Raw genomic sequence first — 53,747 nt, forward strand, 5'->3', positions numbered from 1 at the left:
CGCGCGACCAGCACCCCATCGAGATCCTCGATCCGGATCACGACGCCGGCAAGAATGTCCCGTTCGGCGGCGGTGAGCGCATAGGCTTCGTCGAGACGCGCGATGACCTCCGCGCGCACCGCGGCCACGTTCGCGGCGGTCAGCGCCTCCGCCCCGGTGCCGGTGGTGGTGGCCAGCAACGTGTCGTCATAGGCCGGATCGTTGGTCAGCAGCGTCGCCGACCCGAAGCGCGAGACGCCGTCGCTCATCAACCCGACACGACCGTCCGCGGTGACGCCGAAGAAGGTTTCGGCGACGACGGCCTGTCCGTCGACCGCGACGTCCACCGTACCCGCCAGCATGGTGATGCGCAGCGTCGCGAAGTCGGGATCGGCCCCCGGCGGGGTCAACAGCGGGCCCGATACGGTTTCGGTGATCACCTCGCCGGCGCCGGTCATGTAGCCGATTTCGACGTCCCCGTCCGCTCCGAGGCGCACGAACTTGTAGTCGACGGCCGAGTAGTAGTCGAAGACCAGCGCACCGCCGGTATCGCGATCGACCTCGGCCTCGAGCCGGACCACGTAATTCGCCCCGGCCTCGATTGGCGCCAGCGCCAGCGCCGGCGCATTGCCGGTTGCGGTACCCGTCAGGATGCCGCCCGCGGTGGTCCAGCTGCCGGTGGTCTCGGCAAAGAAGCCGGTGCCGGCCTCGTCGAAGCTTTCCTCGGCCTGCGGCTTCAGGTCCGGCGGCAGCACCAGAAGCTGCACGTTGTCCAGCGATGCCCGCGCATTGCTCGCGCCGAGACCGATGAAGCCGCTGTTCAGCCCGTAGGCATAGCCATCGACGATGCGCGGCGCGAAGGCGAGGCTGAAGACGTCCCGCCCGTCGACCAGCACCGTAATGGCAAGCCCGTTCACCGCCACCTTGATATCGTAGCTGACGTTCGGACGCAGCTTGGCATTGTCCTGTTCGAGCACATGCCAGCCAGTCGCGTCGCGGTACCCGATCTCGAGCTTGTCGTTCGAGATATTGACCCCGGCGAACTTGAAGTCGGTCGGCGACTGGTAGTCGAAGATCACGTAAGCGTTCGCCTTGTAACCGCCGGTCGGCTTTTCGGCGATGATCTCGGCGGTCACCTCGAAATAGCTGGGCAGGTATTCACCCACGTTCCAGATGCTGACCGCGTCCTGCCCGATTTGCTGGGGCGCGACCGTCAGGCGGCCGCCCGAGGTGGCCCAGGATCCGGTGTCGGCGAGGAATCCCTGCGCATTCAGCGTGCCGTCGTCGACCTGGTTGCCGCCGTTCCCGTTACCGTTGTTGAACGAGGCCGAGCGCAGCACGTCGCGCGGACCGCCCGGGATGTTGCCCGGCTGCGGATCATCCGGCGCGCCGGTCTGATCCTGCCAGTCGCTGTCACGCTGGATCACGAGGCCGATCTCGCCCTCGGGCTCGCCGTTGCGGTCGAGCGCGGTGATGTCGGTGTCGCCGGCGCGGGTGTCGTCCGCCCCCTGGCTGCGCGACAGGTCATAGAGGAAGTTCTGCACACCCGGCGAAGGCGAGCGCGAGACGGTGGCGAGACCGAAGGGCGAGAACGGAACGATGTAGGAGTTGAACTCGCCCGTCCAGTCGATCAGCCGGTCGCCGCCGGTGTTGGCGATCATGTAGTCGCGGCCCGCGCCGCCAAAGGCGCGATCCTCGTAGCTGACATGCGTGTCGGTGCTGTCGGCTGTGGAAAGGTCGTCATCCATGTTGATCAGATCGTTTCCGTAGCCGCCCCAGCCGGTGTCGCGCCCGGTGCCGCCGACGAGCCAGTCGTTGCCGAGATCGCCGAAGAGCACGTCGTCGCCATCGGTGTAGAATCCCGGTTCGACAAGGCGGCCATCATCGGCCTCGAAATTCAGGATGAACCCGTTGCCATCGCCGGTGGCGATCAGGCGGCGCGGGTCGATCTCGTCATAGGCGCCAAACTCGCCTCCGCGCACTGCCTCGAAGCGCAGCGCGTCGCCCGGGTTCGACGGGCGATCCCAGCCGGTCGAGATCAGCGCCCCGCCCGGCAGCACGAAATCCCGGTTCTCGTCCAGCACGACCACGAAGCTTTCGGCGGATGCCTCGGCCCCGGAAATCGCGTCGTCGCCGAAGCCGCCGTGGATGAAGTCGTCGTCCCAGCCGCCGAAGAGGATGTCGTCTGCGTCTTCGGCATCGGTGTGCGGCACGGTGTTCTGGTCCGTGTCGTAGTAGTACGGCGTGAGGTTGACCTCTTTCTTCAACGCGCCCGAGACGTTGATCACCGCCACCTGGGCCCGGCCCGGCGTTGTGATCTCGCGATCGAGGTCGCCCTCGTCGATCCCGTCGACGCCATGCAGGGCCTCGGCGGTGGTGTCGTTGCGGCTGGTGTAGATCCGCCCGTCGTCACCGAGAATGCCGTCCTGCCCGGTGCCGCCCGAGATCCACTCATGGCCCCAGCCGCCGATCAGGTCGTCGTCCTGCGCGTCGCCATAGAGAATGTCGCTGCCCGACATGCCGTAAATGCTGTCGTCGCCGGTTTCGCCGTGGATCTCGTCCGCAGCACCATTGTCGGGCGTTGCGTCATCGTCGAAGAGCGGACCGCCCGGGGTGTAGTCGATCAGTTTGACCGACCGCACCACGATCTGTTCGCCATAACCGTCGTCGTAGGCGAAGGACAGGTAGCCGGCGGTCACGGCATCCACCAGCCGATAGATGTCCGCGTTGTCGCCGGCGATCACGTCGGCGTCACGCGCATGGGTGGCGGTGGCGTCGTTGTTGCGGTCGATCTCTGTGCCCGAGCCGCCGAAGATCAGGTCTTCGCCATCCGGCCGCAGCGCCTCGTCACCGTCGAGCCCGAACATGGTCGAACTGCCGCCGACGATGTCGTCCTGCCCGAGGTTGCCTAGGATCAGGTCTCCGGTGGCATCGGCGCCCTGAGCGCTGCCGCCGCCCTCGATGTAGTCGGCCCCGTCGCGGCCTTCGCCAGCCCAGTCGTCGGTCGAGACCTTGTCGGTCACCAGGTAGCCCTCGGCATCGCGGAAGACCGAGATCGCATCGGGAGTGGTGTCGCGGCGGTCGGAGATGCGCGCGGTGGCCTCGTCCGTCTCGGCATCGAAGCCGAAGTCGATTGTGCCGTCGCCCTGAATGATGTCGTCGCCCAGCTGGCCGAAGATCATGTCGTCCTCGGCCCCGCCGGCGATGTAGTCGTCGCCGTGCTCGTCGCCGCGTGCCGTGTCGGAATGATCGAATACCGTGACCAGCCGCGCCACGGGCGCTGCAGCATCCGGGTTCGCGGCCCCCAGCGGATCGAATACGACCAGAGTTTCCCCATCTGGCCCGGCGATGCGGTCGTCACCAGCGATACCTTCTCCGCCCTCGCCGTAGATCGCGCCGGAGTGAGCCTGGAATTGCGGGCTGATATTGCCGAGCCCGCGCACCACGAAGCCGTTGTCCCCGAGGATAACGTCATAGCCCGCGCCGCCGTCGATGTCGTCGCCACCGTCGGCCTGCCCGGGCCCGCCGTCCGGCGCATTGCCCTGGTTGAGGTCGACGTTGTGGCCACCGATCAGGTCGTCGTCGCCATCCGCCCCGAAGATCTGGTCGGCCCCCTGCCCGCCTATGACGATGTCGTCGCCGGCCTCGGCGTGGATGATGTCATCCGCCCCGCCGTCGGCAGCCGTCGTCGCGATCGAGCTGAACGCGAACTGGGTGGCGTAGTCTTCCGCATCGAGCGGCAGCAGGCCGACGTCGATCCATTGCCCTTGCGCGGCGATCACCTGCCCGTGGTCACCGAACACCAGATCGTTGTCGGCTCCGGCCGCGATGACGTCCGCGCCGGTACCGCCGATCACGATGTCGCGGTCCGCGCCGGTGATGATGCTGTCCTCCGCCCCTTCGGTGACGTCGGTCGCGGCGATGCGGGTCGCCATGCCGACGGCCCCGGTTGCGGAGGCGATGAACTCGACCGCTCCGTTGTCGCCAAGCACGATGTTGGCGCCGTTGCCCGCAATGATGCTGTCGCCGTCCGGCCCGTCGCTGGTGCCGGCAAGGATGACGTCATTGCCGTCACCGAGATCTTCGTCACCGGTCACCACCGCGCTCGGATCATGGTTCGGCTGCGTCGGGTCGTTCTGCGTGGCGCCAAGGCCGTCGTAGTCGTTGCCGAGGATCTCGTCGTCCGAGCCGCGATCGGGACGCGTCGTGTAGGCCGCCGTCACGAAGGCCGTGGTGGCCAGGCGCAGCGTGTCCTCGACCTGGTCGATCCGGCCGAGGTCTGCGATCACGATGTCGTCGCCTAATCCGGCCACGATCCGGTCCGACCCGGTTGCCAGATCGTCCGCCCCCTTGAGGAAGCGCAGGTCAGGCTCGAGCCCGATGTCCCATCCGTCGACGATCTCGAGGAAGCGCGTTTCGAGGTCCATGTTGAAGCCGTTGTCGCCGTAGAGGTGATCGTCGCCAGCATAGCCGAAGATCAGGTCGTTGCCCGATCCACCGGCGATGTGATCGCCGTGTTGCGAGCCGTGGATCTCGTCGTCACCGGCGCCGCCGTAGATCGTCAGGCCGACGTTGCCGCCGACCGGTGTTCCGGACAGCACAAGCGCGCTTGCATCGATGTAGTCGTCGCCGGCGTTGTCGAAGCCATTGGCGTTGCCGGTGGGCGCGCCGCCAAGATAGTCGTAGCGGCTGCCGTCCGCCGAGGTGTCGCCGTAGATCACCAGGAGCGACTCGGGCCCTGCGCCGCCGGTGACCGTGATCGTGTCCGACCCACCGCCGCCATGCACCAGGCTGACCGGCGCTGTCGGGATGCCGCCCTCATCGCGGGCAAGGTCGTCGTCGGTGCGGTCCGAGAACCGGTTGGTGTCCTCGATCAGCAGCGTGTCGTCGCCCTTGCCGAGCATCAGTTCCATGATCTCGATGTTGCCGTAGGCGATGCCGTCGGAGAACACGAGTTTCTCGCTGCCGTCTTGGGCTTCGGAAATGTCGAAGGTAACGGTGCCCGTGCCCATCCCGAACCCGTTGAGCAGCGCGATGGTCTCGCGCGCGCCGTCGAGATCCGGGAAGGAGTTCCCGGTCGTCGTCATCGAGCCCGTATCGTCGTCGTTCGAGGTGTCGTTGAAGATGTTCAGCCGGTCGGCGGAATTCGACTCGTTGGTCACGATCTCGACGTCGATCGGTGCGACCGGCGTCTCGGTCGGCAGCATTACGGCGAGGTTGAGCGAGCGGTCGGCGTCCGTTGTACCGCCGTTGATGACGAGCGGTCCGGCGATCTTCGACAGCAGATGGTCCTCGGGCTCGAAGCGCTTGGTGAAGAAATCCGCCGCCGTCGGCTCGTAGTCCTCGTCGCCTGCGATCTCGACCGCGATGCCCTGGTACCAGGCCGGATCGGGCATCCCCGTCGTCTCGTCGACATCGAAGGTGATCTGCCCGGCCTCGGCAAAGAGCCGTGCGCCATCCACGGCTGTCCCGCCGACAAGGTCGAACTCGGACGTCAAGACCAGCTTCGAGCCGTCCGGCGAGATCTCGGCGATCTGGTAGACGCCGTCGTTTGCGGCGCTGCTCACGATCTCGAAAACGAGCCCCTGGAAGAACCCGGCATCGCGCCAGTCGATTCCGTCGTCGCGGATGATCGCGGCACGGTCGTCCTCGGTGGCCGCGACGAAACTCAGGCCGCGGGTCGGACCGGCAACAGTGTCGGCGACGGTCACGACGGACACGTCGGCGCTGGGCTGGACGAAGCCGACCTGCTGGTCGTTGTAGAGCGTGATCGTCACGTCCTCGGTCGGAGCCGTGGCAAGCCGCACGGTGTAGGTGTCGGTCTTCGACGTATCCACACCGTCGCTGTCGTCGCCGTCGAGCACGACGCGCGTGCCGCCGTTGGTGTCGCGCACCACGACACCGGCGCTGTCGCCGTCGACGACTTCGACCCGGATGGTTTCGGTATCGACATCCGCGAAGGAGCCGCCGGATCCGGAGGAGGTGGCCGTATGCACGAGCGTCAGGCGCTCGAGGCTTTCGACCTCGCCCGTCGGGGCGCTGACGGTGATGGTCTGGGCCTGGTTCCAGGCCTGTCCGCCGACGCCGAACACCAGTGTCACTGTATTCGCACTGCCGTCCGTGTCATTGAGGCTGGCGAGGTTCAGATCGCCCGCGTTTGCCTCGATCGGGCCGTCGTCAAGCGCGATGGTCACCGTCACGGTCTCGCCCGGATCGGTCGGACGCGACAGGCTGACCTCGTAGGTGTCGGTCAGACCGGTGGTGGCGTTGCCTTCCACGACGAAGGTTTCCTCGAAGCTTTCCTCGATGACCAGCGACGGCTTGTCGTTGTCGTCGACGATCACCTGCACGTCCCGCACGGCGACCCCGTCGAACCTGGCCTTGTCGGCGGCATCCTCGGCAAAGACGCTGTGGGCGACAAAGACCTTGCGCTGGCCTTCCTCGGCCGCGTCATCGACGGCCTGCACATAGACTTTCTGGATAATGTTCCAGTTCGAGTCGTCGAAGGTCAGGACGATGGCGTCCGTGTAACCGCCGGACTGCGCGTCGCTGACCAGCACCGTGTCCGCCGGCAGGGCGATGATTTCGACGCCATCGGCTGCCAGCGTCTCGTCGGTCAGGGCCGGATCCTGGGTTCGTTTGGCGAGCGTCAGGGTGTCACCGCTGATGCCGGTGATCTTGTAAACCCCGTCGTTGTCGCGGGTGCCGGTGACGCGGATCGACATGTAGACGTCGAAACCCTCGGCCGCCCAGGTGCCGCTGGCGCGTGTGATGGTGGTCGCCACCGCATTGAAGTCGTATGAGATCGCGCCGCTTGCGGACGGCGTGTCCTGATCGCGATCGGCGCTGGAGGACCGCGCCGCCGAGACCGTCACGTGGACCGGACCCACCGGCGCCGTCGACAGCGAGACCTCGTAGTAGTCCGTGACGATCGAGCCGTCGTCGGCACGCTGTTCCGAAACGCGGGTGCTGCCGTCCGAGTTCTCCTCGTCGATCAGCACGAGGCCTAGGTTCTCGTCGGCCACGGTCACGCCGATGCCGGGCACGAAGATGTCGTCGTAGGCGTTGCCGTCGGTACTCGAGGCGCCGTGATTGATGATCGAAGAGCGCCCGTCCACGTCCGCGGAATCGATCTGCGCGGTCACGTCGCCCGCGACGTTGAAGGTATCGTTGCCGAGACCGCCGATGACATGGGTCACCGCGTTGGCGTTGGTGGACAGGATGAAGAAGGTGTCGTCGCCCTCCAGCCCGTCGATCTCGATCACTTCTTCGGTGCCGCTGAGGGTGATGTTGAGCCCGGCCCCGAAGACGCCGTCCTCGGTCACCACGAAGTTGTCCGCGGCCTCGGTGCCGATCACGACCACAGTATCGAAGCCGTCACCACCGTCGATGTCGACCGGCGCGTTGATGTTGTACTGGATCTCGTCGGCGCCGTCGCCGGCGGCGATCTCGGTGGTGAACTCGCCGGTGTCGGTATTGTCCGACACCCGCAGGAAGGCGCGAACCACGAAGGTGTCGTTGCCGGCCTCACCCTCGAGCCGGATCACGGCGCGGTTGGAGTAGACCGTGAAGGTGTCGGCCCCCTCACCGCCGTAGAAGACGCTGGGGAAGCTGACCCCATTCGACAGCCAGCCGCGGGTGATCTGGACCGCGTCGATCTCGTCGCCCGCCGCGATGCCCATATTGCCAGCGATCGACGGATCCAGCCCGAAGACCTGGCCGATCTGGAACTCGTCGTTCCCGTCCCCGCCGTCGAAAGTCATGATCGTCGAGTTGTCGTCGGTGACAAAAAGATCGTCGTTGCCGAGACCTTCAAGCGTGATGCGCCCGTTGATCGTGCGGTCGTAATTGATGCGCTCGACCGTGTCCGGACGCTCGGCATCCGGATCGCGGATCTCGTCCTTGTCGCCGTGCATCAGGGCGACGAAGCCCTTGCGGCTGAGGAAGATGTCCTGCTCGCCCGTGCCGTAGACGACCATCGTGTCGGCCCCGCGGTTCGGGTCGCCAGAATCCGAAACGTCGATGATGTAGTCCGTGGACTTCGTCACACCTGTCTCAGACCCCCAGGTCTGGATGAACACGTCGTCGCTGTCCTGCCCCCCGTCGATCCGCAGGCTGTCGCCAGCCAACTGCGTCGGCAGGCGCGTGACGAAGATGGAATCCGCGCCGTCGTTGCCCTCCAGTGTCGTGACGCCGTGCAGCGCAACCAGATCGACAAGCGAGATCGTGTCGTCGTCGTCACCGCCGGAGATCAGCGTGACAGCCGCGGTGATCGCCGTGGTGTCGATCAGGATCCGGTCCTCACCGCCCTCGCCGAGGATGGTGAGCGTGCCGCCGACGTCGATGGTTCCGCCGTCGATGTCCACGAGGTCGTAAAGCGCCCCTGCCCGGATCGTCGCGTTCGCGGTGGCGACGATATCCGCCCCGTCGAGGCGCGCCAGGTCATCCGCATCGCCCATGTCCACGTCGAGCGTCGTGACGTCGATAGCGCCTCCGGTGACTTGCAGCGTGTCTTCTCCGCCGTCCATCGCGATCGTCAGGAGGCCCGCCTCGACGCTGCCGAGCGCGGTCACGAGGATGAGGTCGTCTTCGTCGCCGGTCTCGATGGTCAGATCGAAGGCAAGGGCGTCGAGACTGCCGTTGACCACGATCTCGTCGGCGCCCGATTGCGTCCGCAGGAGGCTGTCGCCGCCGAGCATGGCCGTGCCGTTCACGGTCACGTCGTCCGCGCCGCTGCCGGTGTCGACCAGCGTCTCGCCGGTCACGTCGAGCACCCCGTCGATGGTGATGACATCGTCGCCGGCGCCGGTTTCGATCTCGACGGAATCAGTAGCCGCCCCGAGACCGGAGGAGACGGTCACCGTGGCGCTGCCGCTCGCGTTGGCCCCACCGATGGTGACGGTGTCGGCTTCGTCACCCGTGGCGATGCGCAGGAAGGACGCCAACATGACCACTGCACCGGCTTCGAAGAGCACCTCGTCGGCCAGCTCGCCTGTCGTGATGACAAGCGCATCCGCGGTGATCGTGGCGAGACTGCCGCTGTCATCGGCATCCGCGATGATGACCTGGTCGGCGGATTCGCCCGTGCTGATGCTGACGGTCCCGCCCGCCACGATCTCGCCCGCGACGATCACGTCGTCGCCGTCCGGCGACACCGCGTCCGCATCGCCGTAGTCGGTCACGATGGTAACATCACCGGAGGCCACCACGCGTGCGTTGCCCGCGGTCGCATCGGTGTCGATCAGGACGCCGTCGCCCGCCCGCAGGTTGATATCGCCGTTGGCTGTCGACACGGTGACACCGCCGGCGATCCGGATGAAATCGGCTTCGGTATCCACGTCGTCCGTCGCGGTCAGCGTGATGTCGCCGTCGGGCTGGCCGTTCTGACCCGCCACGATGTCCGACAGCACGGTGATCGGGCTGTCCGCGACGATGTCGACCTCGCCACCGGCGCTGACCGAACTGCCGCCGCCGTTGAAGTTCTCGGCGTCGAGATCGCCGTCGTTGTAGACCCAGGTCGATCCGGTCGTGGAAATCGCCTGGATCACGCCGATCGTCGTGTAGAGCCGGTTCGATTCCTTGCCGACATTGCTGTTCGCGCTGAGGAAGGCGCGCCCGCCGGTCACGTTCGAGACATTGGCCGCGGCGCCGTTGTAGATCGCGCCGAGCGCGGAGGTGATGAAGGCGGTCGTGGTGCCGTCGCCGACCTCGAGCACGCCGACGCTCGTGAGGTAGAGATCGCCCAGGGTTTCCTTGACGTAAGTGTTCTTGAAGCTCGACGAGGTGAACGTGCCTTCGGTGTCCAGCAGACCGTCCGAAAGCGCCTGCGCGTTGCTGATGCCGAACCGCGTGTCGATGTCCAGATTGGCGTCCGCGGCCCCGCCGATGAAGCCACCGACGGCCTCGAGTTCGACGTTGAAGCCCTTGACCTTCGCGGTGAGATCCGTGGTGTCGTATTCGAGAATGCTGACCGCGGCCTTGAGCTTGACGTCCCCACTGGTCGACTGCACGTCCTCGACGGTCATGTCTCCGACCGCCTCGAAAATGTAGATGTCGTTCTCGGCCAGCGCGTTCAGCTTGCCGTTTGAACCCGGCGCGCCGCCGCTGCGCGGCAGACCGTCGACACGGGCGCGAATTTCGAGTGCGTTGTCGCCCGCAAGATCGCCGATCTCGTCATCGGCGATCAGGGTGACGTCATTGGCCTCGATGTTCACGAAATCGGTGTCGAGCCCGTCGACGATGGACCCGGTCGCAGCCTCCAGCGAGACGTTGCCGGCCTTCGAGAAGACTGTGGCGAGCTCCATGTCGCCGACCAGTTCCTCGACGTAGATGTTGCTTTCGGCCCGCAGGGTCAGCGTGGAGCCGTCCGCCACGTCGACGAAAATCTGCTCGTTCGTTCCCGGACCACCGATGCTGCCCTGCCCGGCTTCGAGGATGAGATCGCCACTCTTGACGTTGTAGGTGCCATCCTGCGTGCCGTTGGTGATCGACTGCGCGGCCTTCACGCGCGCGTCCGACCCGGCCTCGATCTGGCCCAGCACGATGCTGCCTTCCGACCCGAGGAAGAACTCGCCGCCGGCCGAGCCGTTGATGCCACCGGCGCCCACATTGACGTCGAAATCCTCGCGCAGCTGCACCTGGACCGCCGCAAGCTCGACGAACTGGTCGACCTTCAGGGTCTCTTCCGCGCCGGGCGTGTCGCTCAGCACCACGTTGGTCAGCCCCGGTGCATTGCCGGCCTCGTCCTCGAGCGTCAGCGACTCGCCATTCGCGCCGACCGCGGTAACCACATAGAGAGATTCCGAGTCGTTGGCGGTCGCATCGTCGATATCGCCGCTCAGCAGGATCTTCATGCCGACGAGGAAGCCGTCGAACGTGCCGTTCGGGGCGAGGATCGTGTCACCACCGGTGATCTCGGCGCCGGTGATCTCGGCATCCACGCCAAGCGGATCGAGCGCCAGGGCCGAGATCTTGATGTCCGAGAACGCTCCAATCTCTGTAAGCGCCGGGTTCGCCGAGGTATCGAGCACGATGGTGTCCGAGGTCACCGACAGGATGCGGTAGAACGGACCCTCCTCGGTGGCATTGCCCGTGGCACCCTCGAGTTGCAGCACGTCGCCGGCCTTGAAGATCGTCGCCAGGTCCGCGACCGGGATCAGGTTACCGAAGACCGGTTCGTCCAGATCGTCGATGCGCGCATCGGTGAAGCGGATCGAGTACTCGTCGTTGGAGGCGTCGAAATCGCCCTTGTCGTCGAATTCGAATGCGCCCTCGCCCACGATGCGATCGGTGGTGAGGTAGAAGAGGTCCGTCCGCTCTGCCGCACCGAGGATGACGCGCTGCTCATCGGTCAGGTCGACAGATGTTCCGGCGATCTCGATGTAGGCCTCGCCCGATGTCCGGCCGATATCGCCAGAGACGACAAGCGTGACCGCACCGCCGGCAGTGACGTTCGGATCCTCGATCGTGGTCTGGGTGTCGGAGACCGGATTCAGCAGCCCCGCGCCGATCCCGGCCAGCAGTTCTTCTTCGGACCAGAGCCGGATGCCCGAGCGCAGCTTGTCCATCTCTTCCTGCGTCAGCGTGGCCACGAAGTCGGGGTCGTAGGCTTCGTCCGTGCCGTCGCCGTCGAGATCGGCATAGGTCTGCTGCAGCGTCCGGAACTCTTCCGAGCGCGTGTTGAGCAGGGTCGTGATCGCATTCGTGACCTGCTGGTCCGTGGTCGGCACGCCCAGCTGTGCTGCGTAGAAGCTGCGGTACTCCGCTTCCTGCGTGGCCGTCAGAGACAGCGTTTCGCTCGGCCCCAGACGGAAGCCGTCGACCCCGTCGCTTTGCCCGGTTTCGGCGATGCGCATCTGCCAGTAGGTGTCGTACTCGGCCTCCTTGGCGGCTTTGAGTGCATCGAAGGTCTCTTGCACCTTGACGCTTTCGTAAACGTCGTCGTCGGTGTCCATGATCCCGTCGTCGCCAACGCTGACGAAGACGCCGTCGGTCAGCTTTAGCTGCGACCAGACGCCGCCGCGCAGCTCCTGCACGGTGCGATCGTCGACGGATTCCACCCGGTTGGCGTCCAGCAGATCGCCCGAGACGACCTCGATCTCGACGTCCGTGGTGGCTGCGATCAGTTCGACCGCGAAGTCGCCGGTCTGCTCGGCCACGTAGACCGATCCGCCGCTGGCGTTGAACTTGTCGGCTTCTGCGGTGCCCATGTCGACGCGCAGCCGGCCCTGGCCGGAGCCTTCCGCCTCGCCCACGTCGCCGCGCTGGCTGACCAGTGTGATCGAATTGCCCGAAACCTGGCTCGATCCGTTTTCGGCCCGCATCGTGCCGTCCGCGGTCAGCACGACATCACCACCGGCAGAGACGGCGCCCAGCACCATCTCGCCGTCGGTTTCCTCGATGAAGATGTCGCCCGCGGCATCGGCGTTCAGGACGCCGCCCTCGAGGTCGACATAGACCGGGGTCACGGACGATCCGATCTCGTCCTCCGAGAGCCCGCCGGTGTCGCCCAGCGTGACGTTCACGCCCTGGACGGTCGCCGAAGATCCCTCGGACACGATCGCTCCCGAGGTCACGATGCGTGTCGTGCCGGTGTCGTTCTGGATCCCGCCGCGCAGGATGACGTCGGCCGCGCCGCCGTCGACGTCGATCGTCGCTGCGGCCTGGCCGGTGAAGACGATGTTGAGGTCGTAGTCGGCCTTGATCGTGTGGGTGAAGATCGTGGTGTCGAAGGAGGTCGTGGTCTCCTTCGTGTAGTAGGTTTTCTTGCCGTACCACGAGCTTTCGGTCCAGCGTTCGGTGGTCGTGTTGGAGCTGTTGTTGATCACGCGCGACGCGTAGGTATAGGCGTCCGCGTTGAACTGCCCCCCTTCGTCGTAACGTGAATCGTTGCTGTCGACCTTGAAGTAATAGTTCGAGTTGTCGATCAGCTCGGGCGGCCCGAGCGGCGTCACGTCGGGACCGTCGATTACGTTGCCGGGATCCCTCGCCAGCGCGTCGATATTGAGCCACTTCGAGGTGCCGTAGGTGGTTTCGGTCACCGTCCGCTCGGACAGTCCGACCGACCAGCCATAGCGCCAGCCCTCGGTCACGTCGTAGCTGAACGTCTTCTGGCCCTGCGCGACGGCCTGGTCCACACCGTCCACGTTCAGCGTCACCTGGCCGTTTTCGTCCACCTGATAGATCGAGGCATAGGGCACTTCGACGGTTTCGGTCACGAGGTTGCCGTTGGCGTCGATCACCTGCTGGGTGCCGGTCGACGAGCCCTTGGTGCGGTCCTTGATGATCAGGCTGCCCGAGCCGCGCTCGCTGGCGTCGATGCGCTTGATCACGAGGTCGACGTCGAGACCGGAGGAAAACACCATGTCGTTGGTGATGTCGATGTCGGCATAGCCGCCGAAAACCCGGATCTCGCCCTGCTGGGTGTTCAGAATATGACCCGTGAGATCGACGAAGCCGCCGCGCGGGCGCAGCTCTTCGATCAGCACCTCGTTCAGCGCGACGTTGTAGCGAACCGCGAAGTCCTCGTTGTCGGTCTCGAGTACCACGATGCCGGTCTCGGTGCCATCATCCTCGAGCGCCTGGATCTGGTCGCGCACTTTGTCGTCGAGCGTCAGGGCATAGTCTTCCTTGCCGCTTTCGATGATGCCGTTGATGTTGATGAACTCGGCGTCGATCGAGATCCGTCCCGCCGAAAGCGACGGTTCGTCGGACGGCACGATCAGGTCGTTGAGATAGGCCTCGTAGGCTGCACGCGCGGCGGCGCTGCGTTCGGCGTTCAGGGTGCCGGTGTTCTGGAAATTGGTGCCGGTGAAATCGTTCCAGATCGAGGCTGGCTCGCCCTCGACGTTGTAGGCGGTGATCCCCTCGATGAACACACTGCCGCCGGCGATCACGGTCAGGTTCTTCGCTGTAACCGGGGCCTCGATGACGATGTCGCCCTGCCCGCTCTGCAGGGTCTTGAGAATGACATTGCCGCGCAGGTTCGTGATGCCTTCCAGCACCGGAATGCCGTCGGAATCGGTGACCAGAGCGCCCGAGACGATGATGTCGGGCCAGGGCGGCAGGTCCGCCGTGCCGGCGTTGAGCACGTTGTAGGTGTTCTCGACCCGGATCTGCGGCAGGGCGGCGTCGGGATCGTTCAGGTCACCCGTCCCGAAGATGCTGGTAAAGGCCGGCGTCTCGGTCGAGCGGCGCGGACCCGGTTCGATGGTGAGAGCCGGCTCGTCATCCTTGAGATCGTTGTTCTCGTTGTCGTCGTCGACGTTGATCTTGTTCTCGGCCCGGATCGTTGCATTCTGGTTCGCGATGTCCGCGAAGGTCGGATCGGGATCGGAAATGACGATGCCGTTGAAGGTCACGCCGCCGTTGACTTCCGGGATCTCCAGCACGGTGATGTTGATGAAAGCGGCAGTGTTGTTGACGATATCGATGACCGCATCGCCGGGGGCATCGAAGGATCCGGTTCCGTAAAGCTGGTCACCGAAGATCTTGATGATCCCGGCCTGCGCCACGGTCGGGTCGATGGTGACGGTGACCGCGTATTGCTCTATGGGCTGGATGACGACGTTCGCCTTCAGCCCGGTGATCTCGCCATTGTCGAACTCGAAGATCGCTTCGAGATACTCCTGCTCGGTGGCGTAGTCGCTGCGCAGGATTTCCTGACCCTCGACATCGAGCCCGTTCGGAACCAGCTCCAGGGCGACGGCCGAGAATTCCTCGAGCATCTGGCGTTCGAGGCGGCGCATTTCGAGATCGTAGAACTCCACCAGTGCTGGGTTCACATACTCGTCGTAAGGGTCTGAATTGTTTGTCAGACCGTCGTTCGCGATCACCAAGTATCGGTTCAGGTTCTCCTGCGCGTCGCGCCAGGCTTTCTCGAGCGAGGATTGCACCTGCTCGGTGCCCACGGTGAAACCGATGTCGGGCGCGAGGCCGTCTGCCATGCCGCCCTGTCCGTAGGCGTCGACCGTCACAATCTGGTTCGCCGCCTCGCCGGGATCGAGAATCTCGCCGCCATCGCTGGTGCCGCTGATGCCTTCCAGAACGAGGTACTTCTGGCGTTCCGCGCCGGTCTTGAGCAGACCGTGGTTCACCACTTCGCCCCAGGCTTCGAGGCTGGTGGTGCCGTCGAAGGTCTCGGTGTTGCCACCGAGCGCCGCGTTGACCCCGTCGGTGGCCGCCGACGCCCAGTTGACCCCCTTGGCCTGCGCCGTCAGATCGGCGCTGCCGAGATCATCGGCGATGATCGTGAGGTCCTGCAGCGACTCCACCGTGGCCAGTTGCTGCGCCGTCGCGTTCGCGGTGTCGCCGATCTGGACCTTGTTCGACAGGAAGAGCTGCGCCTGCGCGTCGAGATTGTCGATCGGGATCGCGGAGCCCGCGAAATTGTCCGTGCGCGCCTCGAGCTCGTAAAAATCCGCCTCGACGTTGGCATTAGCGCCTGCCCGCAGGACAAGATCTCCGCCCGCCAGGATCGTGGCCCCGTCGCCGACCGAAATGAAGTTCGTGGGCTGGATGTTGTTTTCGTTGCTGACGTCGTTCGGGGTCATGCGTATGATCGAACGCCCGATCGCGACCGTCGCCGCGCCGTAAGTTTCGGAATTCGACTGCAGCGAGATGACCGCCTCGCCGTTGGCCGACACATCCATGTCGCCGACACTGACGACGGAGGAATCGGTGTCAAAGCGCACCTTGGCAAGGTTCTGCTTGACGTCGAAGACCGTGAAGGCGCCCGCGCCAGAGAGCGCGCCGGCGGTGAACAGGTTCACCGTGTCGTTCACGTCGAACTTGTTGAGCGCGCTCAGGACGAACTGTCCGGCGGTCAGCAATTCGCCGGACTGGGCGAGGGCCGCGTGGCGACCGACTTCGACCACGGTCTCGACGTAGACGTTCATTTCGCTGTCCGCGGACGCTGCCGCGGCCAGTCCGCCGGTGTCGCCGTCGATGTTTGCGCCAATGTCAGGCTTGCTGACGATGTTGGTGGCCGTCATCAGCAGGTCTCGCGCGGTCACGCTTGCGCCCTCGCTCGCGCTGGCACCGTCCTCGATCCGGGTGAAGACGTCGGAATCCACCGTGTGCTGCGTGACGGCCCCCGAGCCCGCGATGACGCCACCAGAATCGCTGTCGACCTTGCCGTTGAAAATCGCGTCATGCACCGCCGTAAAGGCCAGCGTGTCGGCGACAACGGTCGAATCCTTGCCGATCAGGGCCTCGGTGCGCGAATTCGTCGTTGTGTTCGCCTCGCCCGCCGAGCCCGCGACCAGGCCGCCCGACCCGGTCTCGGCGTCCGAGCGGTTGTCGTCGACACCATTGGCCGAGACGGTCAGGATCCGTGCGGAGACCATTGCGTCCTCGCCGATTTCCGACAGGGTCGTGGCATTGGACGTGACATAGGCGGAAGAGGAACCGGCACCGACGAGGCCGCCGGCGTTGGCGTTGCCGTCCGCCCGGTTGAAGGACCGGTTGATCGCGGATGTGCTGACCACGTCGGCGGTGATGTCGGCGGCGTCCGAGATCGCCGCGCGCACGTTGCTTTGCATGTCGGCATAGGCATTGACCGAGGCCGCGCCGAGCAGCAGGCCGCCCGAGGAACTGGTGGCCTTGGAATAGGTGTTGCCCGCCGGAGCGCTGCCGCGCAGCCCGTAGAGGTCGACCAGCGATCCCTCGCCCAGTTCCGCGACCGCGCTCACGGTATCGGCAGTGATGTCGCCGCCAACATAGGCGTCGATGTCGGCCTCGAACTCGGCCCGCGAAAGCGACGCGCCCATCGACAGGCCGGTGCTCACGCTCAGACCGAAGGCGATCGCTTCCGCGCCGCCGCCCGCGAAGGCCTCGACCAGAAGCTGCCCAACTTGGTAGGTCGCACCGTCGGCATAGGCCTGTACCGTCGGGCGCACGTCGGCAATCGCGTTCGAGCCGCTTGCGGCCAGCGAGGCGAGGCTGGTCGAAACCGAGGCGACACCCGAGCGGGACGAGGCCCAGAAGGCGCTGTCCGCATCCACCGTGACCGCGCCGTCGACGTCGATCGTGTCCGTCGAGGTGCCGGTGACGAAGCCGCGCAGGACGCTGTCGCCCACGGCGACCGTCGACACGCCCCCGGCCGAGACCGAGAACCCAATGCCACCGGCCGACACGGCCGCCGCGGCACCGATGGCCGCGATCGAACCGGTGTCGCGCGCGTCCACGTCGAGTGTGCCGGCGGTGACGTCGGAACCGGACACCGAGGCTTCGATGACGTTGGCGACATAGTTGCCCGAGACGGCTTCGGCCGCACTGACTGACCCGCCGAAGCCGGCAACGACCAGAGCGATGCTCGCTGCACCCGTGTAGCTGCGGATATCGGCGTCGTCCGTTGCCTCGACGGTGACGATATCGGCGGTCACGGTGGCATTCGCGATCTGCGCCGCAACGCCGTAGCCGATCGTGTTGAGCGCGTCCGAGGCCATCACGGCCCCGGCGGCCCCGACGAATCCGCCGGCCGCGGCGACCGAGAAGCCCAGAACGATCGCATCGATGCTCGCCGTTGCCTGCGCGTCCACGGTCACGTCGCCGTTGGCGGTGACCGTCGCGCCATCGATCGAGGCAAAGACACCCGCAGTCGGCAGGACCGAACCGGCGTTCTTGTCGAAGTCGCTGTTGATGTTGAAGCTCTCGGCGCCGATCGAGTTGAGGGCCGACGAAGAGCCGAGCGAGGCCGCGATTCCGACCGCACCCACGGCAAGGGACGCCGAAGCCGACAGCACCAGCGCATCGATCTCGGCATCGCCGGTGGCGGTGACGCTGATGTCGCCCTCACCCAGCGGGTTGATCGCCAGGCCGGTGCGGTCGGTGATGGAAACGGAGGCGATCCGATTGAAGTTGAGCTTGAAGTCGCCCTGGAAGTCGCCGCCGGCATCGAGGAAGAGCGTCTCTCCGTCGCCGGAGATCGCGTCGATCAGGTAGGTGCCGTCGACGGTATCGTCGAAACCCGTCACATCGACGTAGTATCCCGCCTGGAAGCCATCGGTGGTCCAGTTCCCGGCACCGTCCAGCCAGGCGATCTCGGGCCGGCTGCCGGAGGCCGTGGCGATGGTCCGGAAGTCGAGCTTGGACGAATTCGTTGCCGCGGTCGCGGCCGAGAAATCCGCGGCCGTCTGGTCGACAAGATCGAAATCGATGCGCAGGTTCAGCGTCTTGCCGCCATTGGTGATCGACTGCACGACATAGGTGCCATCGTTGAGGCCGGTGCCGGTGACAAGTATCTCCTGACCGGCGGCGAAATCGTCCGCACTCCAGCTGCCGCTGGTCCGGATGATTTTCGCGGTCGAGCCGATCGCACCGGTCTTGGCGACGAACTCGAGCCCCGCCGAGACATCGACGGGACGGACCTGCGCCTCGACCACCGAACCCTGGTCGATGGTCGCGGTCGTCGTGCTGAGGATCACGTTATGCGCCTGCGCGCCACCGCCCGCGACCGCGCCGGCCACGGCGCCCGCGGCAAAGGACAGCGAGGCCGCCGCCGAGACCGCCTTGATCTGGGCGTCGTCCATCGCGTCGACCACGACGTTGCCATCGCGCGCGCGTACGAAATCGTCGGCGTTCGAAATCGACGCAGTGGTCTCCGTCCCGATCGTGTTGGTGGCATCCGCCACCGCCAGCGAGACCGAGAAGGCAGCCCCGCCGAAGCTCGCCGCGATGGCCAGCGCCCCGGTGAAGGCCTCGATGCGCGAGACGTCCTCGGCCTCGACAAAGACGTTGTCCGCAGCGATGCCACTGGCACCATCGCCGTCTATGTAGGCCGAAATCGTCGCGGCGATGCGGTTGGTGCCGAAGGCTCCGGCCCCGGCGATGGAGACGCCGACCGCCCCGCCCGACAGCGCGGCGGCGCCCGAGATCAGCAGCGATTTGATGACCTGTTCGCCGCGCGCATCGACGACCAGATCGCCCGCCGCATCGACACTGCTGTCGGCGATGTAGGCGCTGACCTTGCCGGCGGTCCGGTCCCGGTTGCCGTCGAGATCGTAGCCGATGTAGTTCTGCGCAAAGCCAAGCCCCAAAGAGGCCCCGACGCCCGCCGTGCCGACAGCGGCGGACAGAGCCGCGGCGACCACGATTGCGTTGATCTCGCTGCGGCTGTCGGCATCCACGGTCACGTCGCCTTCGCTGTCCACGAGGGTCGTGCCGGTGATGTGCGCCGCCACGTTCGACCGGATCGAGTTCAGCGCCACGGCGCCCGCCCCGGACACGCCGGCCGAGAACCCGGCCGAGCCCGCAATCGTCAGAGCCGCAGCCGCAGACACCGCGCTGATGTTAGCGCGTGTGCCTTCCCAGTCGCCGGAAATGGCATTGTAGACGATGTTGTAGCTGCGCCCGAGCTCGTCGACGAAGCTCCAGGCGACACCGCGCGTCTCGTCCTCGTCACGCGACTCGGCGTCGCCCGGCGAAGTGTCTTCTTCCTGCGTCACGGTGATCCGCAACTTGTCGGCCAGCGCATTGGCGTCCGCAGCACCGGCGGGTCGCGTCTTGCCGGTCAGCGCCTCCCAGAGCGCCAGCTTCAGAGCGCGGTCGGCGGACTGGTCGGCGGAATTGAACTTGGTCTCGTCGTCGCTTTCGCTGTCGGTGCCCTTGTCGTCGATCTCGTCGACGTCCGTGCCGGTCGCGTCATCGAGCGCGGCCGCACTGATGCCGCTGACACCCGAAAGATCGGCAATGTCGCCCGCAGTTTCGGGCGACGCGGCCTTGACCGTCACGCCGCCTGCCCCGATGTCGATCTGATCGGCGTTAAGGATTTTCGCCTCGACCTCGTTGGCGATCTCGTTGATCGCGATCGACACGCCGAGCGCCACCGCGACACCGTTGGCGCCGAAGGCGGCACCGATGCCGGCCGCGGCGACGAAGCTGTCGATGGTGCTGTCGTCGCTGGCCTCGATGGTCAGCGTATCCGCCGTCACGTCGGTCGCGGCCTGATCGCCCGTGCCGTCGACGTAAGCCTTGACGGTGGTGCCGATGCGGTTTTCCGCCGCGGCTCCGGATCCCGACACCGCGACGCCGATGCTGCCGCCGGACACGCTTGCGGTCAGCGCAACGACCGTCGCAACGATGTCCTGCGTCGTCGCCGCGTCGATGGTCACTGTGCCTGCGGCATCGGCGTTCGTGGCCGCGCCGCCGCGCGCCTCGACCGAGCCGTCCTCGAGATAGGCTTCGACCACGGTGCCGCGCGGCGTCAGGTTAACAAGGCGCCAGACGTCGGAATTGGCGAAGTCCTGCTCTTTCATGTCGAGCGCGGCGGACTCGTCGGCATCGTCGCCGTAGCGCGCGCCGACGTATTCATAGACGTCGCCCCGCCGCACGCCGTCGAGGATCTTCACCCTGTCGCCGGCGTAGAGGTCGCCGACCGCCGCGTCGGATGTGTCGTAAAGCTGGAAGCCCTGCTTGGCACCGATGGCCCCGCCCGCCTCGTAACCCACGAGGTTGCGCGCAACGGCCACGCCGAGCGCAACGCCAACCCCGGCGCCGCCCGAGGCCGCGACCGCCGCGGCGACCGAAACGATGGTCGCACGCACCAGCCCGTCGCTCGATGCAAGGATCGATACGTCGCCGGCCGAGACGACGTCACTGCCGGTGACATGCGCCTTCGTGGTGCTGTTGAGCACGTTCTCGGCCCAGGCCCCCGCGCCCGCGACGGCGACCGAGGTCACGCTGTCGATCGCAATGGCCACGGACGCCGCCGCCGCCACCACGGTCATATCCGCGTCATCCGTGGCCTGCACCGTGACGTCGCCCGAGGTCGTCTCGACCTTGCCGTCGACGTCTTCGATAAACGCCTCGACCGAGCCGTCGATGGTGTTGCGCGCCACCGAGACCCCGAGCGAGACGGAGAACGCACCGGAAGCACCGATCGCCGCCGAGACTGCGATGGCGCCCGCGAAGGTCTCGATGGTCGACTCGTTGCTTGCCAGCACTTCGAGGCTTTCCGCCTTGATCGCCGGATCGCCCGAGGTCGCGTCGTTGCCGTCGTCCTTGATGAAGGCGGCGACATCGACGTCGATGGTGTTCTCCACGAAGACGCCCGAGCCCGCGATGCCGCCGGCAACGCCGCCGGCCCCCGCCACGGCGACTGAGCCGGCCACGACAAGCGAATCGATCTCCTGCGCCGCGCGCGCATCGACGGTCAGCGCGCCATTGGCGTCCACGTCCGAATTCAGAATGTAGGCCTGCACCTCGGCGGTGCCGTCCGACCCGTCGCGTTCCTTGCCGATCAGGTTACGCGCGATGGACACGCCGATCGACGCCCCGATGCCGGTGCCGCCCCCGCCCGCGAAGGACAGGGCCGCCGCCAGGACCAGCGTCGTGATCTCGGCCTCGGAGGTCGCGATGACCTCGACGTCGCCCTTGAACTCCGGAGCCGCGCGGTCCCCGACCGTGATGTCCGAGCCGGTGACATGCGCCGTCGTCGCGGTGTTGATGACGTTCTCGGAGTAGGCGCCGGCGCCGGCAAAACCCACCGCGCTCGCGCCGCTGAATGAGGCGCTGATCGCCGCCGCCCCGGCCAGCGAGCTGATCGTCGCCTGCGTAACCTCCAGATCGCCGTTGGCCGCGAAACCGACGTTGAAGACCCGCCCGTCGATGGTCGTCACCACCCAGCCGTCGCCGTCACTGGCCTTGGCGATCCGCGGCAGGTCAGCCCAGGAAATCAGCACGCCTGCGTCGCGCATGTCCTTCATCAGCGAATCCACGATCCGCAGGTCGTCGACGAAGTCGGCAAAGGCATGCAGCACGCTATCGTAGGTGCCGATCGCAATGGCACCAATGGCATCGAAGAAGCCCGAAACGTCGCCAGCCTCGACGGTGTAGTCGACCCCGTCCGGACTATCGACGCCCTCCTGCTCGGTCGCGTCGTCAAGATCGGCGGCGGTCGTGCGCGTCTGCAGGTCAGCGGAGGCTTCGGTGAACACCGGGCTGGCCAGCGTGTCGGCCCGCACGGTGAGATCACCCCGCACCGTCAGCAGCGGCGCATCCTCGATCGACGCCTCAACTTCGTTCGTCACCTCGTTGAAAGAAAGCGACAATCCAAGAGATACGGCGACCGATGTCGCGCTGGACCCCGACGCTGCCACCGCCGCGGCACCGACATAGCTCTGGATCGAAGAACCATCCTGCGCCAGCACCGACAGGTCGCCGGTGTCCATGGTAACGCCGGCGGCACCGATCACCGATGCCTTTGTGTCCGACGCGATCCGGTTGCGTGCAAAGGCACCCGCCCCGGTCACGGTGGTTGCGGCACCGCCCGAGCCCGCCAGCGCCACGGCTCCGGCGGCCACGGCGGCAAGGATGGACTGTTCTCCGCTGGCCGCGACGATGACGTCGCTGGGATCGTCCGTCGCTTCTTCCAGCAGGGTCGCGCCGTTGATCGTCGCGCTTGTGGCCATGCCGGCCTCGACCAGTCCGACGCGTTTCCACAGCGTCGGGTTGGTGTAATCCTGCAATTCGAGACTGAGACCCGAGGCCGCAACGTCGAGCGGCAGGTCGCCGACATATTCGAAGTACTGTCCAGAACGTGGACCGGTGTTGATGTAGACGACGTCGCCGTTGTTGACGACGCCCGTCGACGGCAAAGCGGTATTGCCCGTGTCGGTGTTGAAATCCGCCGTCACCGACTGGCCGCCGATGCCGATGCTGTTCTCGGCCACCGAAACGCCCAGGGCGACCTGCGTCGCATTGCCGGAACTGAGCCCGGCAGACGCCGACACGGCCACCACCTCGGCCTCGATCCGCGCCGCGCTGTCGGCCAGCACGTTGAGCCCCGCGTAGACGGTAACCGAATCCGCCCAGACCGTCGTGCCACCGGAGAGGTCGGCGCTGTTGGCCTGCACGTAGCCGCCTTCGATCCGCGCGGTCGTGCCGCCGGTGATGGAGTTCACCGCGATGGCGCCGCCGCCCGAAACACCGACGCTACTTCCGAGCGACGCGCTCAGCGCCACCGATGCGGCGCGCGCCCGTGCGATGATCTCGCTGTCTTGCGTTGCCTGCACGAGGATGGCGCCGGAGGTCGCCGAAACCGGCGCAAGCGCGGTCCCGGAATTCAGGATGCCTGCATCGACGACGGCATCTATCTCGTTTCGGTTGATGGCCGCGGCCACGCCGACGCTGATCGCATTGCCGGTGCCCACCGAGGCCGAGACCGATGAGGCGAAGGTTTCCGACAGGATCGAGGACATGTCTGTGGCGGCAACGACGATGTCGCCGCCCGCCTCGACCTTGCCGGCGCCGGTGATCCGGGCCGTGGTCTCCGTCGCACCGCGGTTGAGCGTGATGATCGGCGACACTGTGACGGACGTGTTGTTGGCGAGCGAAATGGAGGTCGCGAGCGACGAATTGTCGATGGTCGCGTCGATGTCCAACGTATTGTCGGCCAGAACCTCGATGTCGCCTGTGGCCTCGACCGAGCCACCTTCGATGGCGGCATAGGCCTTGATCGGATCGCGCGGCGTCAGGTCGGTGCCGACCAGCGCGTCGGCAGTGGCACTCAGGAAGTTCTGGTCGCCCACGCCGATGGAATTGAACGCCAGCACGACGCCCACCCCGATGGAGGTTCCGCCACCCTGAACGGTCGTGGAGACGTCGATCGAACTGTCGATCTTGCCGGTGTTGTCGGCGCTCACGCGCACGTCGCCGCCGATGGCGTCCGTACTGTCGCCGACCTCGCTGTCGCGGATCACGGCGATCGCGTCGGCGCCGACGATGTTGGTCGCGATCATCGCGGTCACGCCCAGAGAAGTGCCGCCGCCCGAGAAGAAGCTGCCGCCCGAGACGCTCGTGTCGCCGACGTTCGTCGCGACGATTTCGGCGCGCTCGACCGCATCGACGGTCACGTCGCCGCCGGTCGCGGCCAGATTGGTGCTGTCGATGAGGGCCTCGGTTCGCATGCGCACGTCGTTGAGCGCGATGAGCCCGCCGACCGCCGTGCCGCTCGAAGCGGTGACGTTGAGGTTGATGCCGAGATCGGTCAGCGCACCGGTGATATTGGTCAGATCCACCGGGTCGATCTTGAACCACTTGCCGACGGACGTTGCGTTGTTGAAGTTCTCGGCGCCAAGGTCGATGGTCTCGCCCAGCCCGAGGTAGAGGTAGAGCGCGCCGCGCTCGCCGCGGGTCTCGTCAAAGGCCGAGTCGACATAGACCTTGCGCCCGGATTCGATGAACTGCGCGCCGGACTTGGTGGTGAAGTCGTAGTCGTTCAGCGCCTCGCTGACCTCGGTCAGCACGATGTTGAGGCCCGCGTCGTTGGTCACGGTCGAGGTTGTCAGGACCGAGTTCTTCGCGTCGATGGTCGGCAGGAACGACCCGTCCTCCTCCTGCCGCGCGCCGTCCTCGGCCCGCACCGCCACGCCGCCATCGGCGGAGACGATATTGTCGTAGGGTGTCCCCTCGCTCACGTCGGTCCAGTCGGACCCGGCGAAAATGCCGGTCTTGAGCTCGATCCGGCCTGTTTCACCCGAGTATTCGTAGATCGTGCCGTCGGACAGTTCGACGCGATCGCCTTTCTCAACCCATTGCAGGCCCCAGAGGTCGGCATCGTCCTGGCGGAAGTTCGCCTCGCCGATGTAGGCCCGCGCGCCGCCGTTCACGCGGTTGAGCGCGAGTACCCCATTGATCGCCTTGCCGCTGGCGTTGACCAAAGCCGAGGCTGCCGATGTGGTCTCGTTCGAGGTTTCGGCCACGATCCGGGCCTGGTTGTCGGCCTCGACGGTAAGCGCGCCGTCGGCATCGGCCCGCACGTCCATCAGGTAGGCCTCTGCGATGGCCGGGCGCGGTCCGAAAAGCCGGTTGTTTGCGCCGTCGGTGATGCCCACGTCGCCAGTCAGCACCTCGGCGGCGAGGAACACGGACGGCAGCGGCGAATAGCCTACGGAGTTGAAGGCAAGCACCAGGCCCACCGCCGTGTCGCCGGTCGCGGTCGCGGCCTTGGTGGTGGCCTCCATGTCGGCGGTGTTCATCGCCGACACGGTCACGTCGCCCGCACCATCGGTGCCGTTGCCCCCATCCTCCGCCGTCAGGCGTGCGTCCTTGGCATAGGCATCGGCCGAGGCGATCATCACGTTGGTCGACAGCACCCCGTTGATCGCCAGCGAGGTGCCACTCCCGTAGGCGCTGCCGCCCGAAGAGCTGGCCGAGCTGTCGGTCTCGACCCGCATCACCGCATTTTCGATCGCCTCGATCTCGATCGCGCCATCCGTGGCGCGCACGTGCACCTTCTCGATCCAGGCATCGGTTTCGCCGCGCAGTTCGTTGTAGACGATAATGCCCGCGACGGCGGTCGAGTCGGATTCGGTGACGTTCAGCCCCTGCGGCACGATCGAGTTCGACAGCAGCGGCCGCCAGTAGTCGAGTGCGGTGGGATTGGTGTCGCCGGAGAACGTGACCCCTGACAGGTCGAGCGCCTGGCCGTAGCCGTCGTCACTGGCGCCGAGGTACTGGTACACTTGGTCGGCGGCATTCGCGTCGGAATGCCCGGTCGCGACCCGCACGAGGTCGCCGAACTTCAGATCGACAAGCTGACCGGGAGTCGAGCGCGCCTCCCAGTCGACGGTCCGCTGGTCGTTGAGGGTTTCCTGCAGAACACCCGCGCCGCCATCGTTGCTGGTCGAGGATTCGCTGGTGAGGCTGGTGTTGGCATAGGCCTGGATGTCGTCGCGCGCGGCGACCCGCAGGCCCGAGACCGCGTCGATCTGCGGCGTGGTCTCGCGTCCGCCATCCTCGATCCACGCTTTTGCCGCGCCGTTGATCTTGTTGCTGGACACAGTGACTGCCGCCGCGGTGCCACCGGCATTGACCAGTGCCGAGGCTGCCGAGGTCGTGGCGTTCGAGGTGGTGGCGTTCAGCAGCTCCTGGCTGGCCGCCTCTACGCGCACGGCACCCGCCGCCGACACGGCGCTTTCGGCGATCCATGCGCGCGCCTCCGAGGCGTCGAGCCCGTCGAACAGCTCTTCGGAAATGAACGGATCTCCGACGATCGTGTCGACGAGGTTGAACAGGATGTTCGAGGCCTTCCAGCCGATCGAGTTGAACGACAGCGCGATGCCGACCCCTGTATCGCCGGTCGAGGTCGTCATCTGCAACGTCGCATCGAGGATCGAGGTGTTGCGCGCGTCGACCTCGACGTCGCCGGCCCCCGCAGCACCGTTCGCGGTGATGTCGGAGTCGGTGATGTAGGCGTCAGCTTCGGAGAGTACGATGTTGGTGGCGATCTGACCGTTGACCGCCAGCGAGGTGCCGGTGCCCCAGGCGCTGCCGCCCGAAGAGGATATGTCGCTGATCTGGTTGGCAAGGATCGTCGTCGTGGCCTCGGCCGAAACCGACACGTCGCTTGCGACCACGGTGCGGCTGTCGATGAAGGCCTCGACCGCGCCGCGCGCGTCGTTGACCGAGATCGTGCCGCCGATGGCGCGGCTGTCGGAGGGCGCGAGATTGCCGAAGTTCGGGAAGGCGTCCGAGGGCTGCAGGTCGGTGTCGACCCGATCCCAGAGCAGTCCGTCGTCTTCGCTCATCTCGAGTGCGAGGAAATCCGTCGACAGGTCGACGTTCAACGGAAACGGGCCGTTCCATTCCCAGATCTGCCCGGTCGCGCCGACGGAACCAATGTAGTTCGTGCCAAGCAGGACCCGCTCGCCTTCCTCGACCACGACCGAGCCCGACCGCGTGGTGTAGTCGTAGTCGGTTCCGATCTCGTCCGAGATCAGCGCCAGCAACCCGTCGATGTTGTTCTCGACCGCGGACGAGAGCGCAAGCTGGCTGTCGGCGATGATGTTGGCGCTGTCCTCGGCCCGAACCATTAGCGAGCCGGCGGCGCTCGTGTTGCCGGTGCCCACGGCCGCGACATTGGCCCAGAGCTGCGCATTGGCGGCGATGTCGGCAGCAAGGGCGATGCGCTGCTGAACGCCGACGGTGGAGAACAGACCGGCGTTGAGCTCGATGAATTCGGCAAGCGTGTAAAGCGCGTTCTCGCCATTGTCGTCGTAGGTGAAGGGCGCGCTCAGGTCACTGACGTCGTCGTCGATGTCGGTGATGTCGGGGCCGGTGTACTTCACGATGTCGCCCGCGGAGAAGCCCGAGATCGCCAGGTCTTCGTGGATGCGGATCAGGTCTCCCGCCAGAAGGCTGACAGGCACCGCCCGGCTGGTGTAGAGAAAGTCGGCGACCCTCTGGCTGTCGAAGGCGGCAAACTGCCCGGCATTGGCCTCGATGTAGTCCTCGAGGCTTAGGCTCGGGTTGAAGACGGGGATGTCGGTCCCGGTGAAAGACACCACGTCTCCCTGCGCGAAGCCCGACACCGCGAGGTCCGCGGTGATCAGGATCAGGTCATTCTGTGTCAGGCTCGCGGGCGTCGCGTCGCCCTGCAGCACGCCGCCGAGGTATTCCACGACCGACCCGTCGGCCAGCGCCACACGGTCGCCGATCGCAACCTGGTCGAGCGTCTGCGAGATGTCGTAATCCGCCGAGGTCTCGCTGATCCACGCCTTAGTCTCGCTGTTGATCCGGTTCGAGGTCAACGTACCGCCGGCGGCCATGCCCGACGATCCCCATTTCAGCGGTTTTGCCGGGTCGATCAGGGTCTGGACGGCGCTTACGGCCGCATCGACCACGACGCGGTCATTCTTGGTCGCCTGCGTCACCTCGTTACCGACTTGCGCGTCGATCAGGTTGACGCTCGCGACCTCCAGAACCGTGGTGCCGGTATCGTTGGTGGTGCGCTTGATTTGCCAGGTTCGGCCACTGTCATCGGAGACGAACCACAGGTCCTGCGGCGCCAGCGTCTCGACGCTGAGCGCGCCCTCGGTCGTCAGCCCCGCGGCGGCGAGATCGTCCTTCAGCTGCTGCAGGAAGGCCGCGTCCTGCTCGGCATCTTCCACTGCCGTGTCGAGATCGACATCGACGTCGCCTGCATCGTCGAGACCCTGCGCGTAGCTGAGATCAAAGGTTTCGCCTTGCGGTGTGTAAGTCTCGGCGAGAACCGCCTCGACGTCCCGCGACAGCGCGGTCACGGCGAGGTCGCCGGCGGCGTTGACCGCCGAATCCTCGATATAGGCTTGCGACCGGACCGGCGTTTCCTCGATCAGGTAGTCCGATCCCAGAAGCGCGTCGGCCAGTTGGAAGAAGATGTTGGAGCTGTCGTAACCCACCGAGTTGAGGGCGATGACGACGCTGATGCCCTTGCTGGCCGAGGTCATCTCGGACAGCGCCGTCGCCTCGAGCTGCGCTACGTTCAGCGCGGTAACGTTAACGTCGCCCATCGCCCCGGTCGTGGTCAGGTCCGAGCGTTCCACAACGGCTTCGGCCGAAGAGTTGACCTGGTTGGTGACGATCACCCCGCCCTTGCTGGTGGTGGAATTCATCTGCGACGCATCGAGCGCCGTCAGCACGGCCGCCTCGGTCGCCGACACCGTGATTGCGCCGGTCGTGTCGACGTCCATACCCGAGATCCGCGCCTCGGCACCGCCGCGGACGTCGTTGCGCACGACGAGCGCCGAGTAGGCCTTGGCCGATCCCGAAAGATCCCTGCCGGTGGCCGCACTCAGCCCTTTGAGTGCCGCGTTCACGATCGCCTTCGGAACCACGTTTGTTTCCGACAGCGGCTTCCACCACTGCAGATCGTTGTAGTCGATGGCGTCGAGGTCCATCGGACCGCCAGTGCCGCTATTGGCCGCGGCATCCCAGAACGCGCCACCGCTGGCGAAATCCGAGGCCTGCCCCATGAACTGGTAGACGATGCCGCGCGTGCCGCGCGTGGTCTCCGTCAAGGACAGGTCCGCGGTGTTGGCGACGTCGAAGTCGGAGGCCAGCCGCACCTTGGCCCCGAAGTCGAGCGCCTGCGGCCCGGAGGTCGAGGAATAGCTGTAGTCGTCGAGCAGCGCACCCGCGACGGTTTCGAGAATCCCGGTGCCGAGGTCGTTGTTCTTCGTGGTGCCGGTGATGATCGTGGTCTGCGACGACACGATGGCGGCATCGCGCGCCGCGACCGTCAGGGACCCCGCTGCCACGGTCTCCAAGCCGTCGCTGCTGTCGCTGTCCTCGACCGCGGCCAGCGCCTTGCCGGAGAGCATGTTCGAGGCCAGCACACCCGCCGCCGCCATGGCGCTGGCGCCGAAGAAGGCCGCCGCGTTCGAGCTTGCCTCGGTGTCGATCTTCGCGTCGATCTGGGCGGTGTTGCCGGCCAGCACCTCGACCGCTCCACCTGCCGACACGCTGCTGTTGCGGATTTTCGCCGTGGCGTCGGACGGATCCTGCGGGCCGAGATCGGTCGCGAACAACGCATCGACCACGTTGAACAGCAGGTTCGTCGCTTCGTAACCGACGGTGTTGAAGGCCAGCGTCACTCCGACGGCATTGGCGCCCGAAGTCGTGGCCGTGCTGACACGCGCCAGCAGCGTGCCGCTATTGGTGGCCTCGACCAGCAGGCTGTCGTCGGCGCCGGGTCCGGCATTGACCGTCGCATCCTCGATGATGGCCGTGGCCGAGTTCAGCACGACGTTGAACGCCACCAGCCCGTTTGCTGCCAGCGACTCGCCGGTGCCCCAGACGCTGCCGCCCGAGGATTCGACGCCGCTGTCGACCTTGGCGAAGATCGCCGCCGCTTGCTCTGCCGTGACCTCGATGTCGTCGCCGGCATCGACCGTCGAGCCGTCGATCCGTGCCTCGGTGACGGTGTCGATCTGGTTGCGCGCCACGGTGCCGCCGATGGCGCGGCTGTCGGACTTGGTCAGGTTGTTGCCGGTCGGCACGATCTCGGTCTCGGGCACCTCGACCCAGAAATCGAGATCGGAAAAGTCGATGGTCGTCAGGTCGACCTGCGTGAAGGCGGCCAGCCCAGTCTCGCCGAGGAAGCGGTAGATCGCGCCAATCTCACCGTCTTCCACGGTCCGCACGCGGTCGCCGAAGGCAAGGTCGATGGTGTCGTCAGCGGTGCGTTGCAGCAGGTTGTCCACGACAAAACCCTGGTTGTTGCCGGGATTGAGCGAGTCCGTGACGACCTCGTATTCGGCATTGAAAACGGCGGTCAGGAAATCGTCGACGACCGAGAGGCCGCCGTCGTTGCTGGTCACCGAGGACGCGACGACCTTGACGTTTGAAGAGATCGTGGCGTCGTCCTTGGCGTTGACCCGGACATTGCCTCCGATTGCATCGACGTCCGAGCCGTTGCGGATCTCGGCCTTGGTCGAGGTGGCGACCCGCGCCGTGGCCAGGAGCCCGCTTGCGGCGAACCCGGAAGCGCCGAACAGCAACTCGTCCGAGGCTGTCGAGCTGGCGGCATTGGTCGTCGTCGCGTTGAGAATGGCCGCCGCCAGCGCGTCGACGGTGACATCCCGGCCTGCCGAGACCGTCGCCCCATCGATCAGCGCCAGCGTATCCTGCCGGTCATTAGTGCTGCCCAGCGTGGTCCCGATCAGCGCGTCGAGCGACTCGCCTGCGATGTTGGTGAGATCGAGGCCCACGGCGTTGAAGGCGACGCCGAGCGCGATGGCGCCGTTGGACCCGCCGGTGATGTCCGTCGTGCCCTCGGTCCGGGCGTGCATCAACGACAGGTTCTTCGCGGCAACGTCGACGTCCGAGGCAGCCCCGGTCGCCGAGACGGTCGCGTTGACGATCTGCGCCGTGACGTCGCCGCGCATCTCGTTCACCGACATCACGCCGGAGAAGCCGCCAGTGTAGGTCTTGAACGGCGCCAGCCGGGCATCGACCGCCGCGACCACGTCCGTGCGCGCGACAAGCTCCATCACCGAGCTGGCCTCGACCGCCACCGATCCGCCGGTCGCGGTGACCGAGCCGCCATCGATCTCGGCGGTGACCGTCTTGGCGATCTCGTTGATACCGAAGGCGAGACCGAGCGCCCCGCCGCCCTTGGACACCTGGATCTCCGTGCCCGGATAGGCGCCGAAGTTGGTGCCGAAATCGACCGAAACGGCATTGTAGGACGCGACGTCCACGGCCCGCACCAGCAGTCCCACTCCGCCCGCATCGGTGCCGCTGGTGGCAATGGTGCTGACATCGACCGAGGCGCGGGTCTGCCCGGCCAGCGTGTTCAAGGCCTGCTTCGCGCGCGACTCGTAGCGCGTGTCGTTCTCCGCGATCACGGCGGCACTGACCGCGGTGACGGCGGCGTTCACGTCCGCGATCGCGTCGTCCTTGGCAATCTCGACGTTCGAGTATCCGACAAGCGGCGAGGTGACGGTGTTGAAGACGGAACCAGTGTTGTCCGCGACCAGGCCAAAGCCTCCACCCGATGTCACGGTCGCGAGGCCGGCACCGTTGCCCACCAGCGCCTGCGTTTCACGGCTGATGTCGACGTCGGTGACCAGCACCCCGAGATCGAAGACCGTCGAGATCACGCCAGTCGCCATCTCGAGCGAAACATCGATGTCGTCCGCGGCCCGGACCAAGGCGCTGAAGCTGCGGCTTTCGGCCACCGGCTTCATGTCGGTATCGAGCGCCAGAAGATCATTCAGCGTTCCGGCCACGTCAGTGCCCGCATTGATGGTCGCGCCGCCTTCCACGACCGCCTTGGCGGTCGAGGTGACGTTGGCATTGGCCGTGCCGACCACCGAGCCGTTCAGAAGCACGTTACTGTAATCGACATCGATCGTGGTCGCGGTCGTCGCCTCGATCAGCACCGAGCCGCCGTCGATCGTCACACCGTTCGCCACGCGAGACGTGGCCGAGGTCGTGGCATCGGCGCTGACCACTACGACCGGCCCGGACACCAGAGCACTTGCGGAAAGGTCGACCGCGGCGTGACTGTCGATCACGATGGCGCCCGAGGCATAGATCGAGCTGTTGACTGTGATGCTCGCAATGGCGGTGCCGTCCGTCGCGCCGCCCAGATTGATCAGGCTGGCAGCCGAGTCGCTGGCGGTTGCGGTGGCCTCGAGCGTCACCGAGGTCAGCCGATCCGTCGGTAACGGCCCGCCGATCTGAGCATCGACGGTGATGGTCTCGGCGCGAATCGTCAGCGCGCCGTCGAAACTGGAATCGAAGCCCGCGACGGTGACCGCATCCGTGCCGTCGCCGCCGTCGATGACGATGTTCTGCAGGTTGGCGAAGCCGAAAATGCCGCCCTCGAAAGCGTCGCCCCCGACGCTCGCGAGTTCGAACATGTTGGCGCCGCCGGCGTCGCGCAGCTCGGCCTGGTTGTTGCCGGTTCCGAGTGTCACGCTGAAGCTGGTCGCGGTTGCGTTCGAGATCACCGAGATCGGCTCGAAGCCCGAGAAATCGAGAGTCGTCGCGTCGCGGCTGATGATGCCGGACTGCGCGCCTGTCGCTTCGTACCCAAAGGTGGCGTAGCTGCCGCCCTCGAATTCGAGCACGTCGAAGCCGCCGTCACCGCCCTCGATACTGCCGCTGACCGTGGCATCGTCGACCACGACGAAGGTATCCTGGTTGCCCGCTGCCCCCTCGAGTGTCTCGACCGAGGCGAAATCCAGCAATGCCACGCCATCGCTGACCGTGCCGGAATCGAGCGCGGTGACCGTCCAGGTCGCGTCGCGGGAGGTGTCGAACACGACACTGTCGGATCCGCCGCCGCCGTCGAAGTCGAGTTCCGGCACGGTCGCTGCGCCGAAGCTGTCCACGTCGATCGTCAGCCTGTCGGATCCCGACCCGCCCTCGATCGTGATGGCCGAAATGTCCGAGACGTCACCGAAGGCAAGGATCGCGTCGTTGGATGTGTCGAGGATCTGAACCCTCTGCACCGCGACCGCTTCTCCATTGGTCGTCACCGTCTCGTCGATCATGCGCACGAGAAGGTCGTTGTCCTGCCGGTCCGGATAAAGTGCTGCAATGTCGACAGCCAGATCGGCGGCCAGAAGAATCCGGGGCTCCATCGGATCCAGAGCGAGTCGCCGCGCGGCTCTCTCAAGCGCTGCGAAGCGCGAAGGATCTCGTCGTTTCAGTCGGGATCGCTGCGATCTGTTGATCGGAAGATGTGGCAGAAGGCCCTTGTAATCGGCCTTGAAAGGATAAGACATCTACGTCTCCGGCAGCGAGGAGTACTTTAAAAACAACACCTTGGGTGATCGAAATAATCGCCGCAAAACTTGGTAAGACTCGAGCAGTCCTCGGTACGATCTACAAATAATTGAATCATTCAAGTCTTGACACGCTATGAGTGCTTTTTCGAGAGAGGCGGGAAATCGTTAACAATTCGACCGAGCATGCACTGCTGACGGCGCAAGCTCAGGTGCCCGATCTCGGCAGAACGGCCAGCGGAGGCAGCGCCAGCACCCGGTCGATCAATCCAGCCGCGGGCAGGTCGTTGACGATCCGGTGGTCGCACTGCGGCGCGACCCGCGCGGCCTGGATCTCGCAGGATGGGCGCACCACCGTTTCGTAGGCCGCGAGATAGCCGGCGAGCCAGTCGCGCTTCGCACCTGCTTCGAGAAGCTGACCCAGCTTGCGGGCAAGCGCCGTATCGACGGCAAGGTCGATCCAGATCGCCGTGTCGATGAGGGCCCCGGACAGGACATGCGTGCGGCCGAACGGGGTTTCGAACAGCACCGGGCCACGAGTGCGGGCGGCGATCAAGGCCCGGGTCAGTCCCGGGGCCTCGACCTCGGCCGGGTCGGCGCCGCGTCGCAGCCAGTCCGTGACCACCTCGGGCGGCCAGCGCGTGACGGTCTCGTACTGATCCCACTCGACCACCGACGCTTGCGCGACCCGGGCCGCGATCCCGTGCGCCAACGCAGATTTCCCGGACCCAGGTCTCCCGCAGAGGGCGATGACCGGTCCCTGCCCTACCGGTCCGTCCGTCATGGCTCCGGCCCGGGCTTGTGCGCTTCGAAGACATAGAATGGGGGCGCAGTCCCGATATGCGTCACTTCGGGCGCGCTCAGACCGGCGTCGGTCATCCAGTTGCAATAACGTTCCGGCGGACGGAAAAAGGGCGCGAAGACGACGTCGGTGAAGGCCGAAACCGGTGCGTCGGCGGGCAGACCATCGACCGGCGCGCGTTCCATCACCAGGACGCGTCCTCCCGGCCTCAGCGCGTCGCGCGCCAGTGCCAGGAAGGCCCGGGCCTGATCGTCCGGCCAATCGTGCAGCATCGACTTGAAGACCACAGCGTCGACCGGACCCGGCCAGCGGTCGCGCCGCGCGTCGCCGGGCAGGAACCGCAGGCGATTGGCCCAGGGCCGCCCGGCGGTGCGTTCGGCACCGATCCGGCAGACCGCGGGCAGGTCCATGACGGTGTAGTGCAAATCGGCGTGACGCTCGAGAAACGCACCCGCGAGGACACCGGCGTTTCCGCCGATCTCGAGAACCTCGCCCGCGCCGTCGAGCGACGCGGCGGCGACCAATTGCGGGGCCTCGGCGGCGGTCAGGCTGCCGACGTAGTCGCAGTAGGGCCGGGTCGCGGCGACATGGGCCGCGCTGTCGCCGAACGCCCGGTCGTAGCGGAAGAGGCGGAAAGTCTCGGAGTCGGCCATGAATCCGTCAAAGGCGCCCAACAGCATCTCGGGCCGGGTCAGCGCATCGCGTGCCGCGCGTGCCGTCATCTCTAGGCGAGCAACCGCGTGGTCGCCACGGGCGCGCCAGACCTGTGCGAAGCCCGGCGTGGCGACAAGGTGATCATCGTCCTGCACCAGGATCCCGGCGCTTGTCAGCGTATCGATCAGCAGTCGCGCGCCGGGGCCCGCGCGCAGCACCTCGGACACTGGCATACCTTCGGAGACGAGACGGTCGAGCAGGCCGAGGCGACTGGCCGCCAGCAGCGCCGCGACCGCAGGCAACGTGGCGAGGTATTCATCCTCGGGGTACAGTCCCTGCCGCATCGCGAACGCCGCTCCCCTTAGTCCAGCGACAGGATCAAGCGGCCCGAGGACAGGCCGGCGCGCGACGTCCGGCCCGCACCGTCGCTCAGGATGACCTCCGTCGGGACGGTCAGGGTGATCTCGCAGCGCGCGGTTGCAGCGCCGAGCCGGTGCAGGACCGGCATCGGAACGTCGAGAAGTTCCACGCGCGCGGCACCGCCGTCGAGCAGGCAAATGGCCGTGACCGTTCCCGCACCCTCCGCCGTCAGGACCAGCCCCGCTCGGTCGGTCGCACCGGCGGGTGCCGCCGAGACGATGGCGCCGCACAGGCCGACGGCCAACAAAATGCGCCCTACGCCGTTCCGGCGGGGGCTGCGCCGAGTGTGGTGGCACAGCGCGTCCCCGATCTCCGGCTGTCGACCTTTCATGCCTCTATCCCTTTCGTGCGGCGCAACCTCAACGTGCCTTCCGGTGCCGTCACAGGTCAAGCGCACCCGGACCGTCAGGGCTTTTCGAAGACATGGAACTGGTAGCGCAGCAACCCGGCGCGCTGCAGATCGCGCAGCGCGGCGACCGGCGAACGCAAGGGGCTGTGACCGGCATCGGTGATCCAGTCCCAGCCAGGCAGGATGCCTTGGGACAGGTCGCGGGTCGTGACGCTGCAAAAGCCTGCGGTGGCCGCCATCTCCGCAACCGCTTCCGCTGCGATGACCGGTTCGGGCCAGGGCGCATATCCCGTGGTGGCCACGTCGAGCCAGCGCCGCGCGTCGTCGTCGCGCGGGGCCTCGAACTGGATATCGCTGCAGACCAGCCGGCCGCCGCGGCGCAGGAGTCGCGCCGCCTCGTGCAGGAAGGCGCGCCGGCAGGGGAAATGGAACATTGCCTCGAGCGAGAGCACCCGGTCCGCGCATCCGTCCGGAAGTGCAACCGCGCCGGCATCGCCTTCGATCCATGACAGCCGGTTGCTGTTGGCCGGCACGATCCGCTGACAAAGTTCGAGCTGGCGCGGATCGATGTTGACGCCGACAAGCGAACTGCCCGACACCCGCCGGTTCGCCACCCGAAGGCTGCCGCCCAACCCGCACCCGATATCGACGAGGGTCTGGCCGGGATCCAGCACCAGCGCGTCGAGATGCAACACCGTCATCGCACGCTGCGCGCCGCGCCAGTCGAGGCTGACCCCGTCCGGCCAGTAGCCGAGATGCACGTGATCGCTTGCCTGCCCGGCCCGAAATGCCTCGATCAGCGCCGGGATATAGTTGAGACCCTGCACGGTCATCCCCAGCAGTACCCGCGCAGGCTATTCCGCGACAGAGCCATGAAGCTGCACATCGTCCAGCGCGTGCGCGTTCCTTCGACAGGGCTGACGCCGTGCAGATAGCGGCTCGAATGCAGGAGCACCATTTCCCCGGCCTCAAGCCGGATCGCGACCTTCTCGACCGATGCGAGGTCACGCTTATGTCCGGCGTGATCGCGATTTCGGAACGCTTGCGCAGCCTCGCGCGACGTCACGTTGAAGACCTCGAGCGCGCCGCCCGCCTCCGCGGGGTCGATGCAGAGCACGAAGGAATAGATCCCGGGCTCACAGAGCGCCGCGACATGCCGATAGGTCGGACGCGCCGCCGCCTCGTTGTCGAAATGCGCCGGAATGTAGCCGCCCGTGCGGTGCGCCCGGATCGTCGTGAAGAAATGCCGCTGCCCGGGCGCCGGCCCCGGCGCGGGCGCGTAGGGGCGGTCCCGGTCGAGGCGTGACAGCAGATCGCAGATGCGCTGCTCGGCCGGTACGCCGCCCACGTCGAGCCCCGCAAGGCTGCGCCGGAACGCCGGTTCGGCGGCGAAGTACGGCGTCAGGTCGGGGTCGGCGAGGTTGAGATTGATCCCGTAGAAGTAGGCGTGAAAGGCCGGCGGGAACTCGGTTCGGACGAAGCCGGGCGTGTTGATCGCCAGCTCAGCGGGAAGCCGGGCGAGGCAATCCGGGTCGAAGACATCGCGCAGGACGATCGCGCCGAGATCGCCGCGCCTCAGACGGTCCAGCGCGTCGCCCGGCGCGTCTGTCGCGTCGGCCCGGTGGGTCTCGATGGACAGGAAGGGCTCTCTCATTGCGCGTGTCGTCCCATTCGCAGTTCGCGCATTGATAGCAAGCTGTCGGCGCGCGACAAACACCAATCCGTATTTCACGTGCAAGCATGCGGGTGCGAGGCCACTAATGAAGCACCAATCCAGCGGCCGTGGACGCGATGGCCGACCGGTCTAGGTATCTCGCCGGGAGGTGCCTGCCATGACCGAAGACCACAGACCGAAGCTTGTCGGCCTGAACCACATCGCGCTCGAGGTCGGGGACGTCGATGCCGCACTGGCGTTCTACGAAAAGATCTTCCGCTTCGAGCTGCGCGGCGACCATCGAAACGACGCCGGGCGGCGCGTGATGGCCTTCATCGACATGGGCGACCAGTTCCTTGCCTTGAACGAAACCGATGACACCACGAGGGACGGGCACCGCCATTTCGGCCTCGTGGTCGAGGATCGTGAAGATGTCATGGCGCTTGCCGAGGCCGCTGGCGCGGCGCTGGTCGAGGGATCGTCGAACAACTTCCGGGACCTGTGGGGCAATCGGATCGAGATCGTCGCCTACCGCGACATCCAGTTCTCCAAGACCGCACCTGTGCTCGAGGCAATGGGCGTGGATCCCCGAAAAACTGATGCCGCGCAAAAGCAGCTTGCCGACAAGGACATGTTCTAGGCGGCTCAGCCGTCGTCCGCTTCAGTCTCCTCGGGATCTTCCCAAGCCACGAAGAACTGCCAGGCGCACCACAGCCCGGCAAGGCCGAAGACCAGCGCCCAGCCCGTCGCACCGTTTGACAACTCGAAAAGCGCCCAGCCCAGGGTCACCGCGACCACGGCAATGCGGCGCCAGAGCGGCCGAAAGACCGGGCTCTGTACGTCGAAATATCCGCGGCGCTTGCTCATAGGAGCGCTTCGCGGGCCGCGGCGGCTTCGTCCGCCCATTTGGCCGGTCCGAATGATCTTTGATCTTCATGGGTCATGCGATGATCCATGCCAGATGCCGCGCTGCGCCGCCACCGGTTTCTCTCCGGTACGGCACGCAATGGCCCGGCACGCCTCAGGCCACCGCCAGCACCGGGCCTTCCAGCAGCCGCATGAGATCGCCGAAGTACCCGCCCGATCGGGCCGGGCGGGTCGGGTCCGAGGTGATCGCAACGGCGAGGTCGCGGCCAGGATGCGCCGCGATGATCTGGCCCCCGTAGCCGCGGCCCAGAACATAGCCCGAGCGCGACAGGAACCAGCCGTATCCGTAGGAGAGGCCCGACCAGGGCGAGCGTGCGTGCGGTCGGGTCGAGGCCGCGATCCATTCGCGCGGGATAACCTGCGTCTCGCCGTAGCGCCCACCGTCGCGCAGCATCGTCGCGATGGCGAGCATCGCGGTCGGCCGCAGCGCCATCTCGTTCCCGCCGAGATAGTAGCCTTGCGGATCGCGCGTCCAGGGCGGGATCGCGATGCCCAGCGGATCGCCGAGACGCGCGCGCGCCAGCTCCAGCAGGCTGCGCCCCGACACCTCGGCCAACGCTGCGCCGAGGATATGCGTCGAGCCGGTGGAATAGAGCATTCGGGTTCCGGGCTCCGCCACCATCGGCCGGGTCAGCGCATCGGCAAGCCAGTTCGGCGAACTGACCCATTCACCGTAGTTGCCGCCGGAGGTGCGTTCGAGCCCGGCGCGCAGCGTCACCAGATCCTCCATGCTGATCGCGGCCGCACCCGGCGTCGCGCCGCGTGGCAGGATCACCGGCGCGACCTCGCCCAGCGTCGCATCCACGGAATTTATCTCGCCGCGCGCAATGGCCGTGCCCAGCAACAGTGCGACGATGCTCTTGGAACAGGACTTTATGTTTGCGAGCGCATTGAGGCCAGGGCCGCGCGGCGCCTCGGCGAAGATCGTGTCGTCGCCCCTGCGCACCTGCAGCGAATGCAGTTGCGGCATGGCCTCGATGGCGGCGCGCAGATCCGAACTCTGCGCGCGCACCACACGCGGCATCGCCAGCGCCGTGGCGGCAGTGAGCAGGACATTGCGTCGCGTGATCATACCCGAAGAATGAGGGCCCCAACCGCGAAGTCCAGCCAGCGCCGGTCACGAGGCCGTGCGCTGTTCAGGCTTGCTGGCGATCTGGGATGTGCCTCAGCTTACTGCGCATCTCGAGGCAGTCGGGACAAACCGTCGCGGATCGCCGCTCGCGGATCGTGTCGCGCCGCCGACGGCCTATCTTGCGATTGAGGAGGCGATGCAATGAACGCGACGACCGCGGACAAGTCTAGCGATGGGCCGACGGTTTACTTCGACGGCTCCTGTCCGCTCTGCAGTGTCGAAATCGGGTTTTACCGCTCGCGCGACAGCGCCGGACGTCTCGATTTCATCGACGTCTCGAAACCCGATGTCGAGCCCGGCCCCTCCCTGAGTTGCGATGAGGCCATGCGCCGTTTCCACGTCCGCAATTCCGATGGAACTCTGCTTTCGGGCGCGGCGGCCTTCGTTGCGATCTGGGACGAGATCCCGGGCTGGAAACGAGCGGCACGCGTCGCCCGGGTTCCCGGCGTGATGCCGGTCCTCGAACTTGCGTATCGCGTTTTCCTGCCGATCCGGCCGGCGCTGTCGCGGATCGCACGCGGATTCGGCGCGCGGCCCATCAACCCAGAGCACACCGACACTTGAGCGGCGCGACCGCGCGAATGCTGGATCTTCGATTTGCGGGGGCGGACGATGCGCCGCCTAGTCCGGATCGTAGGTCCAGCGGTACTTGGGCGGGGTCGGCCCCTTGTTGCGTCCGCCCTGTTGGGTCTGCTCCCAGGCATGCGCCAGAATGCCGACCGAGCGTGACAGGCAGAAGAGTCCGCGCGCCAGCGGCGGCGCGAAGCCGAGCTCGGCATAGATCACTGCCGTCGCGCCGTCGATATTCATCGGGATCGGACGCCCCTTGCGGCGCGCAAGCTCGGCCTCGATCCCGGTCCCGATTTCGGAGTATCGCCCCTCGCACGCCCCGGCATCGCGGGCTTCGGCGACCAGCGCCATCAGACGCGGCGCGCGTGGATCGACCGGGGTGTGGAACCTGTGGCCGAACCCGGGGACGATCTTGCCGCGCTGCGCGATCCAGCTGTCCAGAGCCGCGGCGATTTCGCCGCCCGCATTTTCGACGTGGTGGTACAACTCGACCGCCTGCTCGCCGGCGCCCCCATGCACGTCGCCCAGCATGTTGACGGCGCTGGCCATCGCGTTGTTGAGCGGCAAGCCGCAGGTGACCGCCATGCGTGCCGCCGCGATCGAGGGCGCCTGCGGGCCGTGGTCGACCGCTGCCACCAGCGCCGCCTCGAAAAGCCGCGCCTGTGCGTCGTCGGGCCGGTCGCCGCGCACCATCAGCCAGATCATCTCGGCAAAGCTCACGTTGCCGATAAGGTCCTCGATGGGATGTCCGCGCAGCGCGATCCGTCCCGGCTCCATGTCGATGATCGCGGTCCGCCACCAGTCCGAGACATCGCTCATGTCACACCCTCCGCCCGCAGCTTTGCAAGTTCGTCCGGGGTCACCCCGAGATCGACCCAGACGGCGTCACTGTCCGCCCCCAGCGCGGGCGGCGGCGCGGCAGGCTGCGGCCTGCGGCCGTCCACCATGACCGGGCTGCCCGCGAGTGCGAGATCTTCGCCCTGAGAGGCCACCGTTCCGATGAACCCGCGGCCTGCCACCTGAGGATCCTCCAGCGCCTGCGGCACGCTCTGGACCGGTCCGCTGGGAACCCCGAGGGCGTTGAGCGCTGCCGTCCAGTCCGCCGCCGGCCGGGTTTCGAGGACCGTCTCGAGGTCTTCGCGCAGGGCGTGCCGGTGGCGCTTGCGATCCTCTCGCGTGCGATAGTCGGGATGGTCAAGCAGATCCGGACGCCCGAGGTGCCGGGCGAGCGCCTGCCATTGTTCGTCACGGTTCGCCGCGATGTTGATCGGTTGGTCGGCGGTCCGGAAGGTTCCCGAGGGGGCCGAGGTGGTGTTCTCGTTGCCATGCGCGGCGGGTTCCACGCCGCCGATCAGGTGGTTCGAGACCACCCAGCCCATCGCCGACAGCACCGCTTCGGTCATCGACACGTCGAGAAACGCCCCGCGCGGCGTTGCGTTGAGGGCCGCAGCCACGGCGAAGGCCGCCGTCATGCCGCCTGTCGTGTCGGCCAGCGGGTAGCCTACGCGATAGGGCGCCGTATCCGACGCGCCGGTGACGGACATGACCCCCGCGACACCCTGCACGATCTGATCGTAGGCCGGATCGTCGCGCCGCGGCCCGTCCTGCCCGAAGCCGCTGATCGCGCAATAGATCAGGCGCGGGTTCTCGGTCTTTAGCACCTCGTAGCCCAGCCCCAGCCGGTCCATGACGCCGGGGCGGAAGTTCTCGACCAGCACATCCGCCGTGCGCACGAGACGTTTCAAAAGCGCCTTGCCGGCCTCGGCTTTCATGTCCAGCGTGACCGACTTCTTGCCGGCGTTCTGGGCCAGAAAGCTGATCCCCATGCCCTTCGCGTTGCGCTCGGGGTCGGCCCCGAGCACCCGCGCGAGATCTCCGCCCCCCGGGCGCTCGACCTTGATGACCTCGGCGCCCATCAACGCCAGCTGGTAGCAGCAGTAGGGGCCGGCGAGCACGTTCGTCAGGTCGAGAACGCGCACTCCGGCCAGCGGCTCAGTCGCCATCGGCGATCCCTTCCTGGCGCGCCCGCGCCCGGCGCGCGCGGTAGCTGGGCACGATGACCAGCAGCACCGCGATCACCAGCAGGCCCAGCGTCATCGGGCGTTCGAGGATGAAGCCGACACCGTCGTAAAGCTGCATCGAGCGGGCGAAGTTATCCTCGAGCATGCGGCCGAGAATGAAGCCGATCAGCAGCGGCGCCAGCGGGTAGTCCGCGAACCGAAGGATCGTCGCGAAGACGCCGAGCCCCACGAGGATCAGAAGCTCGGTCGCGTTGTTCTGCCCGATGTAGCTGCCCATCAGCGTGAAGAAGAGGATGAACGGGATCAAGTAGTTGCGCGGGATCGCGAGCACCTTGGCGATGTAGGGAATGAGCGGCAGGTTCAGGATCAGCAACACCAGGTTGCCTATGTACATCGAGATGATGACGGCCCAGAAGATCTGCGGCTCGTCCACCATCAGGCGCGGACCCGGGGTGACGTTGAGCGCGATCAGCGCGCCAAGCAGAATCGCCGTGGTGCCCGATCCCGGAATGCCCAGCGTCAGTAGCGGCACGAAGGACCCGGTGCAGGCGGCATTGTTGGCGCTTTCGGGCGCGGCCAGGCCCTTGATCGAGCCGTGGCCGAATTCCTTCTGTTCCTCCTTGCTGGCGATGTTGCGTTCGACTGCATAGCCGAGGAAAGACGCGATGGTGGCCCCTGCCCCCGGCAGGACGCCGATGAAGAAGCCCTGCACCGACTGCCGCCCGATCACCGGGGCGATCTTGCGCCCCTCCTCGCGGGTGATGCGCAGGTTCTCGATCTTGCCGCCGCCGTCCCCCTGCGCCGAGCGCGCGGGGTTCAGCACGAGAAAGATCGCCTCGGGTAGCGCGAACATCGCCATCGCCAGGGTGATGAAGGAAAAGCCCGACTGCAGATCCATCAGGCCCATGGTGAAACGCGGCAGGTTGAACAGAGCGCCCTCGCCCACCGTCGCCATGATCAGCCCGAGCAGGGTCATCAACACGGCCTTGGCGACGTTGCCGGTTCCGGCGAAGGCGGCGATGGCCGACAGCCCGACGACCATCAGCGCGAAGTATTCGGCCGAATGAAAGAGCAGTGCCACCGTCGACAGCATCGGCGCGAAGACCATCAGGAGAACCGCCCCGATCGTGCCGCCGCAGAACGAAGCGATGGCCGCGACGGTCAGCGCCTTGCCGGCCTGCCCCTTGCGCGCCAGCGGGTAGCCATCAAAGCTGGTGGCGACGGTGCCTGCCACGCCCGGAGCATTGAGCAGGATCGACGAGGTCGAACCGCCGAAGATCGCGCCGTAGTAGACACCCGCCAGCAGGATCAGCGCCGCGGACGGATCGCCGATGGTGATGGCCACCGGGATCATGATGGCGATGATCGACATCGGCCCGAGACCGGGCAGCATGCCGATGAACGTGCCGATCAGGCAGCCCGCGATCACCATGATGAGGTTCTGGAGCGAGAATGCCGCTCCGAGTCCGATGAGAAGTCCTTCGATCATGTCCGGGTCTCCTCAGAAAAAGATCGGCAGCGGGCGCAGGAAGATGCCCAGCACCTGCTCGACGAGATACCAGACCACGCCGGTCGCGAGGCAAGCGACGGGGATCAGGATATGGAACTTGCGCTCGCCGAGGATTACGGCACCGACGGTCAGAAAGCCCACCGTCGACAAAAGAAATCCCGCGGGCCGCAGCAGCAACGCGTAGGCCACCATGAGCCCCAGCAGCGCCAGCGCCGGCCAGAGGTGGTATTCATGAAGACGCCGTATGTCGATGTCGGGTGCCTTGTCGGAGACGACCGGCTTCTCGATCCCCAGCAGGATCACCAATGCGGCGAGGATCGCGAGGACGGAAAGAACCTTGGGGAAGGTGCTCGGCCAGATCGGGTTGCGCTGCATGAACGGCGGCAGCGCCTGGTCCATCGTGAAGAATGCCGTGTAGGCATAGACCAGCGCCACGCACAGAATGACGAATGCTATCCAGCGATCGAGTGCCATCGGATCCCCTCCCTTCGGTCCGGATCGGCGGCCGTAGCTTTACGCTCGGCCGCCGACGCTCTTCTCAGTGCCGGGTCAGAGGAACCCGAGCTTCTTCATCAGGTCGCCGATGGCCTTTTCCTGATCTTCGAGGAAGGCGCGGAAGTCGTCGCCCGAGTTGTGGATGTTGACCCAGCCGTTGCGGGCACGCACCTCTTCCCAGGCCTCGGTCTCGTACATCTTCGCGATGGCGTCCTGGTAGGCGGCAAGCTTGTCCTCGGGCAGTCCGGGCGCGCCAAAGAAACCGCGCCAGTTGACGAAGGTGGTGTCGATCCCTTGCTCCTTCATCGTCGGCGCATCTTCATAGGCCGGAACGCGATCATCCGACGTGACGCCGATGATCTTGACTTCGCCGGCCTCGGCCAGAGCGACCGCCTCGGAGAAGCCGGTGGACAGCGCCTTGATCTCGCCCGAGAGCAGCGCGGCCATCGCCTTGCCGCCGGCATCGTAGGGGATGTACTTGACGTTGAGCGCGTCCTTGCCGGCCGCCTCCATCACCATCGCGGCCACGAGGTGGTCCATGCCGCCCGGAACCGAGCCGCCGCCGATGGCGGTCGCGTTGGCATCGGCGTCGAAGGCCGCCAGCAGGTCCTCCATCGTGTCGATCTCGCTGTCGGCGCTGACCACCAGTGCGGCATAGTCGCCGATTGTGCCCGAAACCAGCGTGAGATCGCGGAAGCTGTGCGGGAACACGCCCGTCAGCGAGCGGATCACGATCGGCGTCGAGTTCACCATCAGCGTGTCGTGCAGGCTTTCGGCATTCTCGATCATGTAGCCGATGGCCTTGCCGCCGCCGCCGCCGGACATGTTCTCGTAGGATGCGTTGCCTGCCAGACCGGACTTGGTCAGGGCCTCGCCGGTGCCGCGCGCGGTGCCGTCCCAGCCGCCGCCGGCGCCGCCGGGGATGAGGAAATGCACGCTGTCGAGCACCTGGTCCTGGGCCAGGGCCGGTCCGGTGAGCGTGAAGGCCGCAGCCGCGGCAAGAAGGGCGCGACGGCCCAGTGCGAATGTCATAAGATGGTCCTCCCGTTTGACGACACGGCCGCGGCCGGTCATGTGGTCGTGCGGGTTTGGGTGAGGAACCTGACACCAAGCTGACACGGGCCAAGACGGGAGGCTGGTCGCCGGATGCGCTTTCTGCTGATCGAGGACAATGCGCCGCTGGCCTCCGCGGTCGTCGACCGGCTGAGCCTCGACGGCCATGTCGTCGACCACGCCCCCGATCTCGAAACCGCGCGCGATTTCTCGGCGACGACGGCTTACGACATGATCTTGCTGGATATTATGCTGCCCGACGGCGACGGCAGCAGCTTTCTCGCGCATCATCGCAGCCGCGAGAACGGCGCGCCGATCATCGTTCTGACGGCGCGCTCAGAGGTCTCGGACCGGATCAGCCTGCTTGACCAGGGTGCCGACGACTACATGGTCAAACCGATCGATTTCGCCGAACTCGAGGCGCGCTGCCGCGCGGTCCTGCGCCGCCGCGACAGCGGTCCGGGCACCGGCAGCCGGACGCTGGGAACGATTCGCTTCGACCCGGCCTCGGGAACGCTCGGCGTCGGCGGGCGGGACATTCAGCTGCGCACGCGCGAGCTACGCCTGTTCGAGATCCTCATCAACGCGCCGGGCATGATCTTTTCGAAATCGGCGCTGGTCGACCGTCTCTTCTCCTACGACGAGGACGTCTCGGAAAACGCCATCGAGGTCTATGTCGCCCGGCTGCGCAAGCATCTCGGCGGCTCGGATGTCGCGATCACCACCGTGCGCGGGCTCGGCTACAAGCTGGAGCAGATGTGACCGGACCGGTGGTCAGGGGCTCGATCCGGCGACGCCTGCTGGTGCTGCTGTTCTGCGCCTCGGCCGGAATGGCCGTCCTGCTTTACTTCGTCGTGCAATCCGTGGCTCGGCAGGTGGCCCAGCAAAGCCAGGACAACGTGCTTGCCGCCTCCGCCCTGTCCGTCATCGACAGCGCGCGCAGCATCGACGGCGCGATCACCGTCGACCTGCCCTATGCCGCGCTCTCGATGCTCGACAGCGTCGCGGACGAGCGCGTGTTCTACGCGGTAAGGCTTGGGCAGGAGGTGCTCACGGGCTATCCCGACCTGCCGCGCCCAGAGCTCGAGGGTCGACGCCAGACCGCCCACCTCTCGGCCGATTTCCTGGGCGAGGAGGTCCGCATCGCGGCCGTCGGCCGTCCGGTCTCGACCGATCTCGGACGCGAGGTGCTCGAGGTCAGCGTCGCCCAGACGCTTGCCGGACAGCGGGCCACCTTGGCCTGGTCCTCACGCCTCGCGCTTGGTATCGGTGCCGGGTTCTTTGCGCTCAGCGTGCTTCTGGCACTGTTGGTCGCCCGCGCCACGGTCAAGCCGCTCGACAGGTTGACGCAATCGGTGTCACGGCGCGGACCCACCGACCTGCGCCCCGTCGCCTCGCCGGTGCCGCAGGAGATGGCGCCGCTGGTCGCCTCGCTCAACGGGTTCATGGCACGGCTTTCCGCCTCGCTCGACCGCTCCGAGGATTTCATTGCCGAGGCCGCGCACCGGGTCCGCACGCCGCTGGCGCTGGTACGCACCAAGGCCGAGATCATCCAACGCAATGTCACCAAGCCCGAGAACAAGGACGCGATCCGCGAGATGATCCGCGCTATCGACGAAAGCTCGCGCACTGCCGGGCAATTGCTGGATCACGCGATGGTCTCGTTCCGGCTCGACACGCTGGCGCGTGACGCCGTCGACCTGCGCGCGCTGGTCACCGACACGGTCGAGCGTCTGCAACCGGTCTCGGAAATCAAGGACATCCGCCTTGTCGTCACCGAGGCGCAGCCCGCAACCGTGCGCGGCGACGCGATCCTGCTGCAGAATGCCATTCGCAACCTTCTGGACAACGCCATCAAGTACAGCCCCGCAGGCACCTGCGTCGATGTCGCACTGACCACGGCGGCGGACGAGATCCGGCTCGATGTCCGTGATTCCGGCCCCGGCTTTCCGGACGCCGACAGCACTGCGCTGGTGCAGCGCTTCGCGCGCGGCGAGAATGCCGCCGGCATCATCGGCTCGGGGCTTGGCCTGACCATCGCGCAGGATGTCGTGGCGGCGCATGGCGGGCGTCTGGAACTCACCAACATTCCCGGAGGCGGCGCATGCGCAAGCTTGCTCTTTCGATTGTCCTGATCTGGCTCGGCGGTCTCGCCGCGGCTTTCGAGATCGAGGACCACGCCCGGTTCGGCCCCGAGGATGCACCGGTCACGCTGCGCATCCTCTCCACGACCGACACCGCGATCTTTGCCCGAAGGGCGGCTCGATTTCTCGAAACCGCGCCCGGCGTGGCGATCGACTATACCGTGGCCAGTTCCGCCGAGACCATGCGCGCCATCGAGATCGAACGGCAGCCCTTCGATCTGGTGATCTCGAGCGCGATGGACCTGCAGACCAAGCTCGCCAACGACGGGTTCGCGCGGCGGCACGTCTCCGGCGTGACGCGCGACCTGCCGGACTGGGCCAAGTGGAACGACCTGGTTTTCGCCTTCACCCAGGAACCCGCGGCGATCGTACTGTCGAATGCAGCCTTCGAGGGCCTGCCGATACCACGCAGCCGCGAGGACCTGATCGCGGCTCTTCGGCGCAACCCCGACCGGTTCCGCGGCAGGGTCGGCACTTACGACGTGCGAAATTCCGGCCTGGGCTATCTGTTCGCCACGCAGGAAGGACGGGTCTCGGACACCTATTGGCGCCTGACCGAGGTCATGGGCGGGCTTGATGCGCGGCTTTACTGCTGCTCGTCGCAGATGATCGACGACGTGGCGCGTGGCGAACTTGCCGTGGCCTACAACGTGCTCGGCAGCTACGCGTTCCAGCGCGACGACCTGTCGGGCATCAGCATCATCCTGCCCTCGGACCTGACCACGGTGATGCTGCGCTCGGTGCTGATCCCGCGCAACGCACCCGAGCCCGAAGCCGCCGGCGCCTTTGTCGATCACACGCTGGCGCAGGCCTTCGAGCCCGGCGGAGCCTTCGCCATCGACCGCTGGCTCGAAACCGGCGACAGCGCCGCCCTCAGCCGTATCCGTCTGGGCCCGGGCCTGCTGGTCTATCTCGACCGGCTCAAGATGGCCGCGTTCCGGCAGGAATGGACGAACGCGATGCTGCAACGCTGAAGGACTGCCCCGTCAGTTGCGTGAAACCGGCTGCGTGCCCGTTTCATCGACACGGTTGGCCAGTAGCGTGACGATGGGCCGGGTCGCCTCGAACTCCGACAGCACGATCGCGATGACAGAGGTCATCGGCACGGCGAGGATGGCCCCCGGAACGCCCCAGAGCGTGCCCCAGACCGCAAGGGCCACCAGCACGACGAACGGGCTGAGATTCATCTGTCGCCCGATCAGCTTGGGCTCGAGGACATTGCCCACCACGAACTGCGCCGCCGAGAGCGCGGCGAGGATCAGCAGCGAATAGGTCCAGTCGCCGAACTGTCCCAGCGACAGAATGACCGGAAAGGCCACGCCGAGGTAGGAGCCTACGTAAGGAATATAGTTCAGAAGCCCGATCACGATCGCCCAGAACAGCGCGAAATCGACGTCGAGCGCGTACATGATCAGAAACGAAATCGTGCCGAGGATCAGGTTTATCAGCGTCTTTACAGCAAGATAGGCGCCGATGTTCGCGTTGATCTTGCGCAGCAGCGTCAGCATCGACTCGCCACGTGCCGCGCCCGGCATCGCGGCATGTATGCGGCGCTCGAAGCTTCGCCGCTCGCCCATCAGGAAGGCGACGTAGAGGACCACGAGGAAGACCACGCCACCGACGCTCGAGAACCCGCCGAGCAGCGCCAGCACCAGCCCGTCGAGGTCGATCCGCCCGATGGTCGCGGCTTCGACCCGGTCCCAGACATCCTGCGCGTCGAGGTTCAGCCGCGCGCTGAGCCCGTCGATCATCGCCAAGAGGTTGGCCTCGTAAGCCGGTGCGACCTGCAGGATCTCGCGCACGGTCGAACTGATCACCGTCGCGGCCGCGAAAAGCACGCCCGCGAAGGCGACCAGCACCGCAGCCCTCAGAACCATCAGCGGGAGCACCTTGAACCCCGGCAGCCGGCTAATCGCCGCGGAGGCCGAATGCAGCACGTAGACAGCGATCAACGCCATGACGATGGGCAGGATGACACTTCGGCCGATCGCCATCAGCCAGCCGATCATGATCGCCAGCGCCAGCACCAGCACGACGTTGAGAAGCGGTGCGTCCTTCAAACCCTGGTCTCCTGCATCTTCGGTGGCGTCCCCGAGGGATCGTGGCCCACATCGCGGCCTGGCGCACCTGACACGAGACACGCTTGCCCCGTGATGCGCAAGGTCCGGCCCGCGGAGACCTGGAACATCGGAATTGCCTTGTGGATGTCGGTGCCAATCGAAGCAGGCAACATGGCCGGATTTCAGCACATCCGCGCAAGCCTTTGCAAAAACTGACACATTAGGCGGTTACAAATCGCCCGTGCTCGCTTAGCATCCCGTCCAGAGGCCCGGGTTGAGGCCTCCATGGGAAACACCGCAGGGAGATTTTTCAACATGAGTTCGCGTCACTTACTCGCGGGTGTGGCCGCTACGGCCATGCTCGTGGCCTCGACGGCCTCCGCAGAAACGCTGCGCCTTCTGACCTGGGGCTCCTACGCCCCCGAGGAACTGATCCAGAAATTCGAAGAGAAATACCCCGACATCGACGTCGAGGTCACCTTCTCCAACAACGAGGAGATGATCGCCAAGCTGCGCGCGACCGGCGGCGCCGGGTTCGACCTTGCCCAGCCGAGCCACGACCGCATCTACGCGCCACAGATCGAATACGGCATCTACAAGCCCCTCGACATGTCGCAGATCAACACCGACGCGATGTCGAAGGTCCACCTCGACGCCGTGACCGAGAACACCACAATCGAGGGCGAGGTCTACGCCGTGCCGCACCAGTGGGGCACATCGGGACTGATGGCCGATGTCTCGCAGGCCCCCGATGTCAGCGGTTGGGGCGATCTCTGCGACGCGCAGTACCAGGGCAAGACCTCGATGCGGCTGCGCCGCACGATCCTGCTCGGCACCGCCTTCGCGATGGGCGAGGATCCGTTTGCAGCCTACGCCGACCTCGACAGCTACCAGGATCTTCTGGACCGGGTGGCCGACAAGCTCATCGAGTGCAAGGCGAACATCAAGGCCTACTGGCAAGGAGGCGACGACCTGTCGGCGATGATGCTCTCGGGCGAGATCGTGGCTTCGGAAACCTGGGATTCGACCGCCTACAAGCTCTACAACGAAAACCAGAACATCGTCTTCATCCCGCCCGAGACCGGCGCGCTGACCTGGATCGACACCTTCGCGATCCCGGCCAAGGGCCAGGCGGACGACGCCGCCTACAAGTGGATCAACTTCGTGATGGAGCCCGAGAACATCGCGATCATGTCCGCCAGCACCGGCGCCATCGCCGCCGTGCCGAACGGAGCAGACATGCTGCCCGACGACAAGAAGGCCGCCGTGAATGCCGCCTTCTCGGAAGAGGACATCGAGAACCTGAAATTCTTCGCCAATATCCCGCCGGGTGTCGAGGACATGGAAGGCAAGACGCTCGAGAAGATCAAGGCCGCGACGGGCGGCTGACGTCCACGAACTTTCGGGGGGTGGCGCCATCGGTGCGCCGCCCCTTTTTCACGATCCCAGAACAGCGAACAGACGCCATATGCCTGACGCCGACCCCTCGGCCTTCGATCTCGAATGCGAAGGCGTCACGAAAACCTTCGGCAGCGTGCTCGCCGTCGACGACGTGTCCTTCCGCATTCCTGCTGGTACCTTCTTTTCCATCCTCGGCCCCTCGGGCTGCGGGAAGACGACGCTGATGCGGATGATCGCGGGATTCGAGGACCCGACTGCCGGAGACATCCGGATCAAGGGCCGCTCGGTGCTGTCGGTCCCGCCGAACAAGCGCAACGTGAAAATGGTTTTCCAGCACCTCGCGCTTTTCCCGATGATGGACGTCTACGAGAACATCGCCTACGGGCTGCGCTGCGCCGGCGCCTCGAAATCCGAAATCGCCGAGCGCGTCGCCAACGTGCTTGACCGCGTGGCGCTGCCCGACCTCGCCCGGCGCGAGATACACCAGTTGTCCGGCGGCCAGAAGCAGCGCATCGCGATCGCGCGCTGCATGGCGCTGAACCCCGACGTTCTGCTGCTCGATGAACCGCTTGGCGCGCTCGATCTCAAGCTGCGCGAGGCGATGAAGATCGAGCTGAAACTGCTTCAGCACCAGTTCGATACAACCTTCGTCTACATCACCCACGACCAGTCCGAAGCGTTGGTCATGTCCGATTACGTGGCGGTGATGAACCAGGGGCGGTTCGAACAGATCGGACGCCCGCAAGAGCTTTACCACGGCCCCGAGACCGCGTTCGTCGCGGGGTTCGTGGGCGACTCGAACCGCTGGAAAGGGCGCGCGGGAACCGTGACCGGCAACGAGGTGGCGGTTCAGACCGACGCCGGCCTGCGCATCGTCGGCACCCGGAAAGGGAAGTCCAAGGTGGCCGAGGGCGAGCCGGTCGAGGTCTTCCTGCGCCCCGAGTTCATCACCGTGAGCCCGGCCGGGTCAACCGGCGATGCGGGGCCGAATTCCCACGAGGGCAGCATCGACAGCGTGCTCTTCAACGGCGCCAACAGCCGGGTTCTGGTCCGTGGTCCGCAGGGCGATCTGATCGAGGCCGATGTCGTGCTGACCGGCGGCACCGGCGATCTGAGCGAGGGCGACCGGGTCCGGCTGGACTGGCAACCGGCGCAGACCATGGTGTTCGCGGCATGACGCGGGACGCCAGACGCCTGTCGCTGATCCTTCTCTTCGCGCCCTTCGCGCTCTGGATCGTGCTGCTGATCGCGCTGCCGCATATCGGCATCGTGATCCTGTCGCTGCGCGAGAAGGTGGCGCCGCGGGTCTACGAATACGGTCTCGCCAACTATGCTGAGTTCGTGAACGAGCCGATCTACTGGAACACGCTTTTGCGCACCGGGTCGATGTCGCTGCTGGTGACGTTCCTCGCACTCGTGATCGGGTTTCCGATCGCCTATTACATCGCCAAGATCGCGGGCAAGCGTGCGCGCGGCGCGCTGTTCCTGATGTGCCTGATCCCGCTCTGGGTCAGCGACCTGATCCGCGCATTCGGCTGGATTCTGCTCCTGCGGGAAAGTGGCGTGATCTCGAGCTTTCTGATCTGGTCCGGCACCACGCAGGAGGGCATCGAGTTCCTCTACAACGATGTCGCGGTGATTGTCGGTCTGGTTTACACGGTCATCCTTTTCATGATCGTGCCGCTGGTCTCGACGCTCGACGGCATGGGCGACGACATGATCGAGGCAGGCTACAACCTCGGCGGCAACAGCCTGACCGTGCTGCGGCGCATCATCATTCCCTACGCCATGCCGGGCATCGTCGCGGGCTGCATCGTCGTGTTCATGCTGACCGCCGGCAGCTACCTCACCCCGATCCTTCTGGGCGGCAAAAATTCGAGCTGGTTCACCGAGCAGATCTACAACCAGTTCATCAGCCGCTTCAACTGGGAGGGCGGGGCCGCCTTCGGCGTGCTGCTTCTGCTGTTCACGTCCACGGTGGTCTGGATCGGGTTGCGCCTGTCCGGGCAGTCGCTGGCCAACACGGTGGCCAAGACCTGATGGCGCGCGCGACGACAAATCCGACGCTGATGTGGGGCTACCGGCTCTACGTCCTCGCGTTCTTCGTGTTCCTTGCCGCCCCGCTCGCCGCCGCCGGGATCTTTGCCTTCAACGACTCGCTCTTTCCCGCGTTGCCCTGGCAGGGTTTCACGCTCGACTGGTTCTTCAACGACACCGAGCCGAAGCTGGGCATGTTCCACGACCGGCGGCTGCTGAGCGGGCTCTACTATTCCTTCGTGATCGCGCTGATCGTGTCGGCCCTGTCGGTTTTCGTGGGCACCACCAACGCCTTTCTCTTCGTGCGACGCGAGTTTCCGTTCAAGAACGCGCTCTACATCGTCATGATCGTGCCGCTGGTCATTCCCGGCGTCATCCTGGGCATTTCGATCCTCGTTTTCGCAAGCAATATCGCCAACGGGATCTGGGACAGCTTCGAGGTCGAACTGTCGGTGCTGCGGCCCGGTCTCATCCTCGTGGTGCTGGGGCAATTCTCGTTCATCGCCACGATCACCTCGCTGGTCATCACCGCGCGCCTGCGCAAGTTCGACGTCTCGCTGGAAGAGGCGGCGCTCAACCTCGGGGCTTCGCGGGCGCGCGTGTTGCGCACGATCACCCTGCCGTTCCTGCGCCCTGCGATGATCGCCGCGGGGATCGTCGCCTTTCTTGTCTCGTTCGAGAACTTCAACACGACGCTGTTTCTGGTCGGCTCGGAAAGCCCGCTGACCATCACCATGTACGATCGCATGGCCAAGGTCGGCTCGACCCCGGTTCTGAACGCGGTCTCCTTCTTTCTGATGGTCGGCTCCGGCCTGCTGGCGCTGATCTCGGTCGTCGTCCAGCGCCCCGCACGGCCAGAGTGACCGCGATGCGGCGCGGGCCGGACTTCGCCGAGGATTACGCCGCGCATCCATACTGGTGGGACGGCTGCCCGCCCGACGACGGGGCGGGCGACAGCCTGCCCAAGGAGGCCGACATCGTCATTGTCGGCTCGGGCTATACCGGGCTTCACGCCGCACTGGTGACGGCGCGTGCCGGGCGGGCGACGGTGGTGGTCGACGCCGAGACCCCGGGCTGGGGCTGCAGCACGCGCAACGGCGGTCAGATGTCGACCAGCGTCAAGCCGGATTTCTCAGCACTCGCAAAGCGCCACGGCGAAACGCTCGCCACCGACATCCTGCGCGAGGGGCAGGCCTCGCTCGACTTCACGCGCGATTTCATCGCGACCGAAGGGATCGATGCCGAGTTCCGCGCCGTCGGACGGTTCCATGGCGCCCACCACCAGAAGGCGCTGGCGCGGCTCGAACAGAGCCTCTCCGCCCCGAACCCCGGGTTTCGCAGCGACGCCTACATGGTCAGCAATATGAACCTCGCGGAGGAAATCGGCACAACGGCCTATCCCGGCGGCGCGGTCTTCCCGCATCACGCCAGCATCGACCCGGCGAAGTATCACGCGGGTCTGCTGGCGCTCTGCCGTGCCGCGGGCGTGGGGGGGGGGCCGCACCCCCCCCCCCCCCCACACCAGCCCACCCTGGCGGGC

General features: G+C 66.2%; 24 protein-coding genes (1 of these 24 only partly in view). 10 read left to right on the plus strand and 14 right to left on the minus strand.

The genetic code is table 11. From position 1 onward, the window contains the following. The 6 genes from R5H30_RS01585 to R5H30_RS01610 all read right to left on the minus strand — a co-directional run. Positions 1-32,834: the 5' portion of a calcium-binding protein gene (locus R5H30_RS01585; protein WP_318326231.1), read on the minus strand. 652 nt of this gene lie to the left of the window's left edge; only the first 32,834 of its 33,486 coding nucleotides appear in the window; the start codon lies at positions 32,832-32,834; its stop codon lies beyond the left edge, outside the window. Positions 32,835-33,186: 352 nt separating this feature from the next. Further along, the gene (locus R5H30_RS01590; RefSeq protein ID WP_318326232.1) at positions 33,187-33,690 is read right to left on the minus strand and encodes a nucleoside/nucleotide kinase family protein; all 504 of its coding nucleotides are present in this window, start codon (positions 33,688-33,690) and stop codon (positions 33,187-33,189) included. Positions 33,691-33,758: 68 nt separating this feature from the next. After that, on the minus strand, positions 33,759-34,778 hold the full coding sequence (locus R5H30_RS01595) for a methyltransferase (RefSeq protein WP_318326233.1): 1,020 nt from the start codon (positions 34,776-34,778) through the stop codon (positions 33,759-33,761). Between the two features lie 17 nt (positions 34,779-34,795). Continuing rightward, the gene (locus R5H30_RS01600; RefSeq protein ID WP_318326234.1) at positions 34,796-35,098 is read right to left on the minus strand and encodes a hypothetical protein; all 303 of its coding nucleotides are present in this window, start codon (positions 35,096-35,098) and stop codon (positions 34,796-34,798) included. A 161-nt stretch (positions 35,099-35,259) separates the two neighbouring features. Next, positions 35,260-36,036: a class I SAM-dependent methyltransferase gene (locus tag R5H30_RS01605; protein ID WP_318326235.1), complete on the minus strand. Its 777-nt coding sequence runs from the start codon at positions 36,034-36,036 to the stop codon at positions 35,260-35,262. Continuing rightward, entirely contained in the window at positions 36,033-36,857 is an 825-nt protein-coding gene (locus R5H30_RS01610) for a 2OG-Fe(II) oxygenase (protein ID WP_318326236.1), read from the minus strand. Before R5H30_RS01610 ends, R5H30_RS01605 begins: the two co-directional genes overlap by 4 nt. Before the next feature lie 178 nt (positions 36,858-37,035). Between R5H30_RS01610 and R5H30_RS01615 the strand changes: the two genes are divergently transcribed. Next, the gene (locus R5H30_RS01615; protein ID WP_318326237.1) at positions 37,036-37,497 is read left to right on the plus strand and encodes a VOC family protein; all 462 of its coding nucleotides are present in this window, start codon (positions 37,036-37,038) and stop codon (positions 37,495-37,497) included. Positions 37,498-37,502: 5 nt separating this feature from the next. Here the strand turns inward: R5H30_RS01615 and R5H30_RS01620 are convergent, their stop codons facing one another. Continuing rightward, the gene (locus R5H30_RS01620; protein ID WP_318326238.1) at positions 37,503-37,724 is read right to left on the minus strand and encodes a hypothetical protein; all 222 of its coding nucleotides are present in this window, start codon (positions 37,722-37,724) and stop codon (positions 37,503-37,505) included. 154 nt (positions 37,725-37,878) lie between these two features. Further along, a complete protein-coding gene (locus tag R5H30_RS01625) occupies positions 37,879-38,856 on the minus strand; it encodes a serine hydrolase domain-containing protein (RefSeq protein ID WP_318326239.1) in 978 nt (325 codons plus the stop codon). A 201-nt stretch (positions 38,857-39,057) separates the two neighbouring features. Here R5H30_RS01625 and R5H30_RS01630 point away from each other — a divergent pair, with 201 nt between their 5' ends. After that, entirely contained in the window at positions 39,058-39,480 is a 423-nt protein-coding gene (locus R5H30_RS01630; RefSeq protein WP_318326240.1) for a thiol-disulfide oxidoreductase DCC family protein, read from the plus strand. 57 nt (positions 39,481-39,537) lie between these two features. On the opposite strand, the gene R5H30_RS01635 is transcribed toward R5H30_RS01630, so the two are convergent. From R5H30_RS01635 to R5H30_RS01655, 5 genes are all read right to left on the minus strand, one after another. Beyond that, the gene (locus tag R5H30_RS01635) at positions 39,538-40,305 is read right to left on the minus strand and encodes a citryl-CoA lyase (RefSeq protein ID WP_318326241.1); all 768 of its coding nucleotides are present in this window, start codon (positions 40,303-40,305) and stop codon (positions 39,538-39,540) included. Next, entirely contained in the window at positions 40,302-41,489 is a 1,188-nt protein-coding gene (locus R5H30_RS01640; RefSeq protein ID WP_318326242.1) for a CaiB/BaiF CoA transferase family protein, read from the minus strand. The genes R5H30_RS01635 and R5H30_RS01640 overlap by 4 nt, the downstream gene beginning before the upstream one ends. Then, positions 41,479-42,996: a tripartite tricarboxylate transporter permease gene (locus tag R5H30_RS01645; protein ID WP_318326243.1), complete on the minus strand. Its 1,518-nt coding sequence runs from the start codon at positions 42,994-42,996 to the stop codon at positions 41,479-41,481. The genes R5H30_RS01640 and R5H30_RS01645 overlap by 11 nt, the downstream gene beginning before the upstream one ends. 12 nt (positions 42,997-43,008) lie before the next feature. Further along, positions 43,009-43,491 (minus strand): tripartite tricarboxylate transporter TctB family protein, encoded by a 483-nt coding sequence (locus R5H30_RS01650; RefSeq protein ID WP_318326244.1) that lies wholly within the window; start codon positions 43,489-43,491, stop codon positions 43,009-43,011. A 75-nt stretch (positions 43,492-43,566) separates the two neighbouring features. Next, positions 43,567-44,544, minus strand: coding sequence for a tripartite tricarboxylate transporter substrate binding protein (locus R5H30_RS01655; RefSeq protein WP_318326245.1), 978 nt, complete (start codon positions 44,542-44,544; stop codon positions 43,567-43,569). A 114-nt stretch (positions 44,545-44,658) separates the two neighbouring features. Here R5H30_RS01655 and R5H30_RS01660 point away from each other — a divergent pair, with 114 nt between their 5' ends. The 3 genes from R5H30_RS01660 to R5H30_RS01670 are packed head-to-tail and all read left to right on the plus strand — an operon-like array spanning position 44,659 to position 47,683. Continuing rightward, entirely contained in the window at positions 44,659-45,327 is a 669-nt protein-coding gene (locus R5H30_RS01660) for a response regulator transcription factor (protein ID WP_318326246.1), read from the plus strand. Then, complete coding sequence (locus R5H30_RS01665) at positions 45,324-46,700, plus strand: sensor histidine kinase (protein WP_318326247.1); 1,377 nt, start codon at positions 45,324-45,326, stop codon at positions 46,698-46,700. Before R5H30_RS01660 ends, R5H30_RS01665 begins: the two co-directional genes overlap by 4 nt. Beyond that, entirely contained in the window at positions 46,670-47,683 is a 1,014-nt protein-coding gene (locus tag R5H30_RS01670) for an ABC transporter substrate-binding protein (protein ID WP_318326248.1), read from the plus strand. Before R5H30_RS01665 ends, R5H30_RS01670 begins: the two co-directional genes overlap by 31 nt. Before the next feature lie 12 nt (positions 47,684-47,695). Here R5H30_RS01670 and R5H30_RS01675 read toward each other — a convergent pair whose 3' ends face one another. Next, positions 47,696-48,769 carry an AI-2E family transporter gene (locus R5H30_RS01675; RefSeq protein ID WP_318326249.1) on the minus strand — a complete coding sequence of 358 codons (1,074 nt, stop codon included), beginning with the start codon at positions 48,767-48,769 and terminating at the stop codon, positions 47,696-47,698. Between the two features lie 315 nt (positions 48,770-49,084). On the opposite strand from R5H30_RS01675, the gene R5H30_RS01680 reads away from it, so the two are divergent. The 5 genes from R5H30_RS01680 to R5H30_RS01700 form a co-directional block, all read left to right on the plus strand. Beyond that, positions 49,085-50,158: an extracellular solute-binding protein gene (locus tag R5H30_RS01680; protein ID WP_318326250.1), complete on the plus strand. Its 1,074-nt coding sequence runs from the start codon at positions 49,085-49,087 to the stop codon at positions 50,156-50,158. 79 nt (positions 50,159-50,237) lie between these two features. Then, positions 50,238-51,347 carry an ABC transporter ATP-binding protein gene (locus tag R5H30_RS01685; protein ID WP_318326251.1) on the plus strand — a complete coding sequence of 370 codons (1,110 nt, stop codon included), beginning with the start codon at positions 50,238-50,240 and terminating at the stop codon, positions 51,345-51,347. Then, positions 51,344-52,210, plus strand: coding sequence for an ABC transporter permease (locus R5H30_RS01690; protein ID WP_318326252.1), 867 nt, complete (start codon positions 51,344-51,346; stop codon positions 52,208-52,210). The genes R5H30_RS01685 and R5H30_RS01690 overlap by 4 nt, the downstream gene beginning before the upstream one ends. Then, positions 52,210-53,070, plus strand: a complete 861-nt coding sequence (locus R5H30_RS01695; protein ID WP_318326253.1) for an ABC transporter permease — start codon at positions 52,210-52,212, stop codon at positions 53,068-53,070. Before R5H30_RS01690 ends, R5H30_RS01695 begins: the two co-directional genes overlap by 1 nt. A 5-nt stretch (positions 53,071-53,075) precedes the next feature. Then, on the plus strand, positions 53,076-53,747 hold a 672-nt coding region (locus R5H30_RS01700; RefSeq protein ID WP_318326254.1), incomplete at its 3' end, for an NAD(P)/FAD-dependent oxidoreductase.

This window comes from Roseobacter sp. FCG-D35 (assembly GCF_033436665.1).
GTDB lineage: Bacteria > Pseudomonadota > Alphaproteobacteria > Rhodobacterales > Rhodobacteraceae > JAWQFO01.

Bases quoted from the DNA above. Each gene is read 5' to 3' on its own strand.
- R5H30_RS01630 (WP_318326240.1), top strand. From the start codon at position 39,058: ATGAACGCGACGACCGCGGACAAGTCTAGCGATGGGCCGACGGTTTAC.
- R5H30_RS01610 (WP_318326236.1), bottom strand. From the start codon at position 36,857: ATGAGAGAGCCCTTCCTGTCCATCGAGACCCACCGGGCCGACGCGACA.
- R5H30_RS01680 (WP_318326250.1), top strand. From the start codon at position 49,085: ATGAGTTCGCGTCACTTACTCGCGGGTGTGGCCGCTACGGCCATGCTC.
- R5H30_RS01655 (WP_318326245.1), bottom strand. From the start codon at position 44,544: ATGACATTCGCACTGGGCCGTCGCGCCCTTCTTGCCGCGGCTGCGGCC.
- R5H30_RS01645 (WP_318326243.1), bottom strand. From the start codon at position 42,996: ATGATCGAAGGACTTCTCATCGGACTCGGAGCGGCATTCTCGCTCCAG.
- R5H30_RS01595 (WP_318326233.1), bottom strand. From the start codon at position 34,778: ATGCGGCAGGGACTGTACCCCGAGGATGAATACCTCGCCACGTTGCCT.
- R5H30_RS01620 (WP_318326238.1), bottom strand. From the start codon at position 37,724: ATGAGCAAGCGCCGCGGATATTTCGACGTACAGAGCCCGGTCTTTCGG.
- R5H30_RS01660 (WP_318326246.1), top strand. From the start codon at position 44,659: ATGCGCTTTCTGCTGATCGAGGACAATGCGCCGCTGGCCTCCGCGGTC.
- R5H30_RS01615 (WP_318326237.1), top strand. From the start codon at position 37,036: ATGACCGAAGACCACAGACCGAAGCTTGTCGGCCTGAACCACATCGCG.
- R5H30_RS01605 (WP_318326235.1), bottom strand. From the start codon at position 36,036: ATGACCGTGCAGGGTCTCAACTATATCCCGGCGCTGATCGAGGCATTT.
- R5H30_RS01690 (WP_318326252.1), top strand. From the start codon at position 51,344: ATGACGCGGGACGCCAGACGCCTGTCGCTGATCCTTCTCTTCGCGCCC.
- R5H30_RS01635 (WP_318326241.1), bottom strand. From the start codon at position 40,305: ATGAGCGATGTCTCGGACTGGTGGCGGACCGCGATCATCGACATGGAG.
- R5H30_RS01695 (WP_318326253.1), top strand. From the start codon at position 52,210: ATGGCGCGCGCGACGACAAATCCGACGCTGATGTGGGGCTACCGGCTC.
- R5H30_RS01650 (WP_318326244.1), bottom strand. From the start codon at position 43,491: ATGGCACTCGATCGCTGGATAGCATTCGTCATTCTGTGCGTGGCGCTG.
- R5H30_RS01640 (WP_318326242.1), bottom strand. From the start codon at position 41,489: ATGGCGACTGAGCCGCTGGCCGGAGTGCGCGTTCTCGACCTGACGAAC.
- R5H30_RS01685 (WP_318326251.1), top strand. From the start codon at position 50,238: ATGCCTGACGCCGACCCCTCGGCCTTCGATCTCGAATGCGAAGGCGTC.
- R5H30_RS01670 (WP_318326248.1), top strand. From the start codon at position 46,670: ATGCGCAAGCTTGCTCTTTCGATTGTCCTGATCTGGCTCGGCGGTCTC.
- R5H30_RS01625 (WP_318326239.1), bottom strand. From the start codon at position 38,856: ATGATCACGCGACGCAATGTCCTGCTCACTGCCGCCACGGCGCTGGCG.